At 59.1% G+C, this 57,671-nt stretch carries 45 protein-coding genes (1 of these 45 running past the window's edge); 19 read left to right on the plus strand and 26 right to left on the minus strand.

Annotation, left to right across the window (positions count from 1 at the left end; genetic code table 11):
• Window positions 1–81: 81 nt before the first annotated feature.
• The 3 genes from PMX21_RS04120 to PMX21_RS04130 form a co-directional block, all read right to left on the minus strand.
• The gene (locus PMX21_RS04120; RefSeq protein WP_229055616.1) at window positions 82–276 is read right to left on the minus strand and encodes a hypothetical protein; all 195 of its coding nucleotides are present in this window, start codon (window positions 274–276) and stop codon (window positions 82–84) included.
• A gap of 134 nt (window positions 277–410) precedes the next feature.
• A complete protein-coding gene (gene clpB, locus PMX21_RS04125) occupies window positions 411–3,038 on the minus strand; it encodes an ATP-dependent chaperone ClpB (RefSeq protein WP_271758224.1) in 2,628 nt (875 codons plus the stop codon).
• A gap of 447 nt (window positions 3,039–3,485) precedes the next feature.
• Window positions 3,486–4,157: a hypothetical protein gene (locus PMX21_RS04130; RefSeq protein ID WP_195919410.1), complete on the minus strand. Its 672-nt coding sequence runs from the start codon at window positions 4,155–4,157 to the stop codon at window positions 3,486–3,488.
• A gap of 234 nt (window positions 4,158–4,391) precedes the next feature.
• On the opposite strand from PMX21_RS04130, the gene PMX21_RS04135 reads away from it, so the two are divergent.
• Complete coding sequence (locus PMX21_RS04135; protein ID WP_195232853.1) at window positions 4,392–5,060, plus strand: hypothetical protein; 669 nt, start codon at window positions 4,392–4,394, stop codon at window positions 5,058–5,060.
• 273 nt (window positions 5,061–5,333) lie between these two features.
• Here PMX21_RS04135 and PMX21_RS04140 read toward each other — a convergent pair whose 3' ends face one another.
• The 5 genes from PMX21_RS04140 to dnaK form a co-directional block, all read right to left on the minus strand.
• The gene (locus PMX21_RS04140; protein ID WP_271758227.1) at window positions 5,334–7,634 is read right to left on the minus strand and encodes a hydratase; all 2,301 of its coding nucleotides are present in this window, start codon (window positions 7,632–7,634) and stop codon (window positions 5,334–5,336) included.
• Between the two features lie 387 nt (window positions 7,635–8,021).
• Window positions 8,022–8,438, minus strand: coding sequence for a heat shock protein transcriptional repressor HspR (locus tag PMX21_RS04145; RefSeq protein WP_006235210.1), 417 nt, complete (start codon window positions 8,436–8,438; stop codon window positions 8,022–8,024).
• A 72-nt stretch (window positions 8,439–8,510) separates the two neighbouring features.
• Entirely contained in the window at window positions 8,511–9,476 is a 966-nt protein-coding gene (locus PMX21_RS04150) for a DnaJ C-terminal domain-containing protein (RefSeq protein ID WP_195246724.1), read from the minus strand.
• A gap of 108 nt (window positions 9,477–9,584) precedes the next feature.
• Window positions 9,585–10,427, minus strand: a complete 843-nt coding sequence (locus PMX21_RS04155) for a nucleotide exchange factor GrpE (RefSeq protein WP_117797293.1) — start codon at window positions 10,425–10,427, stop codon at window positions 9,585–9,587.
• Between the two features lie 2 nt (window positions 10,428–10,429).
• A complete protein-coding gene (dnaK, locus tag PMX21_RS04160; RefSeq protein WP_117564548.1) occupies window positions 10,430–12,322 on the minus strand; it encodes a molecular chaperone DnaK in 1,893 nt (630 codons plus the stop codon).
• A gap of 531 nt (window positions 12,323–12,853) precedes the next feature.
• On the opposite strand from dnaK, the gene PMX21_RS04165 reads away from it, so the two are divergent.
• A complete protein-coding gene (locus PMX21_RS04165; RefSeq protein ID WP_158564522.1) occupies window positions 12,854–13,105 on the plus strand; it encodes an indolepyruvate ferredoxin oxidoreductase subunit alpha in 252 nt (83 codons plus the stop codon).
• Between the two features lie 92 nt (window positions 13,106–13,197).
• Here the strand turns inward: PMX21_RS04165 and PMX21_RS04170 are convergent, their stop codons facing one another.
• The 5 genes from PMX21_RS04170 to PMX21_RS04190 form a co-directional block, all read right to left on the minus strand.
• Window positions 13,198–13,743: a transcription repressor NadR gene (locus PMX21_RS04170; RefSeq protein WP_117746521.1), complete on the minus strand. Its 546-nt coding sequence runs from the start codon at window positions 13,741–13,743 to the stop codon at window positions 13,198–13,200.
• Window positions 13,743–14,603 (minus strand): carboxylating nicotinate-nucleotide diphosphorylase, encoded by an 861-nt coding sequence (nadC, locus tag PMX21_RS04175; protein ID WP_271758231.1) that lies wholly within the window; start codon window positions 14,601–14,603, stop codon window positions 13,743–13,745. The genes PMX21_RS04170 and nadC overlap by 1 nt, the downstream gene beginning before the upstream one ends.
• Before the next feature lie 3 nt (window positions 14,604–14,606).
• On the minus strand, window positions 14,607–15,983 hold the full coding sequence (locus PMX21_RS04180) for an L-aspartate oxidase (protein ID WP_271758233.1): 1,377 nt from the start codon (window positions 15,981–15,983) through the stop codon (window positions 14,607–14,609).
• A gap of 56 nt (window positions 15,984–16,039) precedes the next feature.
• Window positions 16,040–17,065, minus strand: coding sequence for a quinolinate synthase NadA (gene nadA, locus PMX21_RS04185; RefSeq protein WP_118328570.1), 1,026 nt, complete (start codon window positions 17,063–17,065; stop codon window positions 16,040–16,042).
• Between the two features lie 484 nt (window positions 17,066–17,549).
• Complete coding sequence (locus PMX21_RS04190; protein WP_271758236.1) at window positions 17,550–24,194, minus strand: MBG domain-containing protein; 6,645 nt, start codon at window positions 24,192–24,194, stop codon at window positions 17,550–17,552.
• A gap of 242 nt (window positions 24,195–24,436) precedes the next feature.
• On the opposite strand from PMX21_RS04190, the gene PMX21_RS04195 reads away from it, so the two are divergent.
• The gene (locus tag PMX21_RS04195) at window positions 24,437–25,159 is read left to right on the plus strand and encodes a LytR/AlgR family response regulator transcription factor (protein ID WP_271758237.1); all 723 of its coding nucleotides are present in this window, start codon (window positions 24,437–24,439) and stop codon (window positions 25,157–25,159) included.
• Entirely contained in the window at window positions 25,159–26,436 is a 1,278-nt protein-coding gene (locus PMX21_RS04200) for a sensor histidine kinase (protein WP_271758239.1), read from the plus strand. The genes PMX21_RS04195 and PMX21_RS04200 overlap by 1 nt, the downstream gene beginning before the upstream one ends.
• Window positions 26,437–26,496: 60 nt before the next feature.
• Here PMX21_RS04200 and PMX21_RS04205 read toward each other — a convergent pair whose 3' ends face one another.
• Entirely contained in the window at window positions 26,497–27,072 is a 576-nt protein-coding gene (locus PMX21_RS04205) for a hypothetical protein (RefSeq protein ID WP_230308394.1), read from the minus strand.
• A 136-nt stretch (window positions 27,073–27,208) separates the two neighbouring features.
• Between PMX21_RS04205 and trxA the strand changes: the two genes are divergently transcribed.
• The gene (gene trxA / locus PMX21_RS04210) at window positions 27,209–27,529 is read left to right on the plus strand and encodes a thioredoxin (RefSeq protein WP_271758242.1); all 321 of its coding nucleotides are present in this window, start codon (window positions 27,209–27,211) and stop codon (window positions 27,527–27,529) included.
• A 177-nt stretch (window positions 27,530–27,706) separates the two neighbouring features.
• Here the strand turns inward: trxA and PMX21_RS04215 are convergent, their stop codons facing one another.
• The 8 genes from PMX21_RS04215 to PMX21_RS04250 are packed head-to-tail and all read right to left on the minus strand — an operon-like array spanning window position 27,707 to window position 36,264.
• Entirely contained in the window at window positions 27,707–28,738 is a 1,032-nt protein-coding gene (locus tag PMX21_RS04215) for a YARHG domain-containing protein (protein WP_271758243.1), read from the minus strand.
• Between the two features lie 23 nt (window positions 28,739–28,761).
• Window positions 28,762–29,568 carry an N-acetylmuramoyl-L-alanine amidase gene (locus tag PMX21_RS04220; protein ID WP_271758245.1) on the minus strand — a complete coding sequence of 269 codons (807 nt, stop codon included), beginning with the start codon at window positions 29,566–29,568 and terminating at the stop codon, window positions 28,762–28,764.
• A gap of 10 nt (window positions 29,569–29,578) precedes the next feature.
• Window positions 29,579–29,842 (minus strand): hypothetical protein, encoded by a 264-nt coding sequence (locus PMX21_RS04225; RefSeq protein ID WP_271758247.1) that lies wholly within the window; start codon window positions 29,840–29,842, stop codon window positions 29,579–29,581.
• 18 nt (window positions 29,843–29,860) lie between these two features.
• Window positions 29,861–30,448, minus strand: a complete 588-nt coding sequence (locus tag PMX21_RS04230) for a hypothetical protein (protein WP_271758249.1) — start codon at window positions 30,446–30,448, stop codon at window positions 29,861–29,863.
• Complete coding sequence (locus PMX21_RS04235) at window positions 30,435–33,140, minus strand: FtsK/SpoIIIE domain-containing protein (RefSeq protein ID WP_271758251.1); 2,706 nt, start codon at window positions 33,138–33,140, stop codon at window positions 30,435–30,437. The genes PMX21_RS04230 and PMX21_RS04235 overlap by 14 nt, the downstream gene beginning before the upstream one ends.
• Window positions 33,140–33,586, minus strand: a complete 447-nt coding sequence (locus PMX21_RS04240; protein WP_271758253.1) for a nucleotide exchange factor GrpE — start codon at window positions 33,584–33,586, stop codon at window positions 33,140–33,142. Before PMX21_RS04240 ends, PMX21_RS04235 begins: the two co-directional genes overlap by 1 nt.
• Window positions 33,586–34,695 carry a J domain-containing protein gene (locus PMX21_RS04245; RefSeq protein WP_271758255.1) on the minus strand — a complete coding sequence of 370 codons (1,110 nt, stop codon included), beginning with the start codon at window positions 34,693–34,695 and terminating at the stop codon, window positions 33,586–33,588. The genes PMX21_RS04240 and PMX21_RS04245 overlap by 1 nt, the downstream gene beginning before the upstream one ends.
• 9 nt (window positions 34,696–34,704) lie before the next feature.
• Window positions 34,705–36,264 (minus strand): Hsp70 family protein, encoded by a 1,560-nt coding sequence (locus tag PMX21_RS04250; protein WP_271758256.1) that lies wholly within the window; start codon window positions 36,262–36,264, stop codon window positions 34,705–34,707.
• Window positions 36,265–36,413: 149 nt separating this feature from the next.
• Here PMX21_RS04250 and PMX21_RS04255 point away from each other — a divergent pair, with 149 nt between their 5' ends.
• The 9 genes from PMX21_RS04255 to PMX21_RS04295 all read left to right on the plus strand — a co-directional run bounded on the left by PMX21_RS04255 (window position 36,414) and on the right by PMX21_RS04295 (window position 44,916).
• The gene (locus PMX21_RS04255) at window positions 36,414–36,755 is read left to right on the plus strand and encodes a helix-turn-helix transcriptional regulator (protein ID WP_195192678.1); all 342 of its coding nucleotides are present in this window, start codon (window positions 36,414–36,416) and stop codon (window positions 36,753–36,755) included.
• Between the two features lie 138 nt (window positions 36,756–36,893).
• Window positions 36,894–38,168: an ATP-binding protein gene (locus tag PMX21_RS04260; RefSeq protein WP_271758258.1), complete on the plus strand. Its 1,275-nt coding sequence runs from the start codon at window positions 36,894–36,896 to the stop codon at window positions 38,166–38,168.
• Between the two features lie 86 nt (window positions 38,169–38,254).
• Complete coding sequence (locus PMX21_RS04265; protein WP_006235225.1) at window positions 38,255–38,503, plus strand: hypothetical protein; 249 nt, start codon at window positions 38,255–38,257, stop codon at window positions 38,501–38,503.
• A 1-nt stretch (window position 38,504) separates the two neighbouring features.
• Window positions 38,505–39,017, plus strand: a complete 513-nt coding sequence (gene nikR, locus PMX21_RS04270) for a nickel-responsive transcriptional regulator NikR (protein ID WP_271758260.1) — start codon at window positions 38,505–38,507, stop codon at window positions 39,015–39,017.
• A gap of 29 nt (window positions 39,018–39,046) precedes the next feature.
• Window positions 39,047–41,518: a carbamoyltransferase HypF gene (hypF, locus tag PMX21_RS04275; RefSeq protein ID WP_271758262.1), complete on the plus strand. Its 2,472-nt coding sequence runs from the start codon at window positions 39,047–39,049 to the stop codon at window positions 41,516–41,518.
• Between the two features lie 133 nt (window positions 41,519–41,651).
• Complete coding sequence (locus PMX21_RS04280; RefSeq protein ID WP_271758264.1) at window positions 41,652–41,912, plus strand: HypC/HybG/HupF family hydrogenase formation chaperone; 261 nt, start codon at window positions 41,652–41,654, stop codon at window positions 41,910–41,912.
• A complete protein-coding gene (gene hypD, locus PMX21_RS04285; protein ID WP_271758266.1) occupies window positions 41,912–43,024 on the plus strand; it encodes a hydrogenase formation protein HypD in 1,113 nt (370 codons plus the stop codon). Before PMX21_RS04280 ends, hypD begins: the two co-directional genes overlap by 1 nt.
• An 84-nt stretch (window positions 43,025–43,108) precedes the next feature.
• Complete coding sequence (gene hypE / locus PMX21_RS04290; protein WP_271758268.1) at window positions 43,109–44,143, plus strand: hydrogenase expression/formation protein HypE; 1,035 nt, start codon at window positions 43,109–43,111, stop codon at window positions 44,141–44,143.
• 104 nt (window positions 44,144–44,247) lie between these two features.
• On the plus strand, window positions 44,248–44,916 hold the full coding sequence (locus tag PMX21_RS04295; protein WP_271758270.1) for an HAD family hydrolase: 669 nt from the start codon (window positions 44,248–44,250) through the stop codon (window positions 44,914–44,916).
• 524 nt (window positions 44,917–45,440) lie between these two features.
• Here the strand turns inward: PMX21_RS04295 and PMX21_RS04300 are convergent.
• Both PMX21_RS04300 and PMX21_RS04305 read right to left on the minus strand, forming a co-directional pair.
• Window positions 45,441–45,998, minus strand: coding sequence for a hypothetical protein (locus tag PMX21_RS04300; RefSeq protein WP_271758272.1), 558 nt, complete (start codon window positions 45,996–45,998; stop codon window positions 45,441–45,443).
• Window positions 45,999–46,234: 236 nt separating this feature from the next.
• The gene (locus tag PMX21_RS04305) at window positions 46,235–46,771 is read right to left on the minus strand and encodes a PTS sugar transporter subunit IIA (RefSeq protein WP_035136613.1); all 537 of its coding nucleotides are present in this window, start codon (window positions 46,769–46,771) and stop codon (window positions 46,235–46,237) included.
• Window positions 46,772–47,347: 576 nt separating this feature from the next.
• Between PMX21_RS04305 and PMX21_RS04310 the strand changes: the two genes are divergently transcribed.
• Entirely contained in the window at window positions 47,348–48,520 is a 1,173-nt protein-coding gene (locus PMX21_RS04310; protein ID WP_271758273.1) for a Fic family protein, read from the plus strand.
• Window positions 48,521–48,873: 353 nt separating this feature from the next.
• Here PMX21_RS04310 and pyrE read toward each other — a convergent pair whose 3' ends face one another.
• Window positions 48,874–49,557 (minus strand): orotate phosphoribosyltransferase, encoded by a 684-nt coding sequence (gene pyrE, locus PMX21_RS04315; protein WP_117848347.1) that lies wholly within the window; start codon window positions 49,555–49,557, stop codon window positions 48,874–48,876.
• A gap of 437 nt (window positions 49,558–49,994) precedes the next feature.
• Here pyrE and mgtA point away from each other — a divergent pair, with 437 nt between their 5' ends.
• Window positions 49,995–52,763, plus strand: coding sequence for a magnesium-translocating P-type ATPase (mgtA, locus tag PMX21_RS04320; RefSeq protein ID WP_271758275.1), 2,769 nt, complete (start codon window positions 49,995–49,997; stop codon window positions 52,761–52,763).
• Window positions 52,764–52,944: 181 nt separating this feature from the next.
• On the opposite strand, the gene PMX21_RS04325 is transcribed toward mgtA, so the two are convergent.
• Window positions 52,945–54,480 (minus strand): helix-turn-helix transcriptional regulator, encoded by a 1,536-nt coding sequence (locus PMX21_RS04325; RefSeq protein ID WP_271758277.1) that lies wholly within the window; start codon window positions 54,478–54,480, stop codon window positions 52,945–52,947.
• 370 nt (window positions 54,481–54,850) lie between these two features.
• Here PMX21_RS04325 and PMX21_RS04330 point away from each other — a divergent pair, with 370 nt between their 5' ends.
• The 3 genes in view from PMX21_RS04330 to PMX21_RS04340 are tightly spaced (at most 48 nt apart) and all read left to right on the plus strand, a layout consistent with a single transcriptional unit that may run on beyond the window.
• Complete coding sequence (locus PMX21_RS04330; protein WP_035136607.1) at window positions 54,851–55,588, plus strand: DUF4428 domain-containing protein; 738 nt, start codon at window positions 54,851–54,853, stop codon at window positions 55,586–55,588.
• A gap of 24 nt (window positions 55,589–55,612) precedes the next feature.
• Window positions 55,613–56,935: a hypothetical protein gene (locus PMX21_RS04335; protein WP_271758280.1), complete on the plus strand. Its 1,323-nt coding sequence runs from the start codon at window positions 55,613–55,615 to the stop codon at window positions 56,933–56,935.
• Window positions 56,936–56,983: 48 nt separating this feature from the next.
• A protein-coding gene (locus PMX21_RS04340) for an SPFH domain-containing protein (RefSeq protein WP_089573532.1) crosses the window boundary here: on the plus strand, window positions 56,984–57,671 show its 5' portion. Its footprint extends 554 nt past the window's final position; 688 of the gene's 1,242 nt are visible here — the first part of the coding sequence; it begins with the start codon at window positions 56,984–56,986; its stop codon lies beyond the right edge, outside the window.

Consider the following 57,671-nt stretch of genomic DNA (forward strand, 5'->3'; position numbering starts at 1 on the left):
AAATAGGGACTGTTTTTGCTGGTCAAACTGCAAAACAGTCCCTATTTCACCGCAACTTATTGGTGGCCTTTTGGGTGGCACTCAGCGCCACGGATCGGCTTCGAACATCGGCTCACGCTCGGGGCGGCGATCGCTGTAGGGATCGTAGCCGTCATCGTCCTCGTTCTCGGCGCGAATGTAGGGATCGCGCGGCTTGGGCGCCGGCTTAGGTGCAGGCTTGGGTGCGGCGGGTGCAGCATCGGTCGCCGACGTGTTCGTCTTGTTCTTGTCTATCATCTGCATATCTCCTTGCCATGCAATCGTGCTCGACATCATCGATTGTCGCACGAAAAAGGGCGGCGGACCCAATTGGATCCGCCGCCCTTGGCGTTTAGAAACGGCTGGCAGATTTTAAGGCATGTCCCAAAAATCTACTCGGCATCGGGGACCTCGTAGGTGGCCGCCGGCGTGTTATCGCACACGACGGTAAAGCCGCCGTCCTTATCGACATCGACCGTCACCTGATCGCCCTCGCGCACCGTGCCGTCGATGATGGCGGCGGCGATGGCGTCCACGACCTCGCGCTGGACCAGACGCTTGAGCGGACGGGCGCCAAAGACCGGGTCCAGGCCGCCCACGGCGAGCATCTGCTTGGCCGCCGGGGTGATGGCAAGCGTCATGCGCTCCTTGGCCAGACGCGCGCGGACGTCGGCAAGCTGGATGTCGACGATCTTCTCGATCTGCGCCATGCCGAGCGGATGGAACACCACGATGTCGTCGATACGGTTGAGGAACTCGGGGCGGAAGGTCTGAGCCATGGCAGCGTCGACCTGATGGCGCATCTCCTCCTCGTCCTTACCGGACAGATCGGCGATGGCTTTGGAGCCCACGTTGGACGTCATGATGATAATCGTGTTCTTGAAGGACACCTGGCGACCCTGGCCATCGGTCAGACGGCCGTCGTCGAGCACCTGCAACAGCACGTTAAAGACATCCGGATGGGCCTTCTCCATCTCGTCGAGCAAGATCACGGAGTAGGGACGACGGCGCACGGCCTCGGTGAGCTGGCCGCCCTCGTCGTAACCCACGTATCCCGGGGGCGCACCGATCAGACGCTGAACGCTGAACTTCTCCATGTACTCGGACATATCGATACGCACGAGCGCGCGCTCGTCGTCGAACAGGCACTCGGCAAGCGCCTTGGCGAGCTCGGTCTTGCCCACGCCAGTGGGGCCCAGGAAGAAGAAGCTGCCGATGGGCTTGTCCGGATCGGAGAGGCCCGCACGGCTGCGACGCACAGCCGCGGCGACGGCGGAGACGGCCTCGTCCTGACCGATGACGCGCTTATGCAGCTCGCCCTCCAGGCCCTTCAACTTGTCGAGCTCGCCCTGCATCATCTTGGAGACGGGCACGCCGGTCCAGGCGCTCACGACCTCGGCGATCTCATCGGAGGTCACCTGTTCGTTGAGGCCCTCGCCGTCCTGCTGCTTTTGTGCCTCGAGCGCGGCCTCGGAATCCTGAATCTGCTGCTGCAGGCCCGGAATCACGGAGAAGCGCAGCTCGGACGCACGGCCCAGGTCGCCGTTGCGCGTCGCGCGCTCCTCTTCGCTCTTGGCCTCGTCGAGCCGGCCCTTGAGCTCCTGCACGTGGTCGATGGCGTTCTTTTGGTTGAGCCAGCCGGCCTTTTGCACGTTGAGCTTTTCCTGGACCTCGGCGATCTCCTGACGTAGGGCCTCCAGACGCTCCTTGGAGGCGTCATCGGTCTCCTTCATGAGTGCCTGCTCCTCGATCTGCAGCTGGGTGAGCTGACGCGTGGTGGCGTCGATCTCGACCGGCATGCTGTCGAGCTCCATGCGCAGGCGGCTTGCGGCCTCATCGACCAGGTCGATGGCCTTGTCGGGCAGGAAACGGTCGGCGATGTAGCGATCGGAGAGGTCGGCAGCCGCCACGAGCGCGCTATCGGTGATGTGTACGCCGTGGAAGATCTCGTACTTCTCCTTGAGGCCACGCAGAATCGAGATGGTGTCCTCGACGGTAGGTTCGCTCACCATAACGGTCTGGAAACGACGCGCGAGCGCCGCGTCCTTCTCGATGTACTTGCGGTATTCGTCGAGCGTAGTCGCGCCGATTGCGTGCAAGTCGCCACGGGCGAGCGCCGGCTTGAGGATGTTGCCGGCGTCCATGGAGCCCTCGGTTGCACCCGCGCCCACGATGGTATGGAGCTCATCGATGAACAGGATGACCTTGCCTTCCGATTTTTGCACTTCCTTGAGCACGGCCTTCAAGCGGTCCTCGAACTCGCCGCGGTACTTGGCGCCGGCGACCAGCGCGCTCATGTCGAGCTCGATGAGGTCGCGATCGCGCAGCGTGCTCGGCACGTCGCCGGCCACGATACGCTGGGCGATGCCCTCGACGATGGCCGTCTTGCCGACGCCCGGCTCGCCAATGAGCACGGGGTTGTTCTTGGTGCGGCGGGACAGGACCTGGATGGTGCGACGGATCTCATCGGTACGGCCGATGACCGGGTCGAGCTTGCCGGCACGGGCCAGATCGCAGATATTGCGGCCGTACTGTTCCAGTGCCTCAAACTGCGTCTTGTCCTCAGCAGACGTCACGCGGTCATCGCCGCGCAGCTCCTCGTAAACCTGCTCGATGCGCTCCTTGGTCACGCCGGCATCGCGCAGCACACGGCCCGCCTCGCCCTTGTCCTCGGCAAGTGCCATCAGCAGATGCTCGGTCACCACAAAGCTGTCGCCCATCTTGGTGGCCTTCTTCTCGGCCTTTTCGATGACACGGACGAGCTCGTTAGACAGACCCATCTGCTGACCCTCGCCCGAAACCTTGGGCGCGTGGTCGATGGCATCCTGTGTGGAGCGTGCGAGCTGAGCCGGGTCGGCACCGATGCGCTCGATGATCACGGAGATATTGCGCTCGCCGGCACCAAGCAGGGCGGACAGCAGGTGAATCGGCTCCACCGCACCGGCCTGCGCGTCGGCAGCCGTGCTCATGGCGGTCTGCAACGCCTCGCGCGACGTCATTGCTAGCTTATCGATTCTCATGGAATCACCTCTCTTGGGGCGGCCGCCCTACGGGGCGGCTTCACGTTGTTCGAGAAGTATTGTTGCCAGCTTCGCTCGATCTTATACACAAATCTAAGTCTCTATATATAAGATTTTCTGAGTGATTAAGAGATAGGGGGCAGGCACGCTCACCCGCTGCGGCCTCGTCCCCTTACTATCTCAATCTGTAACATCTAGCGACTGTTTATGGCTCCAGATGTTACAGATCGAGACGAATTGTTCAGCGGCACCCGTTTGTCTCAATCTGTAACATCTAGTCAGCAAATAGAGCTCTATCTGTTACAAATCGAGACGAACAGAAAACACCCGGATCAAAAATCTAAATCTGTAACACCAGGCCCACTTTTAGCGGCCAAGATGTTACAGATCGAGACAGACCGAAAACCACCACAAAGAGGGCAGGCACCTTTGTGGTGGTCGCGGTCTCTACTCCTTCGCCGAACCCGTACTTCCCGATTCGACGGTCCAGGGCATCTCATCCTCGAACAGCCATGTACGGGCAGACCCACTATCGCGTGCAGTCTGCGGGTCAGGCAAGCAGGTCTGTTTATAGGCATCTTGGATACACTGACCCATAAAATCGTTGAGCTCGGTCTGGTCGCCCTCCATGACATAGGCGACATCGCCGTCCATGATGTAGATGCCCGGACCCTCATTGCCCTCGTAGCCCGGATCGTACGAGACATCACATAACTTTGCGCCGTTTGCAGTGTCCAGCTCGATGGAAGAGTGGCATCCGCCAACCATGTCGTTCGCTTTTGCCCGATAGGACGCATATCCGTACCAACGCTTAAATGTTTTGCCCTTGAGTAGCTCAGACGCCCTATCGATCAGGCTTGTATCCGTGGTATAGCGCATGGCCCCAAGCTGAATACGCGGATAATTGCTAATACCCAGCACAGCCGGCTGCTCATCAAAATCAACGGTAATGGTCTCGGGCTTGTCGTCGCCGGTCAGAAGTTCGACAGATTGAGTCACAGGCTTGACCACCGGCTCCGTCACCGCAGCAGGTAGAAATGCCATACCGACAGCGCCCGCGCCAACCACAGCGATCGCAAACGCCAAGACAATCAATCCAATACGGGCAGAACGGCTCACGGCAAAACACCCCACAATGCAAACCTTCGCCACCTGCACTAATGATACTGCCAGCTAACACTATTACCAAAAGAAGCCGCGTGCTCCTCACCACCACAAGGGGGACAGGCACCTTTGTGGTGGTTTTCGACGCTAACGGTCGACCATCTCGCGCCATGAGATTAAACTTGAATTGTTCTCTGAACATATCCATTTCTGCCTATCGTCAACAGATCTTTGTCTCGAGGAGCGCATATGAAGCCGTCTCATTCCACCGGTCGCAACGTCATCGCCATTCTCGCCATACCCATCGTGATGCTCTTCCTTATCGTCATCACGCCCTTTTCTTTTGGTATCGCCTCGCCCTTCGATCTTTGCGGGATGATCGACGCCGGCTCGCGTGCCACCTCGCTCTCCTTTGTCTGCCGTGGCGTGTTCTACGAATATGCAATTCCCACCGGAAGTTGGCAGTCCAAGTTACCGTTGCTCGGCAAGGTCGACGGATGCTCCCCCTATTTCTGCCTTGAACCTCAGGCGCTAAACTATCTGATCGACGACCAGCCACTCGACTCCATCACCCTCGCCTACGACTACGCACCAAACACCGATGAGCGCCACATGAACCAAGTCCTCGACAAGCTGCTTGGACAGTGCGGGCTCACCGCGGAAGCCGGTCGAACCATCTATAGCAACCGGAAATTAAAGCGAACAGAACTCCGCCGTGTCGGAAAAATCAAAGGGCGAAACGGGGCCGCCTACTGGGATGCCTGGGCAACACGCGACAAGGGCGAATTCGGACACAGCACCTATATGGTCACTGTCTACACCAAAGACGGAATTAAGGACAATGTTGACGATTTCGCGTCATCCAAACTCGGCATCCCCAAAACAACCAAGCCCGCCAGCCCAGATGAAATCCTGTAGAGACGCTCATTAACATACCGCTCAACAATCACAACAACATCGAGCTCGTTCCCCACCACCACAAAGGCGCCTGTTCCCTTTGTGGTGGTTTTCGACAAAAAGAAGCCGCCCCATTAACAGAGGCGGCATCAAGCAAGTCTATTTATTGGCGTCCCTCAAGACCCAACGAGAACGCAGAAATGTAGCCCAGGGCTTACCCTTTCCCGAACGCGACCCTCGCGAAGCGCGTGAGCGGGCGGGAAAGGGTAAGCCCCGGGCGGACAATTAAGTGCGTTACTCGGCAGCGGCCTTGAACTTGTTGTAGTTGATCAGGCAGCCGGCCTTGACGATGGCACGCTCCTCTGCCGTCATATCGGCAATGTAGAGCTCAATCTGCTCAACCGCACCGTCGGCACGCACCACGTAGGCAGCGATATTCTTCAGGTCGCCATCGAGCGCGGCACGGATACCCGGCACAAAGACGTAGTCGCCCACCTCAAAGTTGGGCTCCGCCTCCATCTGGAAGGGCACCATGCCCCAGTTCATCACGTTGGAGCGATAGCGCTTGGTGGCGTACTCGTGGACGATGTTGGCCAGGCCGCCAATCACGCGCTGGCAGCTTGCGGCCTGCTCGCGGGCGGAACCGTCGCCGGGCTTCTTGGCATAGAGCATAGAGCCGTACTCGGTCGCCTTGGCATCGGCCGTGACACCCGCGCCGGTCAGTGCCTCAAACACGCTGGCAAGCTCAGCATCGAGTGCCACCAGGTCGCCCGCGGCTTCACCGGCAACGCGGCGCTTCTCCACCGCATCGACCTCCTTGGAGCGACCCACGTAGGCAGGGTCGCGACGGCTCAGAGTAAACTCGGCCAGACCCAGAGGGTTGGAGCGGAAGGAGCTCGTCTCGCCCGAAGGAATGAGCTCGTCGGTCGTGGTGACCGGGTCCATGATCTTGGAGCACACCTTGAGCAGGATGTCGTCGCCGAGGGGCTCCATCGCGGGCCACGGCTTGATGTTGGGGCCTTCGACCAGCTCGTCGGCAGGCTCCGCCTTGCCAAAGCCCCAGTACACGCGCTTTTTGTACGGCGCGTCGTCAAAGGTGTACTCGCAGGCCTCGTCCCAAGTCTCCTCGGGCAGGTCGGTCGCCGGCGTCAGGACGCCGCCGTTGGCAGCCGTCGCCGCAATGGAGCGGGCGTCCATCAGGGCCACGGCGCTCAGCTGGCCATTACCCGGCTTGGAGCCCTCGCGGTTGGGGAAGTTGCGCGTAGTGTGGCGGATGGACAGGCCGTTGTTGGCAGGCGTGTCGCCGGCGCCAAAGCACGGGCCGCAGAATGCCGTGCGCACGATCGCGCCGGCCTCCATAAGGTCGTAGATGTAGCCGCGGCGTGTAAGCTCGAGCGCCACGGGTTGGCTTGTGGGATAGACCGACAGCGAGAACTCGCCGCAGCCGGTGTTGGCGCCCTTGAGCACGCGGGCAGCCTGGACCACGGAGTCGTAGTTGCCGCCCGAGCAGCCGGCGATAACGCCCTGCTGCACGTGCAGCTTTCCGTCGACGATCTTGTCGAGCAGGCTAAAGTGCGTCTTGCCCTCGCCGATCTTGGCGGCCTCGAGCTCCACCTCATGCAGGATGTCCTCGAGATTCTCGTTGAGTTCGTCGATCTCAAAGCCGTTGGAAGGATGGAACGGCAGCGCGATCATGGGCTTGATGCTCGACAGATCGACCTCGACGCAGCCGTCGTAGTAGGCAACATCGGCGGGCTTGAGTTCGCGGTAGTCGTCGCCGCGGCCGTGCATGGTCAAAAACGCGTGCGCGTCCTCGTCGGTGGCCCAGATGCTCGACAGGCAGGTGGTCTCGGTGGTCATGACGTCGATGCCGTTGCGGTAGTCGGTCGTCATGCTCGCGATGCCGGGGCCAACAAACTCCATGACCTTGTTCTTAACGTAGCCCTTGGCAAAGACGGCTCGGATGATGGCGAGCGCCACATCGTGCGGGCCGACGCCGGGACGCGGGGCGCCCGTGAGGTAGATGGCGACGACGCCGGGATAGGCGACGTCGTAGGTGTCACGCAGCAGCTGCTTTGCCAGCTCGCCGCCGCCCTCGCCCACGGCCATGGTGCCCAGGGCGCCGTAGCGGGTGTGCGAGTCGGAGCCCAAAATCATCTTGCCGCAGCCGGCGAAGTTCTCGCGCATAAAGGAATGGATGACCGCGATATGGGGCGGAACGAAGATGCCGCCGTACTTTTTGGCAGCCGAGAGACCGAAGACGTGGTCGTCCTCGTTGATAGTGCCGCCCACGGCGCACAGCGAGTTGTGGCAGTTGGTGAGCACGTAGGGCAGTGGGAACTGCTCCATGCCCGAGGCGCGCGCCGTCTGGATGATGCCGACAAAGGTGATGTCGTGGCTCGCCATGGCATCGAAACGAATCTTGAGCGCCTCGGGGTCGCCGGACGTGTTGTGTGCCTGAAGGATCGAATACGCGATGGTGCCACGCTTGGCGTCCTCGGGCGTCTGCGTAATACCGCGCTCGGCAGCCTCGGCCGCAGGCACAACCTCGCTGCCGCCGCGCAGGTAGATGCCGTCCTCGTACAGCTTGACCATACTGTCTCCCACTCTGCCCAAAAGATTTGGGCTCATAGCATACATTCGTTCAATATCGTGCCATAGAACGGTTGCAAGTGGGTTACGAATCTGCACGTTCACTTTATCTCGGTAAAGCATGGGACGAGTCCGGTGTGGGCCGGCAGACTTGGCGCAAGGAGTGTCCCAAAGTGCCGGCACAAAAGGAACGTCCCCAAGTGCCAAACTACCCTACTCCGGCAACGCCGATGTTTTGGCGCAGACAGCGAAAGCCCGCCAGAGCGAGCAAGGTGCCTTGAAACAAGGCAGCATTGATCTTTTGATCATGCCGCCGAAGTTGAAAGGCAGATTGCCGCTCTGACGGGCTTGCAGCGTCAACTGGTTACGCGGGTTGGTAAACCCGCGTAACTACAAATCTCCGCCGGCACCCAAAAGCTTGCGCATGACTTGCTCGGGGTTGACCGAGCCGTCGCGCGGGGCCAGGGCGGTGATCTTCTTCTGCATCTTGTACTCATGCAGCTCGTCCTCGAGCTGGCGCACGCGAGCACGGAGCTTTTCGTTCTCGCGCTCACGCTCCTCGGCACGCTCCTTCATATCGAGGATGCGCACCACGCCGGCAAGGTTGATGCCCTCGTCGGTCAGTTGGTTGATGAGTTCCAGACGCTCGATATCGGCACGGGAATACAGGCGCGTGTTACCGCCCGAGCGCTGGGGGTTCACCAGGCCCTTGGACTCGTAGACGCGCAGAGTCTGCGGATGCATGCCGGTCAGCTCGGCCGCCACGCTGATCATGTACAGCGGTTTGTTCCTATTGTCCTCGGCCATGCTACCTGACCCCTTTCCGTCTCGTTATCGTCCATCATAAGCCCGCGGGCGCGGGCGCGCGCCACGACCGCCCTAGAACGTCGCCTTGTAACGGTTGACCTTCTCGCGATAATCGCGCGTGTCGGCCTCGCGCAGCCTGGTCATGGCATCGCGCTCGTCGTCGGACAGGTTCGTGGGGACCTGCACCTTGATCTCGACGAGCAGCGCACCCGTGCGGCCGCGATGCTTAACGTCGGGCGCACCCATCTCCTTAAAGCGGAACTTCTTGCCCGTCTGGGTGCCAGCGGGCACCTTCAGACGAACCGTCGCGCCGCCGGGCGTGGGCACATCCACCGTGCAGCCGAGCGCCGCCTCATAGACCGAGATCGGCACCTCCATGGTCACATCGGCGCCCTTGCGCTTAAACAGCGGGTGCTCCTCCACATGCGTGGTCACGACCAGGTCGCCGCGCTCGCCTCCGGCAACGCCGTACTCGCCGCGACGCTTGTAGCGCAGCTTGCCTCCGTCGACCGCGCCCGCAGGCACCGAGACCGTAATGGTCTGCTGCTCGCCCGTCGAGGGAATGCGGTAGGTAACCTTGTGCGTCACGCCGCGAAACGCGTCCTCGGCCGTCACATCGACGGTCAGCGACAGGTCGCCGCCCTTGCGTGCGCGGTTGCGGCCCGCGCCCGCACCGGCAGCACCCGCGGCACCGGCAAAGCCCGAGCCCCAGTCGCTGCCCCAGGCGCCGTTGCCGCTGAAGATGCTGTCGAAGATGTCGCCCCAGCCGCTCGCGCCCGCGCCGGCACCGTAGCCGCCGCCATACGCGCCGCCCGCGCCCGGCATGCCGCCAAACATGAGCATCTGGTCGTACTCTTTGCGCTTCTTCTCGTCCGAAAGCGTCTCGTAGGCCTCGCTGATCTCCTTAAACTTGGCCTCGTCGCCGCCGGCATCGGGGTGATATTTTTGCGCGAGCTTGCGAAACGCGCTCTTGATCTCTTTGTCGGAGGCGCTCTTGGATACGCCCAGGATGTCATAGAAGGTTTTGCCTGCAGCCATCGTAGCTCCTCTCCTGTTACGTCCGCCGTCCATGCGGGCGGCGGCCCATGCTTTCATATGGCACTAGGTCAGAAAGGGCCCCGGGTGTTGCCCCGGGGCCCTTCTCAATTACTCCTCGGTGCTCTCGGCCGTATCGGCCGTAGCATCCTCGGGCGCCGCTTCGGGCTCCGGTGCGGGGCGCTTCTCGCCACCGTAGGTCACCGTCACCATCGCGGAACGCAGGATGCGATCCGCCATGCGGTAGCCCTTCTGGTACACGTCGTTGACGGTCTCGTCGTACTGCGATGCGTCCTCGACACGCCCCACGGCCTGGTGCTCGAGCGGGTCGAACGCCTCGCCCTTGGGGTCGATGGGCTCAACGCCCTCGTGCGCAAACACATCGAGCAGCTTGGCATGCACCGCGTCAACGCCATCGACGAACTGCTTAAAATCGTCGGAAAGCTCCTGGCTACGGGCATGGTCGATTGCACGCTCGATATCGTCAACCACCGGCAGCAGCGCAGTGACGAGCTTCTCGGTCGCGCGCTCGCGCTCGGCGATGCGCTCGTTGGCGGTGCGGCGACGGAAGTTCTCCCAGTCGGCCTGCAGACGGGCAGTGCGCTCGGTGGCGTCCTTTGCCTTGTCCTCGGCGGCCTTCTGAGCCTCTGCCGCAGCATCGAGCTCATTGCGCACGTCGGCAAGCTCCTTCTGGGCCTGCTCGAACTTGAGCTTAAAGTCGTTGTCGGCGGCTTCCTCACCAGCGCGGATAGCGGCTTCCACCATCTCGTCCTCGGTCATCGTCGCCTCCTTGTTGGAATCCTCTACCTGGTTCTCGGCAGCCTCGGCGGCCTCGGCCTCGTTGGCCTCGGTATCGTCGACGGCCTCTACGGGAATCTTCACGTCCTTCTCCTCAGAGTCAACGGGGGCGGCGCCAGCGGCAGCCGCCTCCGTGCGAGCTTTACGGGCGGACATGATTACTTGTCCTCGTCGTCCACAACCTCGTAGTCGGCGTCGACAACGTCATCGTCGGCAGGCTGGGCACCGGCGGCACCGTCGGTCTGCTGCTGAGCGTCGGCGTAGACAACCTGGGCCAGCTCGTAGGCCACGGACTGCAGGGACTCGCCGGCGGCCTTGATGGCTTCGACGTCAGAGCCCTCGAGCGCCTTCTTGGCGTCGGCGATAGCGGCCTCGGCCTTGGACTTCACGTCGGCGGAAACCTTGTCGCCCAGCTCGTTGAGGGTCTGCTCAGTGGAGTAGCACAGGCTGTCGGTCTGGTTGCGGACCTCGACCTCTTCCTTCTGCTTCTTGTCCTCCTCGGCATGAGCTTCGGCGTCCTTGACCATACGATCGACTTCGTCGTCGGACAGAGCGGTGGAGCCGGAAATGGTGATCTGCTGCTCCTTGCCGGTGCCCTTGTCCTTGGCGGAGACCTTGACGATGCCGTTGGCGTCGATGTCGAAGGTGACCTCGATCTGCGGCACGCCGCGGCGGGCAGCCGGAATGCCGGTCAGCTGGAACTTACCGAGCGACTTGTTGTCGCGGGCAAGCTCGCGCTCGCCCTGGAGCACGTTGATCTCGACGCTGGTCTGGTTGTCGGCAGCGGTGGAGTAGACCTCGGTCTTGGAGGTCGGGATCGTGGTGTTGCGGTCAATCATCTTGGTCATGATGCCGCCCATGGTCTCGACGCCCAGCGACAGCGGGGTAACGTCGAGCAGCAGGATGCCCTCGACGTCACCGGTGAGCACGCCGCCCTGGACGGCAGCGCCGTCGGCAACGACCTCGTCGGGGTTCACGGACATGTTGGGCTGCTTGCCGGTCATGGTCTTGACCAGATCCTGGACAGCGGGCATACGGGTGGAGCCGCCGACGAGGATGACCTCGGTCAGATCGGAGAGCTTGAGCTTGGCGTCGCGCAGGGCGTTGGTGACAGGCTGCTTGCAACGCTCGAGCAGGTCGCGGGTGATCTTCTCGAACTCGGCGCGGGTCAGCGTGTAGTTGAGGTGCAGCGGGCCGGACTGGTTCATGGTAATGAACGGCAGGTTAATGGTGGACTGCTGCGCCGCGGAGAGCTCCTTCTTGGCGTTCTCGGCGGCCTCCTTCAGACGCTGCAGGGCCATGGGGTCCTGACGCAGGTCGACACCGTTCTCCTGCTGGAACTTGTCGGCCATCCAGTCGATGACGCGCTGATCCCAGTCGTCGCCGCCCAGGTGGTTGTCGCCCGAGGTGGACAGAACCTCAAACACGCCGTCGGCGAGGTCGAGGATGGAGACATCGAAGGTGCCGCCGCCCAGGTCGAAGACCAGGATGCGCTGGTCGGTGCCCTGCTTGTCCAGACCATAGGCAAGAGCGGCAGCGGTCGGCTCGTTGACGATACGCTTGACGTTGAGGCCGGCGATCTTACCAGCATCCTTGGTGGCCTGACGCTGGGCGTCGTTGAAGTAGGCCGGGACGGTGATGACGGCGTCGGTGACGGTCTCGCCCAGATACTTCTCGGCGTCGGCCTTCATCTTTGCGAGCGTCATGGCGCTCACCTGCTCGGCGGTGTAATCCTTGCCCTCGATATCGACGACGGCACGGCCACCCTGGCCCTCCTTGACCTCATACGGCACGGTCTTGATCTCGGAGGTGCACTCGGAGTACTTGCGGCCCATGAAACGCTTGATGGAGAACACGGTGTTCTTGGGGTTGGTGACAGCCTGGTTCTTAGCGGCCTTACCCACGACGCGGTCGCCGTCAGCACGGAAGCCCACAACGGACGGGGTGGTGCGGTCGCCCTCGGCGTTCACGATAATGGTCGGAGAACCGCCCTCGAGGACGGCCATAGCGGAGTTAGTAGTACCAAGGTCGATACCAAGAATCTTACTCATTAGAAATTCCCTCTCTCTTTTGCGTTCGCGCCGCCTCGACGGTCTGTCGCGCGGCGCTTCGGCTTGTCTTTCAGGATGTAGTGTATCCCCTTATGGGCCGGAATATACAAAATCTAAGTCAATTCATATAAGATTTCTTATCTCTGAGAGTTTAGGTTCTCAAATGCGCAGGTAGATACACTGTTTGAGTTCTCGGCAGATCTATTGAGATCTATGTAGAGATGGCTGAGGTTTGCGTCCGGGGGTGCCTGGGGGGCCGTCTTGCGGAAAGTTCATCCCGGTTTGAGCGTGGATTCCGGGTCGCAGTTTCCTCTAGCGGGCCCAACCGGAAACTGCGACCCGGTTTTCGGCCAAATAACGGGATGCCCTTTCCGCAGGCGCGCTCAATCGCTCTATATTACAAGTCACCTATAGCTAACATTTGCGCAGCTCAACGGCCTCACCTGCATGTTTTTTAGTAAGCCGTAGCATACTCGGCGAACGGTATGAAGATGCCGGTCAGAGGGTATTGCAAACGGTCGCTCCCGTGGTATGTTTTTGCCCGAATCAAACCGACGCGCATCGCCTGTAGCGTCGGTCAACAGAGAGGAAACTACCATGGCTCATCCCGTAATTGATGCCGACGAGTGCATCGCTTGTGGCGTTTGCGTCGACTCCTGCCCCGCTGGCGTTCTGGAGCTCCAGGACGTCGCTACCGTCGCTGACGAGGATTCCTGCGTCGCCTGTGGCGCTTGCCAGGACGCTTGCCCCGCCGGCGCGATCACCGAGATCGTCGAGGAGTAACAACTCCCCCACTTGCACACTCACAAGTACACCGTGCACAAAAAAGGAGGCCTCCGCATCGCCGCGGAGGCCTCCTTTTGCATTCGTCGTTACTAGGACAGGTCATCTTCGTAGGGCATTAGGTCTGCCAGATAGCCCTTCTCCTTGAGCATGGCCTCGATCTCGTCGAGGGTTTGCTCGTCTTCTGCCGCAATGCGGTGGAAGTGATAGCCGCTGGTTACCGTCAGCAGCGGAAAGCTCTTACCGCTCTCGATATCGTGCAGGTAGCGCTCAACATCGCGACGATTGCGGATGTCCAGGTCGGCCGTGATCTTGCCGTACACGCGGTGATTGACGATCACGTTGAGCACGGCGCCGCCCGCGTCGACGATGCTCGTGAGCTCATCGCCCGCTTGCTCCACGCCGTGGCGAACCTTGACCAGACGCGTGGGCACAGCCGGGCTGCTCGCCGCCTCCTGTAGTACATAGCCGCGATTGGTGGCGACGATATCGTGCCCGTCGGCGCGCAGCAGGGCGATGTCCTGCACCACGACCTGACGGCTCACGCCCACCTCGCGGGCAAGCGCACTGCCCGAGACAGGATCTTTGGCGCTCTCAAGCACGGCCATGATGGCACGGCGACGCTCGCGGGCGTCCATTATTTACCGTCCAGCAGACGCAGGTGCTTGAGCGAGAGGTCGAGAATCGGCGCAGAATGCGTCAGCGCCCCCGAGCTGATAAAGTCAACGCCCAGGTCGGCAAGCGCGCGGATATTGTTGGCGTCCACGTTGCCCGAGCACTCGGTCTTGGCGCGACCGGCGATAAGCTCGATAGCGGCAGCCATGTCGTCGTGGGTCATGTTGTCGAACATGATGATGTCGGCACCGGCCTCAACTGCCTCGCGCACCATATCCAGGTTCTCGCACTCAATCTCGACCGTCGTGGTAAACGACGCATGGGCGCGCGCCATCTCAATCGCGCGTGCCACGCCACCGGCGGCGTCGATGTGGTTGTCCTTGAGCATGACGGCAGTCGACAGGTTATAGCGGTGGTTGCTGCCACCGCCGATCTCGACCGCGGCCTTCTCGAAGACGCGCATGCCCGGCGTGGTCTTGCGCGTGTCGACAAGCACGGTCTTGGTGCCCACGAGCGCAGCCGCCATCCGATGCGTGTAAGTAGCGATACCGCTCATGCGCTGCAGGTAGTTGAGCGCCACGCGCTCGCCCGAAAGCAGCACGCGCGCGTCGCCGCGCACCTGGCCCACGTGATCGCCGGCGTGCACCTCGTCGCCATCCGAGACATCGAACAACACGGAGCTCTGCGGATCCAGCAGCTCAAAGGTGCGGGCGAATACGTCCAGGCCGGCGATAATGCCGTCGGCCTTGGCGATGAGCTCAACGGTAGCGGGGCGCGCCGTGGGGCACACGCTCGCCGTACTCACGTCCTCAAACGTGATGTCCTCGCGCAGAGCCTGCAAAATCAGATCATCGACGACGAGCTTCATGGTAATGGGATTCATGGTCTACTCCTCCACGGCCTGCGTGCCGGCGGCACGGGCCAAATCATCGATTGCCAGGGGGTCGGCGCTCAGGGCGCGGTGACGCCCGTCAAGCGCGGGCTCACCGGCCTGCTCCACGGCCAGCGACTCGCCGGTGCGCATGTACCACGCGGCGCGGCGGCCCCAAACCAGAGACTCGAGCAGGCTGTTAGAAGCCAGGCGGTTCTTGCCGTGCACGCCATTGCAGGCCGTCTCGCCGGCGGCGTAGAGCTCGGGCATCGAGGTGCGGCCGTCCTTGTCGACCCATACGCCGCCCATAAAGTAGTGCTGCGTGGGTGTGACGGGAATGGGCTCGTCCAGGATGTCGCGGCCGTCCTCCAGGCAGCGCGCGCGGATATTGGCAAAGTGCCCGGTCACCACGTCGCGCTCGACGGGGGCAAAGCTCAGCCACTCGTGCTCGGTGCCGTCCTGCTTCATCTGCTCGCGGATGGCGGCGGCGACAACGTCGCGCGGCTGCAGCTCGTCGGTAAAACGCTTGCCGGCGGCATTGAGCAGAATCGCGCCCTCACCGCGGCAGCTCTCGCTGATCAGGAAGGTGCGGCCCGGCTGCGGCGAGAACAGACCCGTGGGGTGAATCTGCACGTAGTCCAGGTGCTCCATCGTGATGCCATGCTCCTGCGCGATGTAGCAGGCATCGCCCGTGAGCTGCGGGTAGTTAGTCGAATGGTCGTACACGCCGCCGATACCGCCCGTAGCCCACAGCGTGTGGCGGGCATGGATCTTAAACGGCTCGCCGGCATGCACGCCCTCGGCGGCGTTTGCCAGCTCGTCGGCGGGACGAACCGAGTTGTCCTCGTCCACGGCGACGGCGACGACGCCGGTGCACACCGTGGCGTCATCGCGCTCGGCGGTCAGGATGTCGGTCATGGCAACGTGTTCGAGAATCTGCACGTTATCCAGCTTGCGGACAGCCTGGAGCAGCTTGGTCGTAATCTCCTTGCCCGTAATATCGGCATGGAAGGCGATGCGCGGGCGGCTGTGCGCGCCCTCGCGGGTAAAGTCGAGGCTGCCGTCGTCCTTGCGCTCAAAGTCCACGCCCATCGCTAGCAGGTCGTTGATGACCGAGCGGCTCGAGCGAATCATGATGTCAACGCTCTCGCGGCGGTTCTCGTAGTGGCCGGCATGCATGGTGTCCTCAAAGAAGGCGTCGTAGTCAGAACCCTCGGGCAGTACACAGATGCCGCCCTGCGCGAGCATCGAATCGCACTCATCGACGGCACCCTTGGAGAGCATGATTACGCGCGTGCTCGTCGGCAGATTGAGAGCCGCATACAGGCCCGCCACGCCGCAACCAGCAATGACGACGTCACACTCCATATCGGGGTATTGTTTGTTTTCCACAGGAATCCTCTCCCTTGTAATGTGGCATAAGGGATGGTCCCTCATGTCACATTGGCTTAGCGCGCCGCGTACTCGAGCATGCGGTCGAGCGTGAGCTTGGCCTGATCGGCGGCCTCGTCCGACACGCCAATCTGCACCTCGCCCTCGCCCGTCTCCAGGCAGTGCACGAGCTTTTCGAGCGTGATGAGATCCATGTTGACGCAGGTGGGCTGCACCGCAGGGAAGTAGAACTTCTTGCCGGTGCCCTGGCAGCGGCGCTCGAGTTCGTAGAGCACGCCGCGGACCGTCACGATGATGAACTCGCTCGCGTCCGACTCCTCGGCATACTTGATGATGCCGGCAGTAGAGCCGATGTAGTCAGCCTCGGCCAGGACGTCGGCCTTGCACTCGGGGTGAGCCAGCACGAGCGCGTCGGGGTGCGCCTCCTGCGCGTCGACGATCTGCTCGACGGTAATGATGTGATGACGCGGGCAGTAGCCGTTGTTGAGGATGACGTGCTTTTGGGGCACCTGCTCGGCCACAAAGCGGCCCAGGTTTTGGTCGGGAATGAACAAGATGTGCTGCTGCGGCAGCTCGGAGACAATCTTGACGGCGTTAGAGCTGGTAACGCACACGTCGCTCCAGCTCTTGATCTCGACCGTGGAGTTGACGTAGCACACCACGGCCAGGTCGTCGCCGTACTCGGCGCGGGCAGCGTCGACCGTCTCGCGCTTGACCATATGAGCCATGGGGCAGTCCGCGCCCGGCTCGGGCAGCAGCACGGTCTTGGTGGGGTTGAGCAGCTTGGCGCTCTCGCCCATAAACTCCACGCCGCACAGAACGATAGTCTGCTGCGGCAGGCTCTTGGCAAGCTTTGCCAGGTAGAAGCTGTCGCCGACGTAATCGGCAACGGCTTGGACCTCGGGCGCCACATAGTAGTGCGCCAAGATCACCGCGTCACGTTGGGTTTTTAGTTGCTGAATGGCCTCGACGAGCTCTGCGGGCACCAATGCCGCGCGCTCCGTTGCCGTCGTTGCCGATGCCAGGCCGGCCGCGATATCGCGCGCAAGCTCCGACGCATCCATGTTCGCGCTCTGTGCCATCAAGGCCCCTCTCTTTTGGCGAATCTTGGGGCTTTAGTATGACACCTAGGTTTACAGCTGACAAGACAGCTGTAAACCTAGGTGTAAAGTTGGAATAAAGATTCAATCTTGGGGCGGGTCCATTTTCGAGCTGGCAAGCTGAGGATAGTCGAAAATGGACCTGCCGCATGATTCGAGCGGCCGTTTTGCCTTGGACCAAGGGGCAGTGGTCAAAAAAGGCCAAATATGAGTACTGTCACCAAATTAGTAGCAGCGATTTTCCAGTCCAGAGCAGCAAAATCGCCTTGTTTGGAGCCCCATCGCGACTCTGAAGGACGAAAATCGATGTACTTTTGGCCGCTGGCACCAATTTTTGAGGCCATTTGGCTGCCACCAAACTGGTAACAGTACTCATATTTGGCCTTTTTTGACCACCGGGTTTCCGGCAGACCCCAAAAGCGGGCCCGAATCGCTCGATCCGGGCCCGCTGGGGACTGGTGCGCGACTACGCGCGGCGCTTCATGGCCCACGCCAGCAGCAGGGCTGCCACACCGGCAGCGAGTACGGCACCGGCCATGGCGTACGCGCTGTCGCCGGACTGAGGCAACGTCTTCTTGCTAGCCTTCTTCTTGGACTTAGACGTCGTAGTCGTGGTCGTAGTAGTCGTGGTAGTCTGGCCAGGAGCGGGCTTGGCTGCCTCGGCAACGGTGAAGGTCGTCTCGGCAGTGCCCGTGGCCGAAACCACGCTCAGCTTGTGCTCGCCCACGCCGAGCGTCTTCAGGAAGCTCGCCTTGAGCGTCACGATCGTAGAGCCCTCGGTGAGCACGTAGTTCTCGGCCGCGACCTCCTTATCGTCAACCAGCACCTTCTGGAAGAACTCGAGCGGCGCGTTCGAACGGAAGCTCAGGTCCTTCGCGGCGTCGACCACCATCGTCTGACCCTTGCCGTCGGTGATCACGGGCTTCAGAATCGCGATCTCCTCGGTCTTGCCCTTCTCGTCGCAGACGGTGCACTCTTGATGCTTCTCGCCCTTGGCCTCAACGGTCGCCGGCTTGTCGACGACCCACTCAAAGGTGTGCCCGGCCTTGTCGATGATGTCGCCGCAGCGGCAGACATGCCAGTGATTCGTGACATCGTGCGCCCAACCCGTGCCGTCGGGCTCGTGCTTGAGCACGCCCTCGACCGTCACGTTCACGTCGTGCTCGACGCCCTTAAGCTCAAAGGTGCCGGTGTCGGAGAGCTCAACGGCCTTACCGTCAACCTTTACGGCGTAGTCCTTGCCCGCAAAGTACGCGCTGTCGATGCTCATGGTGAGCGTTGCGGCGCCGTGCCAGTCGAGCTCGGTTGCCGTCGCGGTGAGCGAGTAGCCCTCCTGGGTGGCCGGCAGTGCCACGACCAACTTGCGACCGGCGGCCACGGTGACCTCGGTGACAGGCGAGGCATCATGGTTGGCCTTGGCCTGGTAGCGCACCTCGTACACGCCGGCGGCGAGATCCTTGAGCTCGGTCACGTCCTTACCCACAGCCTGGTACTCGGCGGCATCCTTGGCGCGCCACTCCATCGTCGCGTCGACGCCCGTGATCTTGCCGTCACGCTTGCCGCTCACGGTCTCGGCCGTAGCCTGAATCACCGGAGCGTCCTGAGCGGCGTTCTTGATGGAGAACCCACGCGTCAGGCCCTCGGTCGGCAGCACATAGTTGCCAGCGGCCTTGCCCGTCAGCGCTGTGAGGGTCGCCTGATACGAATCGCCAGCCTCGACCTGGGAGCCCACGACGGTCGCGCCAAGGTCATCCTTGCCGATGACGTTGCCGAGCGTTGCCTCGGGGCAGTGCTCCTTGCCGTCGTAGACAAACTCGCTGGTACCCCACGTCACGGTAAGCAGGCGCTGGTTGATGGTAAACACGCCATCGACGAACGTGATGTTGTAGTTGGAGTTGGCGCCCTTGGCCTGCGTCAGGTGCAGAGCATAGCCGCCATCACGCACGTTGTCGTTATCTTCGCGCTCGATCTCGAGGCCCTCAAGAGACTCGCTTTCAACAAGCTCGCCGGATGTGATCGCCCACGTAAACACGGGGTCAGCCTCGCCGTAAGTCTTAGAAGCGTCCTGGGCGGTGACCGTAATCGCGCGCGGCTTGACCTCGAGCGCAACCTCGCCCTCGGCGGTCGTACCGTCGATCGTCACCTTATAGGAAACAGTCAGTGTGCCGACGTCCTTGATCTTGGGGGCCTCGGGAGACCAGTTCTTGCCATCGGTGCTGTACTGGGCCGTCGCGCCCTCGGGCAGTCTCGTCGCATCAACCGTGTGATATGCACCGTCGTACTCGCCGGAGTAGCCAACGATGGCGGCAACCGGAATCTCGACTGCAGGCAACGCATGCCCACAGACCGTGCACTGCTGATGCTTGGAGCCAGCCTCGGTTGCCGTGGGCGCCTTGTCGATGACCCACTCAAAGGTGTGCGCACTCTCGTCGATCTTCTCACCGCAGGTGCACTCGTGCCAGTGCGTATTGTCGTCGGAGAGCCACTTATCGTTCACGGCCTCGTGCTTGCGCACGCCCTCGACCGTGACGACGAGGTCGCTCTCGGCGTTCAGAACAGTGAACTCGCCACGCGCGTCGGGCGTCACAACGACATTGTTGACCTTGACGGCGTAAGAGTCGTTGTCAGTAAAGTAGCCGCTCTCGATACTGACAGTGAGGGTGGTTGATCCGTGCCAGTCAAGCTCGTCCGGGTTCGCCGTGATCGTATAGCCGATCTGCTTGGTAGGCAGCGTCACGACAAACTTGCCGCCAGCGTTAACGGTAACCTCGGTGGCGGAGGAGGCATCGTGGTCACTATCGGCGCGGTAGCGCACCTCATACGTGCCGACGGCGCGGTCCGTAATCTCAGTCACGCCATCGGGCACGCCCTGATACTCGCCAGATCCCTTGGCTCGCCACTCCATCTTAGCGTCGACGCCCGTGATCTTACCGTCGGACTTGCCGCTCACAGTCTCGGCCGTGGCCTGGACCTTCGGCGCACCCTGGGGTGCCTTCTTGATGGAGAACTCACACGTCAGGCCTTCGGCGGGAAGCTTGTAGTTACCTGCGTCGTCGCCTGTCAGTTCGGTAATTTTCGCCGTGTAGGTGCCGGCTTTGACCTTGGCGCCTTCGACGTACGCGGAGATATTGTCATCGCCGACGACGTTGTGGAGCTTCGCCTGGGGGCAGTGCTCTTCGCCGTCGTAGGTGAACTCAGTAGTGGTGTCCCACGTTACGGCGAGCTCGCGCTTGCCGATCGTAAAGGTGCCATCCTTGAACGTAATCTTGTAGTTGGGGTTGGCGCCTTCGGACTGCGCTACCGTCACGGCGTAGCCGTCCTTGCGCACGGCCTCGCCGAGCTCGCGAGAGACGGTGATGCCCTGGAGGCTCTCGTCCTTGACAAGCTTGCCCTTGGTGACCTCCCAACCCAGCGCGGGATCAGAATCGCCGTACGTCTTGGAGGCGTCCAAAGCGGAAACCGTGATCGCGAGCGGAGTGACCTCGAGTGTCACCTGGCCCTCAACCGCCGCGCCATCAATCGTGACGCGATAGTCGACCGTCACACTGCCGACATCCTTGATGCTGGGCGCAACGCTCGTCCAGCCGCCGTCAGCAGCCTTGTATTCAACGACGGAACCTTCGGGCAGGGCCGAGGCATCGACAGAGTGGTCCTTGCCGTCATATTTGCCTGAGTAACCCTTAACAGCCAGGGCCGGAATCTCTACCGCGCCCGACTCGTGGCCGCACACGGAGCACTTCCCGTGCTTGGAGCCGGTCTCGGTAACCGTCGGCTGCTTGTCGATTGTCCATTCATACGCATGTTCGGCGTACATCTTAATTGTGATGGTCTCTTTATTGCCGGCAGTGTCCGTAGCCACGATTACATGCTCAGTACCGGCATCGCCTTCAGCGGCCTTAACCGTGTACCTTCCGTCCTTGCCAGCCTTGAGCTCCTTGCCGCTATCGGTAACCGTCACCGTCTCGTCGCGATCATCGAACACGTCAAACGAAACGCTCTCACAGTAGGCCTTATCTACCCACAGGTCATAAATGGTGGGGGCGTAAGTGTCCACGTAGGTATAACGTTCTTCATCCCATTTGCCGCCGCAAACCCTGCAGACCTTTTGACGAACGCCATCGGCCTCGGGCGTGGCGGGCGTAACGATCTCGTATTTCCACCTGCAGGGCTGGCGCTCCTGAGTCTTATTGCAATACTTGCAGACCTTAACGTGGCTACCTTCGCCATTCGGCTTCCAAGCTGCATTGTCGGCAACAGCATGGGGTCCCGGCTCGATCTTGACCTCGGCATCGGCAGACGCATTGTGGTTGCTATCCTCGGCAAAGCGGACGTAATACGTTCCCGATTTCGCAAGACCGGTCAGCTTATCGTCAGACGTTATCTTCTGGTAGTCCTTGCTCAACTCGTGGCGGTATTCCATTTTCTTGGTGACGCCCGAGATGGAACCGTCATTACTTCTGCACGTAGTCCAATTATTGCCCACGAGCCCAGCCGGCGCCTCCTGGTCGGCCTTGGTAATCTTCACGGTCGCCTTACCCGTAACGGTCAGGTAGTCAGATGCCGTCACGCGATAATTGGTCGTGTACTCGGCCGCATTGCGATAGGTCGGCTTATCCGTCGTCCAATCGCCACCGTCTTCGCGGTACTCGATTTTCATATCCGCCGGAACAGGGTCGTTCTTAACGTTGACCGTAATGCCGTGTTTTTCGCCGTCATAGGCACCCTCAAAGCCGGTGACCTCGAGGTCAAAACGCGCAACGTCAACAATCTCCCATTTGAGCGTCAGAACACTTGTGGTGCCGCCATCGGTCGTGAAGTTGCCCTTACCGATGACAATGCACTCGTATTGCCCTGGCTCGGTCTGCTTCAGTCCGGATTCACTTCGAGCGCTGAGCTCGTAATCCTTGCCCTCAACGAGATCGACCCACTCGCCGGCACCGTTCTTGAACTGTGCACTTTCAACGACAGGCTGATGCTCCTTGCCGTCATAGGCATACTTGCCCGCACCCTTACCGCCGTCTTTAAGAATGAACTTGTAGGATTGATTCTTGACCAAGTGACGCTGCGAAATCTCAAAAGACTTCTTGCCCTCGAGCGTCTGGCCAGAGGCAGTCTTAAAGCTCGTAACGACATAGTAGTAGCCGGCGTCCGTCGGGGCGCCCTTGAGCTTGGTGCCGTTTTTATATGCCTCGGCGTCCGCCTGAGACTTGCACTGATACCACGTGAATTCATCGCTGGCCGTTACGCCCATCTGCTCCAGATTCCACGCGCCGTCCTTATTCAAAGCAATCTTGACCGGACAGCCGTCATAGACAAGCTCAGTGCTCTGAGAGCTCGTTGCCTTGGACATGGAGAGCTTGTACGTGGCCGTCAGGTACTTTTTGGGCTTGCCGTCCTCGCCCATACCATATTCACACTCGCCGTTGCGGAACGGGCCCACGCACGATGCACGAACGCCCAAACCGTCAGCTTCGACCTTCCACTTATGCTGATGAATGGTCTCGCGGAAGGTGAGGTCACCGTTAAGGTTCACGACCTCGTACTTGTCGGAGTTGTCGTCGTTCTCGGACGAGCCGTCAGGCACAACGCCTTCGATCTTGTTGGATTCGCAGGTGCCAAGGACACGCGACTTTACGCCATTACTGTCCGCGGTCTCCTCAATCGAGATCCAAACATTGTCTCCATAGCCTCCGCGTACGGAGAAGTCAGACGCGATGTTCAGCGCCGGAACGTTGGCATCGACACTCTTTTTCTTCGGGACATACAGGCTCTTGGCGGTTCCCGTAGCTTTATCAGCTTCAGTGTACTTGTCGCCATAATTAGTATCGCCGGCGTGACTGTTCTTCCAGTAGCTCGCGATTTCCGGCGATCCGTTGAGGGTAAGGGTTCCGGCGGCGTATACCACGCACGTATTGCCGCGTGCACCATAGCGTTCAATCGTGCCACCGTTTATGTTGCAGCGAGCGCTTCGTGCAACATTGAGGGCATCGACTGTCAAGGTGCTGTCGGCCGAGCTCGAGCGCGTGCTGTGGAAGTTGTTCATCTCGCAGCTGTTGAGGTTGACCGTAGCGTTGGTGACACCCATCACGCCGGCGACAGCATAGGTATTAAGGATAGAGGAATTAGCAAAATAACGAGACGCTTCGACCGAGTTGTAACTCCTGTTCGTCTGCCTGACGCCCGCGTTCTCCCCATTGTGACCGCTGAAGCTGCAATTGTTGAACGTCGCCGTCAATTTTGCGACAGCGCTTCCGTCTTTAGGCATCTTGAAACTGCTGTTGCCATCGACGGAAACAGCACCATTGAAGTCTCCAGACGTATCGTAGAACTCGCAGTCGGTAAAAGTCGCCGTGAAGGGGTTGATGTTGCCGCCAGTCGTATTCCGGCCTTCGCGAAAGAAATGTACGGGAACGGCATACTCTTGAGCATTGCCCGCTACCGCACCAGACTTGCCAGCATAGTCCTTAATCATCAGCTTACTGAAATTTGCAGACAGATTGCCCTTGGTGTTGCCAAGCGAAATCGCAGGCACCTTTTGTTCCATACTGCTGCTGTACCAGAGGGTGAGGTCTTGCGAATCATCGCCAATCCCCAGGCTAACCGAGATGTCACCCGAAGCATTTTTGTAGCCACCGTCGTAATATCGGTCGGTCAAAAACCCGCTTACGGACTGACTCCCTCCGCGCTCATCATGAAAGCTAATGATTGGATTATTGACACCGATGAACTCAATATTGCTGCCCTGCTTGATGTTGAACAGCCATCGATTTTGACCTACCGACGAGTTCGTATAGCTGTTCACGTAGACCGTGCCATCGATGTAAATCCTTACAGGATTAATCCGAGTCGCATCCGGGGCGTCGATGGTATAGCCCGAAGTAGGCGTGACCTCACCCTTGGCGGTCTTAAGCACATAGCTACCCGGCTCAGTAATTTGAACGGGCTTGGTGCCGTCCTGCTTAAGCGACAGCACCTCGGCATTCACTCCGTCGGGCATGACCTGCGTCTCGGCACTTGCCACCGCTGGCGTTGCCACGAGCGCGCAGGCCACGGTGGCGATACCCAGTATGCGCGTCAACACAGTGCGCATCCCCATCTTCTTCTCCCTCATCACAGTTCCCCTTACCCCTATGCTTTCGCGATGTTCGTTATCACTTGGCGCCGGCGGTCGGCCTGATTCCCCGTCCGACCGCCGGCATCGATTGACATGTGTATCCATGGAGTATTGTGCGGTCGTCAAAACTGACGCCCTGCCGCTTGGCGCGAGTTGCACGCCTTGGGGCGCAAATGGGACACGCCTCCGCGGGCGGCGCGCACCCAATGTGGCAAAATCGAACTACTAAGGGGGCTCGAATGCTCAAGATTATCGCCTGCGACGACGACGTCGCTTTTCTAGATAGACTGCACCGGATGATCGACCGCTGGTCGACCGAGACGAGCACGGCAGTCGACGTTGCGCTCGTCACGCGCGGCGAGGACCTGCTGGCCCGCCATGCCGCATCGCGTGCCGACATCATTCTGCTCGACATGATCATGCCGCTCGTCAACGGCATGGACACCGCGCGGGAGCTGCGCCAATCTGACACCGCCGTGCGACTGGTGTTCCTCACCTCATCGCCCGAGTTCGCGCTGGAGTCCTATGAGGTCCGTGCCTTCGACTACCTGCTCAAGCCCGTAACGTACGAACGCCTGGCGCAACTGCTCGACGAGCTTTCGAGCATGCGACCCGCCGTGACCGATGAGCTCGTAACCAAAACGTCCTTTGGCTACCACGCCCTGCGCCTGTCTGATATCGAATATGCCGAGGCCCGCAACAAGCACGTGGTATTCCACCTGCGCGACGGGCGCGACATCGAGGCGCTCGAGCCGTTCCGCAACATCGAGGACCAGCTGGCCAAAAACGCAAGCTTCTTTAAATGTCACCGTAGCTACCAGGTCAACCTGCGCAATATCGACCACTTCAACCGCACGGATATCGTCATGCGCTCGGGCGCTTGCATCCCGCTGGCGCGCAGCTGCAAGCAGGGTTTCCAGGATGCTTACTTTGCGGCACGGTTCGAGGGCGGGAGGCGCTAATGCTCCCCACGGCCGAGATGGTACTTTGGGCAATTCACCACGCAACAACCCTGCTTTTTGGCGTTTTTGCCTCGGCGGCGCTCTGCGGTATCGAGATCAACCGGCCTCATGCGCTTGAGCTGGTGATGGTCGGCGCCGTAACCGGATGCGCATTCGGCCTCGCCAATGCCGTCGGCGGCGAGCTTTTCGCCCGTCAGGTATATCCACTCGTCGTGCATCTGCCGCTCGTCATCTATCTGTGCGCGCGTTATCGCCTGAGCCCGCTGCTCGTTATGCTGGGCGTCACCAGTGCTTATCTGAGCTGCCAGTTCAGCAACTGGATGGGCATCGCCGCGCTCGCCGCCACCGACTCGCAAATCGCGTACTACGTGGCACGCATTATCACCACGGCCGTCGTCTTTGCGATCCTGCTGCATTGGGCAAGCGACATCGGTCCGCGCCTGGCGGTCAAAACCCCCACCGAGCTCGAGATTCTGCTCATCCTGCCGCTCGTCTATTACATCTTTGACTACGCCACCAACGTCTATACCACGCTCTTCCACTCGGGCTCCGTGGTGACGGTTGAGTTTTTGGCGTTTGCGCTTTGCGCGTTCTACCTTATGTTTCTTGCTGTGTATCTGCGCGAATACGAGGCGAAGGAAATCGCCGAGCGCGAGCGCTGGATGCTCGCAACCCGCGACAGCGCAGCCATCAAGGAACTCGAAGCTTGGCGCCAATCTGGACGCGAGCTTTCGGTCCTCCGCCATGACATGCGGCACTTCCTGCGCGGCCTTGCGGCTTTGATCGAGGAGGGCCACATCGACGAGGCGCTCGAACACATCGACGAACTCTGTGAGACGAACGACCGCACCGCCGTGCGCCGCTACTGCGCCAACGACACGGTCAATATCGTGCTTTCGTCATTTAGCTCCGATATCAACCGAAACGGCATCACCGCCGATTTGCGCGCCGCCGTACCCGAGAGCGTCCATGTAGCCGACGTCGATCTGTTTAGCGTGCTCTCAAACGCCCTGGACAACGCCATCGTCGCCGCGAGCGCCGCTCCCCAGGGCAAGCGATTTGTCGATCTGGACCTGCGTTGCGAGGACGGGCAACTGCTCCTTTTGGTCTCCAACACGTTTGGGCGCCCGCCGCGCATGGTCGACGGCATGCCCGTAGCCGGGCACACCGGACACGGCTTTGGAACCAAGAGCATTAAGCTTGCCGTCGAGCGCATGGACGGCAACTGCCAGTTTCGCATTCACGGCGACCGATTTGAGCTGCGCGCCGTGATGTAGGGGCGCGACAAGCCGGCGCCGCGCTCGACCCGTCAGGACCGCCTTACCGGCTCCGGTCCACTACAGCGGCGCGGCTGCCGGGGTCAGCTGCTTGATGTATGCCCACATGCGCTGCTTGGCGGCTTTGTCAGTGAGCGCCGCCTCAAAACCGTCGAGCGCGAGCACGCGACGACCCTGCACATGGGCGACCAAGCCGGGCTTGAGCATGGCGGTATCGAAGTCGTCGATTGCCACGAGCATGTCGGCATAGGTCTCGCGCATGGTATCGGCCGCGCGATCGTCCAGCAGCAGAACTGCCTCGGGGTCCAAAGCCTCGAGTGCCTCGCGGAACAGCTCGCACGGCAGGCCCTCGCCTGTCGCAACCGCTCCGTCGCCCGCCCCGGCGACGCTCGCCAGCACGCAAAAATCCTCGGGCGCGTAGCCGATGGCACCGAGCGCCTTGCGCAGCGCGGCACCGTCTGGACCGGCAGCCAGCTCGCCGCCCGCACGTTCGGCATCGTCTAAATCACCTTTTACCAGTACAATCGGCGAGCACGCGTTGCCCGCGATACGCACGCCGCGACCCGCGAGCGATGCGAGCTCCTGCTCGGTCGCCTGGGCGATAGCTTCTTTTTTCTGGCTTTGTGACGTGGGCATGCGCTCTCCAATCGTTTGCGTGCCCACCATTATATAAAAGAGCCGCCCGCGAGTGGTTGCATTGCGGGCCGTTGGGTATAAGCACGGTCGTACTGAGTTTTACGCGGCCGAGCCGCGTCGCACTATGGAGGTCACCATGGCTGACATTAAGCAGATTACCCCCGAGAACTTCGATTCCGTCGTTAACAGCAGCCTTCCCGTGCTGGTTGATTTTTGGGCACCGTGGTGCGGTCCCTGTCGTTCGCTCTCGCCCATCGTTGACGAAGTGGCCGACGAGCTGGCCGGCAAACTTGCCGTCGCCAAATGCAACGTCGACGACAATCAGGACCTGGCCATGAAGTTTGGCGTTATGAGCATCCCCACGCTGGTTGTCTTTAAGAACGGCGAGGAAATCGACCGCTCCGTTGGCGCGCTGCCCAAGGCCAGGCTGCAGGCGCTGCTTGAGAAGCACCTGTAATACGCCGGTCATGTGCTGCCGTCCATGAGCGGTTTTGCGCCGCTCACCGGAGAGCCGGGCGCTGCGCCCGCGACCACGGATAGTATGGTAATCACAAACAGCCCCCAGTGAACGGGTGCGGGTCAGACGGACTCGCACCCGTTTTCTTCATTTGCCTAGTCTTTGCCACAAGTTTTGTTATGGATTTAAAAACTCAGATCCGATAGCACGTTCGTAAGACTGGATCGTTTCGGCATTTGCCCTCTCGATATCATTAAGCGGTGATGTCATCGCATCAAATTCCTCAGGCGAGTATATGCCTTCATACCATTCCTTATTGTTGAAATACTCTTGGATCTTCTCGTCCTTGAACTTGCGACCATGGCGTGCATATATTTCATTTCTTGCCAAGCAAAGCTCCCATGTGCTCATACCCATTTCTTTAATCTCCGCCTCGGTATAGCGCCGTGAGTCGCTTTCAGAAAGTAAGTAACCGTCTACCGTCGAACTCTTCGCATCACAGTAATAGGAAAAGCTATCCATAACCTTATGTGATTGATCATCAATATATGACACGACAACCGTACGGCTATCACCCGAATCGCTACCGAGCGTCGATCGATATGCGAGCTTGCAAACTCCGTCCGAACCAACTACAACACTCCGGGGGTTAGTCGAAGCCTGCTCACCGTTCGTACCCGCTTCTTTCAGGGACCAATTCTCCGGCTTCGACAACGCCTCTGTCGAAGAGCCGGTCACCTTGACATTCACCACCATCTCTGGAAACCCGGCGGAGTTATTTGATACCACTATTAATTCAGTTGCGCGCTCGTCGTCGGCCTCGTCCTTTTCATCTGAGTTTTCCGACTCAAACTCATCGGCGTCCGATTTATACATCGTATGCTGATAGGTTTGAGTGAATTCTGGTGATGAGTGCCCGCCCCCGAATCGATTCCAAACATAAAAGCCGCCAACAATGATGGCGGCCACCAGGCCAATTATCACGATTTTATTTGAATCGAATCCGCCAGTTAACCCAATTGCTCTTTTACCTAGTTCGTTGCCAGAATCCTCCGCCGCTGCCCTCCCCTTCGCATTATCCTTGACATCGAATGGCATCCGCTCATTCTCTGTGGTCGACCGGCCCACGTCAGAAGATACTTTCGCAGCACAAAAGGGGCAGTAAACCGTCCCCTCTTCTATCTCTGCGTTACATTTGGGACACTTCACTGTCTCCCCTTTCAATCCGTCTTTTAGCCATCAACATGACGTCGATATTCTTGATAGTTCGACAGATATGATGAGAATTCCGCCGATGTATCCGAATTTCCCGTCCGCCACGCCTTGTGGTCGATAATCTGGCTCTTGAACCTGTAGTACTCATCGATATACGCAATTAGACCGTCGACAGCGATAAGCTGCTCTTCGGGGTAATCGCCCGATCCCCCAACATGGACCATCTCAATCCCAACGGAATAAGAGTTCATGCCGTAATCGGGGTAACTTCCCCCTATCGGTAACGTTCCGACCTTGTCATCTCTCGAATCATCGATTGTTCCATACTGCTCGTTCTTCCCAGCATCGCCAAAACCGGCATGGTGCGCGATTTGATCGAGAGGCACACATTGAACGATCGACCCATCTTTTCCAACAACAAAATGAGCCGCTACCTTATTGCCGTTGGACTCCCACCAATCGATGACACTTTCAGGGGAAGAATCGCCCTCCGTATCGTGCAAAACGATGTACTTCTGAAACTCAGGACCCTTAGGCCCATGCGCCAAGTCGGCGTAGTACCGTTCTTGAATGCTTGGCTGAAATTCCGAACCCCCATCGATGGACGAAGAGCGAGATTCGTCTTGCTCTACAACCCCTGAAACCGTGTCAGCAACTCTCGCATTGCAGATATCAAGCACATCTCCAACACTATCTGCACAAGCCGCCAGCACGCAATTGCTTCCGCTGGATTTCACGACCTTTCTCACGCCAATACGACCGACCAGAACAATTCCCAAGCCGAACAAGAAAACGGCAAGCGCGGAGACGAGCCCCCGCGCCACCCATAAACGCCTAGAGCGAGCTTGCATACGTGCTGACTACATCGCATGCCGTACTGATAAGGCCACCCGCCTCGAGCAGCTTTGCCGCTGCCGCTCCAAGCTGCCCAACCGCCTCATTTTGAGCGGTCGAATTTGTTCCTTCCATTGCCGCGTTAAGCATGTCATGCAGTGAATCGAGATCGTCCGCCACCGTGACGCACACACCTCGCTGCGTCTCCATCTTCGACACCAACGCGTTCAGCTCTGCAACGAGCTGGCCGATGTTCTGACTCATTTCTGTTCCTTTCCGTTGTCACAACAACCCAAATAGCACATTCGCAATAAGCGAAATTACCCCAATACAGCACGCGCATAGAACCGCCGCCTGAGAAAGGCAGCCGCCTTTCGACTCCTCGGCTTTAACGGGAAGAGGATCCGACATCGCCTTCTCTTCTTCCACCAGAAGACGCTTCCGGTCAAGAGCCGCCCGTCGAGCATCCAGTGCATTTGAAGATCGCTGACTCAACTCGTTCACAGACGTATCTTTTTCAATCATCTCGATATAGCAATCGATTTTCTTGATAAGCCCTGATAACGAAGAGGCAAGCTCGGCAGCGTCTTCATTCGACGCAATCGGTCTTACCATGTTCGGAAGCGCAGCGCCGACGTCCTTCGCGTGACTCCCCGCAAGTCGTTTAGACAATTGCGAAAAAGCTTCCTGTGCTTGATGCGCCAGGCAATCTATCTCCGCTTTCTTCTTGCCCGCCATGCTCCTCGCAGAGGTCGACTCCCGATCACAACGATCGCACTCCTGCTTAACAAGCTGGGCGGTCGACGCCTCCGATTTCAGAAATCGTTCTGCTTCGGACAGATACCTTTCGTACAAATCATCCCTGCCCATCGTCGCCCCTCCTCCATAATCGCGTTGCGACAAAGGGCATGAGCTTCATTGAGGGACGTCCCGAAGAAGCCTCCTTGTAAAGGACCCGGTTCTCTTGCCCGTTCCACTGGCACAGCGGGCCATCCAACTGCTTCGCTGCGACATTCGAGCCAAACAGACACGCCACGCCGTCAAAAGACGACAGTCCCGATGAACCCAACTGCGCTGAAAGCGCTACGGGGTTTTGCCAATGGCAGACAAAGTGGATTCCGTGCATAGGAGCCTCACGGAATACCTTTTGAATCTTCTGCTGAGCACCAAAGTCGAAAGATCCTAGTGAGTCCGCATTCGGCACCAACACAAACCGCTCCCGCCCACATTCTTCCCCGACATCATTTCTCTGAAGACAATTGGTAATCCATGCAGCCGCTTCGTCCGAAGGCACGACCTCCGGAGAAACCCCCGCACGAGCGCATATCTCCAGAGTCGAATTAGAAACATGGCGCGCGCCATCCTCCACTACAGTAAACTCAGCGCCTCGCTCATAGCGTGCAAGCGATAAAACAAGCGTTTCCATAACGCACGCCGCAAGATCGACAGAATTCGGAAGATCACCGAGCCCTGGCAGCGTTCCCCTGCCCACAAGAGCGATATTGCTTCCCGCAGCTCTTTCAAACGGGAAATATATCGGTGCCAACCCAGCAGAAACACCCCGGCCAAGCAAGGCGCTCGGCACGTTACCTGAATCTATGTCGTTCTGCTCAAGGAGGACCTCAGTCAACTCCGGCAGAGTGCTTCCGTCGAAAACCACCGGTTCATCAAGGTGCTCTTTTGGCATTGCATAGAACTTGTTCCTGAGACTGTCCAACGTGGCATCCTCAGCAAACGGCGTAAGCACCGTCACATTTGCGCTCGGATTTCCGTAATCTTCGTTCAGAATCGCCTGTCCCCTGAACCTTAGACTAGCAGCTGCCTCGTTAAAGGGTCCGAAAGTCGCCCGCGACTCCGCCGGCGAGTTTTTCAGTCCGATACGGATAGGAAACTGTGCGAAGAACTTGCCCTGGGAAATGGCAAGATTGGTTATCCCGCCGATACTTTGTGACGCCAATATCACGTGAATACCGTATGCACGATAGAGGCGAACGATGCGTTCCAAAAGTTCACAGGCTTCCTTGCCTCTCGCGCCTTCTAGAAATAGCTGGAACTCATCAATGACCACAACGATACGCGGCATCTTATTCCCGCTATTGCGCCGATACTTGAGCAGATTATCTCCGTAAGGCTTGATCGCAGCGGCCCTCCGTTTGGCCTCGGCGGCTATGGAATTCAGCACATCCATGGCAAAGTCTTCATCGGCCTCAAGCCCAAATGCCTTTACCTGCGGTAGATACTCGGGGGAATCCGGCGTGGGAGCCATGGGAAACAGGGTAACGCCCTCTTTGAAATCAAACAGATAGAGTTCCAACTCGTCGGGAGAATACCTGGCACACAAACCGTAGATGATATCTTTCAACAGATTCGATTTACCCTGTCCGACCGCGCCGGTTATCAGTGCATTATGTCTTTGAGTCTCATTCGAGCCAATCGTGACATCAACCGTCTGGGTTCCACGCAGACCCAGCGAGAACGTGACTCCATCCTCGCTCGTCTCCATCCAATACTCCGCGGGAAGCACCGACTCGATCTTTACTTCGGGCAACCGCAGCTCTGCCGCTGATCGGGCCATCCGCTCCGCGGCTTGCGCCGATTCAATCGTGTCAAGCTCGTAGAGCTCAACATCGTAGCCATCGTGACCCAGCCATCGGGCATGACTGCCCGAGAATAGTTCGAGACGCTCCGAAACAGGATAGGAACGTTTCTTCTCGCAATACCATTTGGGCAAGTCGTCCATCTTAGGTTGTATCATTAGGAAAGAAGCGCCTGCCTTTGGGGCCGCCTTCATCAGCGAGCAGATACGGTCGTATTGCTCGGCAGCCATTCCCATCGGCATATCGTGGATCACAACGAGCTGGTACTTCTCGACCGGCATTCCGACCCGTTGGTGATATACCGCCAGGCTCTCATCGTCTGACAGTAACTCGTTGTTGATTTGCGTCACACGGTCGGTCAGCTCGTTAAGTAAGGCGTCGAGTTCGCCTCTCGAATGCAAATACCTGACCGCTGTCTCGCCTTGCCCGTTCCGGCCAATCGTCGAAAAAGGAGCCTCGATGTTTTTGAGTGCCGGGTCAAAACTAATGATTTCAACTTGCGACGCTGAAGTCGATAAAAGCGTCTTGGCCTCTACCTCGCGTACTACCCCGTCTGAAATGCAGCCCTCGCCTGAAACCGACATCACGATATTGCCATGACCAAGCAACGGAACGATAAAGGGCACCGTAAACAAATCGTCGCGTTTTGAAGTTTTCGACATCGATCCAATCTGGATATACTCGGCGGCATTGAGGGCCGAGCCTTCCTCGATCGCCAGCAACTCGTCAACGGTATCCTGCACTCGCTTTTTCAAAAGGGCGTTGCGGCGCTTCTCCCGGATGCTGAGTTTATTGAGCGCTCGTGTTTTTGCCTCCTGTCTCTCCTTCAGCGTCATCTGCAGCCACGTATCAACGGAGGCAGATTGGGATTCACAAGCTCCCAGCAGATGAGCCTGGCATTCCTTGACCTCGCTGAGCGCTTGCCTCATTTCGGCATAGGTCTCTTCCAGCGACATATTGGCCATCAGTCCTCTTCGTGCCGAAAGACAACCACTCGCGCTGGACGGAGAAGTCTTCCACCAATCCTGTAACCGTCTCGCTCTACGCGAGCCACCTTTCCATCTTTGAAGGCGTCGTCTGTCTTAATCAATCCAACGATTTCATGCTCATGTAGGTTAACTGTCTCGTCGCACAGAACAGACTCAAGCCCGTAATGGCTACAAACCTCGATAATCTCATCCGCAATCGAAGACCTCAAGTCCTCTGACAGCGGCTCATTCTTAACTCTATCAACAGCAAGCAGCAGCTCACTGAATAATCCTGCATAAGCTTCGCCAGTGGCCAGGTCTTTGATTTTTCTTGAATCTGATTTGAGAGAAGCGAGAGACGCTCTGAGCCGTTCTGCACAGTCAATAATTGCTTGGCGATCCATCTCCAAGCTGTCGAGTGCTTGGTCCCAGCGCACGTCCATTATTGGAGCCCCGTCCTCTTTGCAAGCTCTCCTAATTTGCGGGCATTGATCATCCATCCGGTCGGTACAACAAAGAAGAATGCATACAGGAGCAGCCCAAAGAACAGAACGAGCGTCAAGAGAGCGCCACTTGACCCGCTTATCATAAATAAGAAGGTCAAGCCGCAGAGAATCCAAAACCATCGGGCCGGTGCAATGTAGTGCCTTTTACGCGCCCAGTCGATAAGGCCCTCCATTTTCTCAATCCATTCCTCATCAGCCTTGTCGATATTTCCCAACGCGCGCATTTCACTAACGACAAGTTCAGCATGCTGGATTTGTTTCATATTGGTGAAATAGCCAGCATTATCCTTTGAGCTCATTTTGTTCTCGACATCCGTCTCTAGACACCGGCATAACGAGCTTAGGACGGGTCCATAATCCGGATGTGCCTCATGAAGATTGCGCGCCATAGTGAGGGCCTGGTCAAATTTCCCCTGAAGATAACGCGCATCAACCAAGCGCGCCATAATCGTATAGTCGCTCTTATCAATCTGCTGGGCCTTCAGAAACTCAGCCTCGGCGTCTGCGTATTTATCAATCATTATGTACGAGTCGCCCAACAGCCTATGAGCGGTCGCCTGATTCGAGCCAAGCTTCAGCAACTCAGATGCAGCAAAAATGGATTCGTCATACTTGTCCATCGAATATGCTGCCAGAGCCCACACAAGCCATGCTTCCGCATCGGTTGAGCAATTCCTTGTTGCCTCCCTAGCGGCAAAACAAGCGTTGGCACTCTGACCGTTTTTGAAATAATCTTTCGCTTCTGATGTCCAGTCTTTCTCGGCGGTTGCAGCACGGGCGTCTTTTTCCAGGTCCCTCTTGCTGTCACTCTTCCCGCTATCATATGTGGCATCGTATTCCAAGCGTTTTGAACTGTTGTGAAACAACGAATCTGCTTCATTTAAGAGCTGCATCATCCTTTCGGCGTTTGCTCTTTGCATAGCATCCGGAGATCCTTCGAGGCGCCTGAAGCGCTTTCGTGTTTTCTTAATCGCCTCTTCAATCTCCTCAATCGGCGCATTCTTTTCCAGTTCGAGAATTTCATAGTAGTCAACAAATTCTTCCATCAGTGTCCCCTATCCAATTTCGATGTTCTTCATCTTGTTAACGGCGGCATCAAGTTGCCGCTCGTCCATATTCGCCACACGGTCGATTTCGAACTCGCCATACAGCTGGCCGCTCTCCCCGTCATATAGACGGATATGCACCGTCTGTTCTTTGTCGTATTCGTAAACCACGCGGACGGGAGATCCCTTGGGCAACCCGGGCGGAAGCGGTATTTCCTTTGAACCGATAATGACCACAAAGTTCAAGTCTGGGTCATCGCCTTGTGTCACCTGAACATCGACGTACGACTGGTTCTCGCTCACCGTTGCTGCGTCCTGTGAATAACTCCCCGGCACGGGTGAATTCCTCGGAATCACGACATTGTTGTAGTCTTTGCCGTCTTTCCCGAGCATCACAACCCCCAAAGGTTGCGAGGTAACATCGGCAATGACTACGCTCGGAGCCGTAAAGAGGGGCATATCCGGCAAACTATTTTCCGCCGATCCTGCCACGTCAATGCTCGATTCCATTTCTATTGCGGCCTGAACGGCAGCCCCCATGGCGACAGCCTCATCGGGATTTACCCCAAGCTCGGGTTTCATCCCCGAAATATCTTCGATTAACTTGTGTACCATTGGCATACGCGTTGAGCCACCAACGAGGACCACATGATCGATCTGGCCCCATGAATAACCGGTGTCCTCGAGCACGTCCTCGACCAGCTCCTGCGTTCGATTCAGGAGTGACCTACTCGCCCGCTCGAAATCTTCGCGAGAAATAGCCACACGATAAGGCTTTCCGTCTTTCGAAATGTGAAGGTTGGCTTTTGCCACGTTCGAAAGAGTGCGCTTAACCATTTCGCATTTCTCTCGAAGCTCGGCACTTATCAGATAATCCTCGAGAACATTACCAGCGCCCTGTTTCGAGAGCTCTTCTGCCACAAACGACATTAGAGCGTTATCGAAATCGAATCCGCCCAAGTTCCTATCGTCATCGGTTCCGATAACCGTAAAGCAACCGTCCTCTATCTTAAGAAGCGTCACGTCGAACGTTCCGCCGCCCAGATCATAGACAAGCGTGACGCCGTTCTTCTCGGTATCGAGACCAAAAGAAAGGGCTGCGGCCGTCGGTTCATTCAACACGCGAAGCACTTTGGTGCCCGCAATTACACCTGCCTGCTTTGTCGCAGTTCTTCTTGCATCATCAAAATATGCGGGAACCGTAATCACGGCTCCGCATACTTCTTCTCCAAGTGCCTGCTCGGCATCTTGCAATAATTTTTTGACAATAAGGGAGGAAACCTCTTCTGCAGAGTAGGAAACGCCCGAGTCGGAGTCGAATCTCCAATCCGGATTTCCCATCTGCCGTTTAACGAACTGGACAACATTATCGGGATCACTTGCCGCCGAATGCTTGGCCATCGTTCCAACAAGCGGCTCGTCTTTTCCGTCAAATGATTGGAATAAAACAACCGAAGGTGTAGTCGGTTCTCCGTCCGCATTCTTCAGTATTTCGGGAAGTCCATCGTCTCCCAACACAGCGACGGCCGAATAGGTCGTCCCAAGATCGATTCCAACAACTCTCCCCATAGCCACCATTCCTCGATGTCTATTTCTATTGGTTTTGAGTTTATTCATATTAGACTTTATGTCAATTATTGCACCTAAGAACAATTCAGTTAGACATTTGACCGGCGTTGAAATGCAAAGTTGCTCTTGATTATTCAGACGGGAGCGACATGGATGAGACTAGTAGACATACCGCACTCGCCAGAATCCGCAAAAAGTCAGGGCTTACTCAGCTTCAAATTGCGGACAGTCTTGGCGTTAGCAAGGCGACATATAGTGCATGGGAAACAGGTCGAGCAAAACTAGGAGAAGACCGCATTGTTGCATTGTGCGATCTCTTTGGATGCACGCCCAACGATATCCTTGGCTATACCAAAGATCCAGACGGAAGCCCTGCGTTTTTTACCGCTCAGGAAGACGAATATCTATCGCTCTTCAAAGCCCTGCCGCCAAACATCAAGGCCGACATTCTTGACATCATGCGTTATACGACAAAGGCCTGGAGACTCTAGGGCTTCTCTTTTGGCATCATGAATGTTAACTAGATATAATGTCCGACTTGCACAATCTAAATCGTCCAACTTGCACAATCTAAATCGTCCAACTTGCACAAATCAACGGTATAATACCCTGCTAGCAAGGAGGGTGACATGAGTTCGATTGAACACGGTTATTTACCACGAGTCGCGGACAAAGTGCTCGCCAGAAAACTAAAATCTTCTGGGGCTGTCCAAATCAAAGGGCCAAAATGGTGCGGCAAGACCGCAACGGCTGAACAGGCAGCCGCAAGCAGCATCTACATGCAAGACCCCGATAACGGTCCGAGCTACATCCAGCTTGCCGATTCGAAGCCCTCTCTCCTGCTCAAAGGAGATGAGCCACGCCTCATCGATGAATGGCAAATGGCCCCACAGCTTTGGGACGCCGTAAGGTTCGCGATCGACCGCGGCAAAGGACGAGGCAGGTTTATCCTCACCGGCTCCGCAACGCCTCGGGCAAGCGAAATGCCGGCACACTCAGGAGTCGGCCGCATAGCACGTATAAACATGCGCCCGATGTCCCTTTTTGAATCACGCGAGTCAACAGGATCAGTTTCGCTGGCAAGCCTGTTTGATGGAAACACCGATGTTGCCGATATAGTCGACTTCGATATCGAACGTATCGTCTACTCACTTTGCCGAGGAGGTTGGCCAGAAGCGGTTACCGAGCCAAACCATGGGATTGCGCTATCCATGGCCCCTGATTACATCTCGGAACTGCTTGATTCCGATATCGACGAGATTGATGGACTGCGGAGAAATAAGACTTGGATGGCCCAGATTATTCGAAGCTACGCTCGCAATATCTCGACAGAGGCATCGCTCGCCACAATCGCTGCTGACATGCAAGGAGAACCTCCCTCAAGAAATACCGTTTCTGAATATGTCGACGCCTTGACCCGCTCCTGCGTTTTCGAAGATCTCGAGGCATGGGCCCCGCGGCTCCGCTCAAAAACCGCCGTACGGACGAGTCCGACGCGCCATTTCTGCGATCCATCGCTTGCGGTCGCAGCCCTGGGGGCAACGCCTCAAAAGCTCCTGGAGGATTTTGAAACATTTGGGCTTCTGTTTGAATCGATGTGCATCCGTGACCTGCGCACCTATATGGATTTGCTTGGCGGCAAGGTTTACCACTATCGGGACAAGACCGACCTTGAAGCCGATGCCGTACTCGTGCTAGATGACGGCAGGTACGCTCTGGTTGAGGTCAAGCTTGGCTCAAAGCCTATAGACACCGCTGCCGCCAATCTCAAGAAACTCGCATCTAAAATCGATGCGACCCACCAAGGCGAAGCGTCCTTCTTGCTCGTTCTCACTGGAACCGCAACTGCCTACCGACGGGAAGACGGTGTCGTAGTCGCGCCGCTTGCTTCACTGGCACCGTAGGACAACTGGCATACAGCGGCGGGCGCGGGAGCCCTCCGTAGTAGAATCTGAACCACTGAATAGACCCGTACAAAAGGAGATTTCCCATGCATGACGTCGGAATGAACATGAGCCAGCTTGCCATGAGCGTCAAGCAGGTCGACGACACGATCGAGCTCGCCCACGAGTGGAGCCATCAGCTGCTGCATGCAACCGAGAACTTTGATATGGAGCGCATTGGTGCCAAGCTCGAGGCCGCCATGGCGGCGCTCCACGAGGCGCACGACGCACTCGAGGGCTACGAGGAGGCCATCGAGGCCGACCACAACTCCGTTGGCTCCGTAAAGCTGGTGTAGCGTGACCGAGCACGAGCACACCTGCGATCACGGGCACGAGCATTCGCACGGGCCGACCGGCGACGCGGGCTGCCGCTGCAGCGGCTCCGCCTCCGAGCTAGTCCGTTTTTCGGTCACCGCGCCCGACGACCTGCTGCGCCGCTTTGACGAGCAGATCGCGCGCCGCGGTGACGTTGCCAACCGTTCCGAGGCCGTGCGCGACCTGATTCGCGCCTCGATTGCCAAGGAGCAGATGCGAACGCCCGACGAGCAGGTCATCGGATCGCTCACCATGATTTACGACCATCACACCGGCGACCTGACGCGACGCCTGGACGAGGTGCAGCACGACTACACCGACGAGATCGTATCGACTATGCACGTGCACCTGGACCACCACAACTGCTTGGAGATTCTGGCGCTTAAGGGTCGCGGCGAGCGTGTCTACGAGCTGGCTGACCGTCTGCTGGGCCTGCGCGGCGTTAAACACGGCGAGCTCACCTGCGCCGCCACCGAGCAGAGCTTGGAGCTGTAACAGCACACATTTCAACGAAGGAGGGTCGCATGCGACATGCGCATATCCATGTAACGGGCATTGTGCAGGGTGTCGGCATGCGACCGTTTGTGTATCGCGAGGCCATGGCGCATGGCATTTGCGGCTGGGTGCTCAACGCGGGCGATGGCGTGCATATCGAGGCGCACGCTCTAAGCGAGTCGCTCGGCGAATTTGTCGCCGCGCTTTCCGAGCATGCACCTGCGGCGTCTCGCGTGGAGCATGTCGAGGTTGTGGACCTGGCACCCGGCGACTGGGACGCCGCTAACGAGCAGGGCTTTCGCATTGTGGCGTCGCAGGATCAAACCGCCCACACGACGCTCATCTCACCCGACATCGCCACGTGCGACGACTGCCTGCGCGAGCTGTTCGACCCCGCCGACCGACGCTTTCACTATCCCTTTATCAACTGCACCAATTGCGGACCGCGCTTTACCATCATCCGCTCGCTGCCCTATGACCGAGCGGCCACCTCGATGGATCGCTTTCCCATGTGCCCCACCTGCGCCGCAGAGTATGCCGACCCGCTCGATCGGCGGTTTCACGCGCAACCCGACGCCTGCTTTGAATGCGGGCCGCACATTACGTGGCGCGAGGCGGATCGCGACGTTGTACCAGCGGGTGTCGACGCAACACCAGCCGTCGGCTCCGCGCGCGAGGCCAGCGATGCCATCATCGAACGCTGTGTCGAGCTGCTGGCAGGCGGCGGGATCGTCGCCATCAAGGGTCTGGGAGGATTCCATCTGGCCTGCGATGCCGCCAACGAACAGGCGGTGTGCGAGTTGCGCCGTCGCAAGCGTCGCAGCAACAAGCCGCTTGCCGTTATGGTGCGCAGCCTTGCCGACGCCGAGCGCCTGTGTCACATTGATGGCGTTGAGCGCGACCTGCTGGCCGGCAGTGTTCGTCCCATTGTGCTGTTGCGTCGCCGCGCAGCCGGCAGCGACACCCACGGCTCCCCCAACGCCCTCGAACTCGCGCCATCCGTCGCGCACGACTTGCCCGAGCTCGGCGTCATGCTCCCCTACACCCCACTTCAACATTTGCTGCTCGCCGCGGCTGCAGCGCACGGTATGCACGCAATCGTCATGACCAGCGGAAACCTGAGCGAAGAGCCCATCGAGACCGACGACGACCTTGCCTGGGAACACCTCGTTGCCGCCGGCATCGCCGACGCGTTGCTCGGTAACGACCGCGCGATTCTGTCGCGCTACGACGACTCTGTGGTACGCGTGGTCGACGGCGCCGTTATGCCCGTTCGCCGCGCTCGCGGATATGCACCCCAGCCGCTGCCGTTGTCGGCGCTCGACGGCGCTCCGTCCTGCGTGCTCGCCTGCGGGCCACAACAAAAGGCCACGATTGCGCTCACGCGTGAAGGGACGAACGGCGAGGCAACCTGTTTTGTGTCGCAGCATATCGGCGATGTTGAAAACGGCGGGACCTTCGATGCCTGGAACGCCGCGCGCACGCGCTTGGAAGATCTCTTTGACTTGGCGCCCGCCGCCTTGGCCTGCGATCTACACCCCAGCTATCTATCGAGCCAGTGGGCGCGCGAGCAGGCGCGAAAATGCAATCTGCCGCTCATCGAGGTGCAGCACCATCATGCGCATGTCGCGAGCGTAATGGCCGAGGCTATCGCCGCGGGCCAGCTTACAACCGACGCGCGCGTCCTTGGCATCGCCTTTGACGGCACCGGCGCCGGCACCGATGGGACCATTTGGGGCGGCGAGTTTCTTGTTGCCAGCCTTGGCGGCTTTGAGCGCGCCGCGCATTTGCGCACCTGGGCGCTCCCCGGCGGGGCGGCCTCCGTGCGCGACGCCCGCCGCAACGCCTTTGCCCTGCTGAGCCAGCTCGGCCTGCTCGAACACCAGGGGGCCGAGCGACTCTTGGGCGGCCTAGACGAGCAAACACGTAGCGTGACGGCAACAATGATCGAACGTAGCATCAACAGCCCGCGCACCAGCAGTATGGGTCGCTTGTTTGATGCCGCAGCAGCGATTTTGGGCATTTGCGGCCAAGCGACCTACGAGGGTGAACCCGCCATCGAGCTTGAGGCCGCCGCCTGGCACGCGCTCGGCAGCGAAAGTACCTGTCCCACCGGCAATATGGCCAGCTTTTCCGTAACCGAATCATCCCGTCCGGACGACTGCCATGTTCTGAACTCCAGACCGCTTATTAAGGCGCTTTTGGAGGGAACCAGGGCCGGCGTGCCCGCCGGCAGGCTCGCGCTCGACTTCCACGTCACCACCGCACACGCGTCGGCCCGCATCGCAAGCGAGATCTGCGCCCGTGAAGGCCTCGACACCGTCGCGCTCTCGGGCGGTGTGTTCATGAACCGACTTTTGCTCCAGCTCCTCACCCGCGAGCTTAAAAGCATGGGTCTTACCGTCTTGGTTCCCCACTCCGTGCCCGTCAACGACGGCTGCATCGCCTACGGTCAGGCGGCAATCGCGCGCGCCCACCTCGCGCAGATCGCATCGCAGTAGCCCGATTTCGCTCGTCGCCGCACCAACTGTCTCACGGGCGTAACGCGTTTGCCCGCGAACCCCGCGAGCGCTACCATCAAGCAATGGATTATCAAGCGCCTATCCAGCGCAAAGCGTATAAAAGGGGAACAATATGTGCCTTGCCGTTCCCGGCAAAGTAGTCAAACGCGACGACGACCTCAAGGCCACCGTCGACATGATGGGCATCGAGCGTCCGGTGTCGCTACGACTCGTGCCGACGGCACAAGTAGGCGACTATATTCTGGTGCACGCTGGATTTGGCATCCAGATCGTCGACGAGCAGGAGGCGCAGGAGACGCTCGACCTGGTCAACACCATGACCGAACTGGTCGAAGAAGACCAACTGGCCAGCAACCCGGCCGAGGCATACTAGTGGCGGCCGGACAGCCGGCTCGCTCCGGTATCGACTTTTCGGCATTTCGCGATTCCAAACTGGCCCGCGAGCTCATCGAACGCATCCGTGAACTCGTCGGCGACCGCACCATCAACCTTATGGAAGTCTGCGGCACGCACACCGTGAGCATCGGTCGCTATGGCTTTCGCTCCATTATGCCGGCGGGACTCAAGCTGCTGAGCGGCCCGGGTTGCCCCGTCTGCGTTACCGCCAACCGCGATATCGACCATGCAATCGCGCTCGCCAACATAGACGGCGCCATCATCACCACCTTTGGCGACATGATGCGCGTGCCTGGATCGTCCACCTCGCTCGCCGCGCAAAAGGCGGCAGGGCGCGACATCCGCATTGTCTACTCACCACTCGACGCACTCGACATCGCTGAGCAAAACCCCGACCGCCCGGTCATCTTTATGGGTGTGGGCTTTGAGACCACCACTCCCACCATCGCCGCCGCCATTTTGGAGGCAGACGCACGCGGGCTGCAGAACTTCTCGGTCTACTGCGCCCACAAGACCACGCCGCCGGCGCTGCGCGCAATCGCCAACGACCCCGAGACCACCATCGACGGCTTTATCCTGCCGGGCCACGTCGCCACTATCACGGGCTTAGCCCCTTTTGGCTTTTTGGTCGATGAGTTTAGGACCCCGGGCGTGGTTACGGGATTTGAGCCGGTCGACATTCTGCAGGGCATTTGCATGCTGGTCCAGATGGTTGTCGAGGATCGGCCCGCAATTGACAACGCCTACCGCCGCGGCGTCAATATGGACGGCAACCCCGTGGCGCGCCAGCTGGTCGAGCAGGTATTTGAGCCGTGCGATACCACATGGCGCGGGCTGGGGCCGATTGCCAACTCGGGCCTTTCCATCCGCCCCGAGTTCTCTCGCTTTGACGCCGGCTCCCGCTATGACGTGCCCATTGAACCGACAGTCGAGCCGCGCGGATGCCGCTGCGGTGACGTGTTGCGCGGAGCCATTACGCCGGGCAACTGCCCTCTGTTCGGCCACGCTTGTACACCCGAGCATCCCGTCGGCCCCTGCATGGTGAGCTCCGAGGGCAGCTGTGCAGCATATTTCCGTTACCGAGGCTAATAGGTTCCGCCGCTCTAACGAACGGCGGACCGGTCGACGCTGCGCCTCACCCATATAATTCCACCCATGATTGGAGTTTTCGATATGTCCCATAGCGTTACCGATAGCACCGTCCTGCTGGGCCACGGCTCCGGCGGCCAGATGATGAAACGCATCATCGACGAGGTCTTTTTGGATGCCTTTGGGTCGCCCGAGCTGCTCGAGGGCAACGATGCCGGCGTCGCCGCACTGCCCGCGAGTGGGCGCATCGCCATGTCGACCGACAGCTTTGTGGTGACGCCGCAGTTCTTCCCCGGTGGCAACATCGGCCGCCTAGCCGTGTGCGGAACCGTCAACGATGTCGCGACCTCGGGTGCCAATGTACGCTACCTGTCGTGCGGCTTTATCCTCGAAGAGGGCTATCCCATGGACAAGCTGCGTCAGATTGTGCAGACCATGGCCGAGACGGCGCGCGAGGCGGGCGTGGCGATCATCACCGGCGACACCAAGGTGGTCGAGCGCGGCGGGGCCGACGGCGTCTACATCAATACCGCCGGCGTGGGCGAGGTGCCCGCGGGCGTGACGCTCAGCGGAGCAAACTGCCAGGCCGGCGATGTCATCCTGGTCTCGGGCACGCTGGGTGACCACGGCATCGCCATCATGAGCCAGCGCGAGGGCTTGGCGTTTTCGAGCAACATCGAGAGCGACGCCGCGCCGCTCAACCACCTGATAGCCGACGTTCTGGCCGCAGCCCCCGACACGCGCTGTTTCCGCGACCCCACGCGCGGCGGCCTTGCATCCACACTCAATGAGTTTGCGCAGGCCAGCTGCGTTGCGATGGAGATCGACGAGGACGCCGTGCCCGTGCGCCCCGATGTGCAGGCCGCCTGTGAGATGCTCGGCTACGACGTGTTGCAGGTTGCCAACGAGGGCAAGATGGTCGCCGTGGTGCCGGCCGAGCAGGCCAATGCGGCTCTAGCCGCCATGCGTGCCGCCCGCTACGGAGAGAACGCCACGATTATCGGCCGCGTGTTGCCGCTTAGATCAGACGCTCGACCCGCCGTGCGCGTACGCACCGGCTGGGGCTCGACCCGTATCCTCGACATGCTCGTGGGCGAGCAGCTGCCGAGGATTTGCTAACGACAAAGGCTCAGGGCTATTAAAGATATTCAGATTCCAAACATGCCCGGCACGCATGCCCAGTATTATGAGGTGCGTTTTGGAACCCAATGACGGGAGCTTTCATGGCAGCAGCTTTTTCCCATGTGATTTTTGATCTGGACGGCACCATCCTCAACACGCTCGAGGACCTGGCGACCGCCGGCAACCATACCTGCGAGACGCACGGCTGGCCTACGTTTGCCGTCGACGAGTACCGCTACAAGGTGGGAAACGGCATGCTCAAGCTGGTTGAGCGCTTTATGCCCGCCGAGTATGCGGGCGACGGCCGCATGTTTGAGCAGACGCTTGCCGAGTTTAGGGCTTACTACGGCGAGCACAAGGAGGACCACACCGCCCCCTATGCCGGCACGATCGAGATGCTCGACCGCTTGCGCGCCGCGGGTGTGCAACTTGCCGTGCTCACTAACAAGGACCACGTCTCGGCGGCTCCGCTTATCGAGAAGTATTTTGGTTCCGAGCGCTTTGCGCTGGTGCAGGGCCGCGTCGATGCGTTTCCGCCCAAGCCCGAAGCACCCGTCACGCTGCATGTGATGGAAGAGCTAGGCGCCGACCCGGCGACCACGCTCTACGTAGGCGATTCCAATGTCGATATCCTGACCGGCCACAACGCCGGCCTTAAGAGTGCGGGCGTCAGCTGGGGTTTCCGCGGCCGCGCAGAGCTGGAAGCCACCGGCGCCGACTACGTGGTGGACACCCAGGCAGAGCTCGCAGCGCTGATCCTGGGCGAGTAACGAGCGACACTGCTTAACGCAGCTGCGACAATTCTTCCGCGCGGAAAGCGCATCCCGTTTTGAAGCTCCGGAATGGGATGCGCTTTCCGTTTGAGGCGCATCAGGGAAACCGCATCCCACTTCAGAGCAATATTCCGGGTCGCAGTTTCCGCAACCCACCCCATCCGGAAAATGCGACCCACTATTCGGCCAAAAACCGGGTCGCGGTTTCCCAAGCACTCGGTGCAACGCTGGCACAAGGAGTGTCCCCAACTGCCGGCAGAAAAGGAACGTCCCCAGCTGCCGCCTTCCCAATGACTACTTCAGCGATGGCAACGTCGCAGGTAAAAGTGCCACTTTAAGCCAACCAAGGGAACGACGTTGTTTTGGCAACGACAGCGAAAGCCCGCCAGAGCGAGCAAGGTGCCTTGAAACAAGGCGGCATTGACCTTTTGGTCATGCCGCCGAAGTTGAAAGGCAGATTGCCGCTCTGGCGGGCTTGCAGCGTCGAGCAGTTGCGGCGTTTGGTAAAACGCCGCAACGAACTAGCTCAACATTGCATCCATCATCTCGGAGTTGACGGAGTCGTCGGCAGACCACTCGCCGTCGTCGTTGCAGGTGTACTTGAAGATAACCGTGGTCTTCCTGGGCTCGGCGGCCTTGGTCACATCGACCATAACCTGACCGGCCATCTTGTACAGCTCGTCATCGGAAGGAACCGTGTCAAGCGCGGCGACCTTCTCCTGATACTGGGTGGAGAAGTCCTCGACGATCTTGTTCATAGACTTGCAGGTGATAGAGACCTCGGCGGTCGCGACACCCTTGTCCTCGTCGACCGTCACGTCGCCGATCTTGTAGTCAAAGCCCTCGAGATAGGTCTTGGCATACTCCTTGGGATCGATACCCAGCTGCTCGAACTCGTCGCCCGAAGCTTCCTCCAGACCAGAAAGGAAGTCGTCGCCACCGTTCTTGACCTCGTCAAACTGCGTCGTAAGATCCTCGGTGATGAGCTCCTCAACCGAAGGACCTCCACAGCCGGAAAGCACGACCACGCATGCAACCAAGACGGCCATGAGGGGCGCAAGCAGCAGCTTCTTTTTCATGTTGTTCCTCCCAATGAGCGGCACCGCGCTTCCCGGACGCGGCACACGTTGTAATAAGTAAACCCATACTATCCACTTATGAACACCCTCGGCAACGCGAAGGCGCGGTCGGTTCGTTTTAGCGTCCGAACGGTTTGCAAGCCCGCCCAACGCGCAATAAAACGCTTCCCCACGGTGCAATAAAAAAGGTGGCCGGAAAACCCGACCACCCTTGCACATCCTTTGAACGCCGCAGTTTACTTGCGAACGACCTTAACGATGGCGTCACCGGCGGCGACGGCGGACTCTGCCTCAACGGTGAGCTCGACGTCGGCAAACTCGGCGGTGTTGGACACGGCCACCACGACGCAGTCCTTGTAACCGGCAGCGGCGATCTTGGCGCGGTCGATCTTGAGTATGGGCTGGCCGGCCTTCACAACGTCGTCGGCCTTGACGAAGCCCTCGAAGCCATCGCCGTTCATGTTGACGGTATCGACGCCAACGTGCACCAGAACCTCGATGCCGCTATCGGACTGCAGACCCACGGCGTGACCCATGGTGACGGTCACCTTACCGTCGCAGGGAGCGTAGACCAGATCGTCCTCGGGCCACACGGCACAGCCCTTGCCCAGAACCTCGCCACCAAAGACGGGATCGGGCACGTCGGCCATCTTGATGACCTTGCCCTTGACGGGCGAGCACAGCACGTCGGCGCCAGCAGAAGCAGAGATAGAGGCCGGAGCAGCGGCAGCCGCGGGCTCAGCCTTCTTCTTGAACATATCAAACAGACCCATACGTTTTCTCCTCTTGATTAAGCGCAACGTTGTGCGCATGCCTACGGTAATTATAGTGCCAAATGGTTCAAATGCTAAGGTGGGGACTCGAATCGCGAGCCCTTCCCGGTAGCGCTCGTGGAATGGAGCATCTCCTTTGCATCGCTGGTCGATAAGCCGAGTATCGCCCGCGCACGGGACGGGCAGAAGCGGGCGCACCAAACCCGACACTTCTTTTCGCTCTCGAGTCCTGTCGCCGCCTTGTCCCTAACACTTCCTGACACCGACCGAAGCGTGCCAAAATAAACCTGTCCTTTTTGGTAGGTTTGGCGAGTGTGGATTTTTGGACGCTTAACTAGCGAACGTGGATAATCTCCCACTTTGAGGCCGTCACCGAGCCAAAAACGGGAGATTATCCACGTTCATTTTGGATGACCCCCTTGTACCAAGCCGAGCTCCATGGTCAAGTAATAACGACTTCTCATCATTAGATTGTTTACATCAATTCTAATAACTATTTAATCCTTAAACTCGTTATTAGAATTGATATGATTAGCCTAATAACGAGTTTCCGGCACTAAAGATATGGAGGGCACGATGCAAATCGAGGAGAACGGCCAGGGAACGCTCCGCAATAATCTATCGGGGAAATTGGCTTACTATTCGTTTTTTCCAACGCCCTTGCAATCATTGAGGCAGCTAAACCTCACCGAGGAAACCTATCGCACGCTTTCCGCATGCTCACGAAAGCTTGGAGAGCTTGAAGGCATGCTCTACTTTGTTCCCAACGCCGACATGTATCTGACAATGTACGTGCGCAAAGAAGCACTCCTTTCTTCGCAAATTGAGGGAACCCAGTGCACGTTTGACGACCTACTTAGTCCATCGCAAACACAACTCCATCATAAAGATGTCGCAGACGTCGTGAATTACGTCCGTGCTGTCGACCGCGGCGTAGAACTGCTCAAAAAGATGCCCTTGTGCACGAGACTTCTTAGGCAAGTTCATGCGGTCCTGCTGGACGGAGTGCGCGGAACGGAGAAGAATCCAGGCGAGCTGCGCTCCTCACAAAACTGGATTGGCCCCTCAGGCTGCACCATTGCAACCGCATCGTTTATCCCTCCAAACATTGAAGATTTGAGCAACACGCTCCAGGACCTCGAACGCTTTATCAATGAGCCTCAAGTCGAAATGGATCCGATTGTGCGGGCGGCGCTCGTCCATTACCAATTTGAAACTGCCCATCCATTCCTAGACGGAAACGGTCGCCTGGGCAGGCTTCTCATTACACTTATGCTCATCAATGATGGCGTTCTTCATTCTTGCTTGTTCTATCCATCGTTCCAGTTCAAGAAAAATCGAAGCGAGTACTACCGGCAACTCACATCCGTAAGGGAGAGAGGCACTTACGAGGAATGGATAGAGTTTTTCTGCAACAGTCTTCTCGAGAGTGCGAAGGACTCGGTAGGGTCTTTAAAAAACCTTGTTGACCTCCATAACCGTTCCACAGCAACCATTACCGAAAATCTCGGAAGGACTGCTGCAAACGGGCAAAGGCTGTTGGGCATTCTTGAAGAGCACCCCATCGTCGACACCGCATTCATCGCTGCCCAACTCGATATCGGCAGGAGTACCGCGAGCTCGCTCGTCAAATCATTTGAAGAATTGGGTATCCTCCGTCCTCTCGACGAGTCAAGACAGAGATACCGGCAGTACGGGTATGAAGAGTATCTTTCGATTCTCAGGGAAGACGCCGAGCCGATTAGATAGGCATCGCAGCCCAGGCAAATTAAAGCGAGCGCGGATAATCTCCCACTTTGAGCCCGCACACAGGCAAAAACTGGGAGATTATCCACGTTCATTCCTGGCTAGTCATTTAAGAACGTCCCCAATGACTACTCCGGCATCGCCGATGTTTCGGCAACGACAGCGAACGGGCCGCATTCGGAGCAAGACGACGCCGCAGGTAGAGAACGGACAGCGAGCGGGTCGCATTTGAGACAAGGTGACGTGAAACGAAAGGGCGCTGACCTTCTGGTCGCGCCCTTGAAGTTGAACGTCAGATTGTCCAAATGCGGCCCGCGCAGCGTCGGCCGGTTACGGCGTTTGGTAAAACGCCGCAACTACTCCCGGGCTCCGTACTGCTCGTAGTAGGCGTCGATGGCGGTCTTGAGCTCGTCATCGATGACGACCTTGCCGTCGATCTCGTGGTTGTAGAGGGTCTCGACGACCTCGGCCATGGAAACGATGCTCGCGACGGGGAAACCGTACTTTGCCTCGATCTCCTTCTGAGCGGTGGTCACACCGCCCTTGCCGACCTCCATGCGGTTGAGGGACACGATCAGGCCCTTGATCTCGACATCGGCAGCAGCCTTGACCTTAGGATAGGTCTCGTCGATGGACTTGCCGCTGGTGGTAACGTCCTCGACCATGACCACACGGTCGCCGTCCTTGGGCTCATAACCCAGCAGGTTGCCCTTATCGGCACCGTGGTCCTTGGCCTCCTTACGGTCGCAGCAGTACTTAACCTCCTTGCCGTACAGCTCGTGGTAGGCAATGGCGGTCACGACAGCCAGCGGAATACCCTTGTAGGCCGGCCCAAACAGGACGTCAAAGTCGTCGCCAAAGTTATCGTGGATGGCCTGGGCGTAATACTCGCCCAGCTTCTTGAGCTGATAGCCCGTCACATAAGCGCCGGCGTTCATAAAGAACGGGGACTGGCGGCCGCTCTTGAGCGTAAAGCTGCCGAACTTAAGAACGTCGGACTCGACCATGAACTTGATGAACTCTTGCTTGTAAGCCTCCATGCGGGCTCCTCTCGTAATTGCGTACGTGCTCTTCAGTTTAGCGCAGGCGAGGCGTCGATGTGGGCGTGCTTTGGAGCCACGGCATTCTGTAAAGGCTTTGTCAGGGGGAATGGTTTTCCGAACAATGGGGTTGACATGGCAAACCCCCTCATCAAGAATACGGGCGGATTAAAAAGGGGTACGAGATACCCAAAGCGCGCTGCGCTCAGCCTTTAGGAGGTGTGCCATGGAAGGCAGTCCTAGTCGAAAAACCCGCATGTCGCCCTCGGCACGCCGCGAGGACTCCGCACACGCATAAACGCCACCGGCAGATCGCCAAAACCACCACAAAGGCGCGCTGCACCCTTTGTGGGCTCAAGAGCTTGACGTGAGCGGCATCTAGGTTTTTTGAAGCAAATACGACACGTACGCTAACTCCCCTCAACAAGGAGGACCCTATGCTGATGCTCAAAACCGTCACGGTACTCGAAGCCATCTCCAAGCGCCGCCGCACGGCGCGCCCTGCCGCTCATACCGGCCTGTCCAAGAACACCATATTCGCCGCCACCCATAGTGCCGAGGACGCCCTCGTACTGCTTGACGCCACGGCAAACGGCCTCACCGTCGAGCAGGCAACTGAGCGCCTGAACGCCGTCGGCCCCAACACCATCGAGGCAACGACCAAAACGCTCGCCCGCCGCATCGCCGACGCGTTCATCGATCCCTTCGCCGGCATCCTCGCCGCGCTCGCACTGGTCTCGCTCTACATCGACGTGCTCGCCGCACCCGAGCCGCAGCGCGACCCCTCCACGGTCATCGTCATCGGCATCATGCTGCTGGTATCGGGCGGCATGAAGTTTATCCAGGAAGCCCGCAGCGGCAATGCGGCCGAGGCCCTCAAGGACCTGGTCTCCAACACTTGCACCGCCCTGCGCGACGGCGAGCGCATCGAGATCCCCTTCGACGAGCTCGTCCCCGGCGATGTAATCCGTCTCTCTGCCGGCGATATGGTGCCGGCAGATGCCCGCATCATCACCGCGCGCGACCTGTTTGTGATCGAGTCCGCACTCACCGGCGAGAGCGAGGCCGTCGAGAAGACCACCGCCGTCACCGTCGTCGAGGGCGCCGACGGCTCCGCACTGCCACTCTCTGCCTGCAAGAACATCGTCTTTACCGGCACCTCCGTGCAAAACGGCGCCGCCATGGCGCTTGTCGTTGCCACCGGCTCGGACACCTACCTGGGCGGCATCGCCAAGATGCTCAACGGGCGCGGCGAAAAGAGCGCGTTTGACCGCGGCGTCTCGAGCGTCTCCATGTTGCTCGTACGCCTCATGCTCGTTATGGCGCCGGCCGTCTTTGCCATCAACGCCGCCACCAAGGGCAACGTCATCGACGCGCTGCTGTTCGCCACGAGCGTGGCCGTGGGCATCACGCCGCAAATGCTTCCCGTCATCGTTACCACGAGCCTATCGCAGGGCGCCAAGGACCTCGCCCGTCGCCAGGTTATCGTCAAGGAGCTGCCGGCGATTCAAAACCTCGGCGCGATGGACGTCCTGTGCTGCGACAAGACCGGCACCCTCACCGAAGACCGCATCGTGCTCGAGCGCTACCTCAACACCGATGGCAACGAGGACGCACGCGTGCTGCGCCATGCATTTTTGAATAGCTTCTTCCAAACCGGCCTCAAAAACCTTATCGACCTGGCTGTAATCGACCGTGCCGATGTGACGCCCTCGACCGTCGTGCCCGATTCTATACTGGGCCAGAGTCTGCGCGACCGCTATACCAAGGTCGACGAGGTTCCCTTCGATTTCTCGCGCCGTCGCCTGAGCGTAGTTGTCGCCGACGCCCAAGGCAAAACCCAGATGGTTACCAAGGGCGCTGCCGAGGAAATGCTCGAGATCTGCTCCTTTGTCGAGATCGATGGCATCGCTCAGCCGCTCACCGACGAGAAGCTCGCCCAGATTCGCAAGCAGATCGCCGGACTTAACGCCGAGGGCCTACGCGTAATTGCCGTGGCGCAGAAGACCAATCCGCGCTGCGTGGGCGAGTTTGGCATCGCCGACGAGTGCGACATGGTGCTGATGGGCTTTTTGGCCTTCCTCGATCCGCCCAAAGCAAGTGCCGCGAGCGCCGTCGCCACCCTCGAGGCCAAGGGCGTGGCGGTCAAGGTCCTAACCGGCGACAACGACCGCGTCGCCGCCACCGTCTGCGAGCAGATCGGTATCGATGCGAGCAACGTCTTGCTCGGCTCCGAGATCGATGCGCTCGATGACGCCGAACTTGCCGAGCGCGCCGAGAAAACCCACCTCTTCGCCAAGCTCTCGCCGCTGCAGAAGGCGCACCTGGTACGTGTCATGCGCGAGATGCTCGGCCACACCGTGGGCTTTATGGGCGACGGTATCAACGACGCCGCCGCCATGCGTGCGAGCGATTGCGGCATCTCGGTCGATTCGGCCGTCGATATTGCCAAGGAATCCGCCGATATCATCTTGCTTCAGAAGGACCTGGGCGTGCTCGAGCGCGGCATCATCGAAGGCCGCCGCACTTACGGCAACCTGCTTAAGTACCTCAAGACCACGGTGAGCTCCAACTTTGGCAACGTGCTGTCCGTGACCGTCGCGAGCCTGTTCTTGCCGTTTTTGCCCATGAGCGCCCTGCAGCTGGTGCTGCTGTCGCTGGTCTACGAGATCGTATGCATCGCGCTGCCGTGGGACACCGTCGATGACGCCTGGACTGCCCGTCCGCGCGCCTGGGACGCCGCATCCATCAAGGGCTTTATGCTCGAGCTGGGCCCCGTGAGCTCGCTGTTTGACATCGTGACCTTCGCCGCGCTCTTCTTTGTGGTGTGCCCCGCCGCCGTGGGCGCAAGCTGGTCCGAGCTCGCCGGGACGGGCAACGTCGCGGGCATGGCGACCTTTGCCGCGCTCTTCCGGAGTGGCTGGTTTGTCGAGTCCATGTGGTCACAAACACTGGTGGTCCACATGCTGCGCTCCCCGCATCTGCCGAGCCCGCGCGACCACGCCGCGCCCGCACTGTGCGCTCTCACCGTGCTGGGCCTGGCGCTTGTCACCTGGCTGCCGGCAAGCCCCATCGCCGATGCGCTCGGCCTCATGCCGCTGCCCACGAGCTTTTTTGGGCTGCTCATTGGCATCGTTACCGCCTATATCGCGCTCACCCAGCTGGCAAAGCGCCGCTACATTGCCCGCCACGGCGAGCTGCTGTAGCAAGTAGACGGAAAACACCCTGCCAGCTGCCGTTGCCACTACCACAGCTGCCAACGCCGCTGCCGTTGCCTCTGCCGCCGCCGCAGCCTATCCCCTCAGCAGTTGCGGTGAAATAGTTCCTGTTTAAAGTCCAACGGCTTTGATTTAGGGACTATTCCACCGCAACTTATTGGGGGATTAGCTAGTCTTGAGGCGTCCAGGACCAGAAGAAGTTGATAAGGGCCACACGCGAGGCGGTACCGGTCTTTTTGTTGATCGAGGAAATGTGACGATAGAGCGTGGAGCGCGAAAGGAAAAGCGTTGTGGCGATGTCCTGAACGCTCTGGTCCGAAACGACCAAGACCTCAAGAATATCGTGCTCGCGCTCTGTAAGCCCAAAGGTGGCGACGAAGGCATCGAGGCGTTCATCGGACGTGAGCTCCGCTGCCTCCACGGGCTCGGGGTCGGAGCATGTGGGCGCAAGATCCCCACCAAGATCATCGGTGGCAGGCGCCAGCTCGTCCCGTATCACGGCGTCATCGGCTCGTTGCCCCAACTGTCCCAGCAGCGTAATCGCAATGCCCACAAACATCACGAGCGCCGCACCGATCGCAGCCAGCACGTTTTGACTCGAGATGATCGCCACCGCCGGCGCCGTCACGAGCATCGAGCACACGTTGTTGACGACGCGACCCATGCACGGCCAAAAATATGACCAGCGCGCATAGAGCGAGACGGCGGCATATTTTGTGGTAAAGAACACCACGAAAAAGCCCGAGCCCAGATAAAAGATGATCGTGGCAGCAAGCTCGTTGCCGCCATTGCCATCGACGATGAGCACAAAGAACGAAAGCGTGGACAGTATGGCGGCACACGTCATGCCGATATTCATATACGAGCGGCCGTGCAGGTCAAATAGTGCGCCAGCGACCAACGAGCTCACGACAAGCAGCAGGCGCGGCCAATCGCCCAAATCGACGGCTCCGACAGCAAGCAGGGTCGTGAAGCCCGCGTTGAGAGCGGCGAATACGCTGGAAAGATACGCCGTCGCCACGGTCAGGCGAACTACGGCGCGACGGAATGCCGCCTTTGCCTCGGGATCGTCATGCCACTTGGCGCCATATTCCAGAGCATCTACCGAAAGCCCGGCAGCACTGGGTTCAAAGTTGGGATCGGACTCGTCGCGCAGCTTGGCGCGTCGGGCACCGTGGAGCAACGCCACCTGCGCGATCGCACAGACGACCAGAACAGCCTGCTGAGGAATGCCGACAGGCATCACCATGTGGTTGAGAACCTGCACCAGAACGCCCATGGCGTAAGAAAGTGCGGCGGCGCGCGCCAAGCAGGGCGTTCGCGCAAAGCGCCTCGCAAAATTTGCATGAGCAGTCGATCCGCAGTAGCCCAGCGCGCAGCACGCCACCAAACCGCCGGCAATTACCACCTCAACCTGAACCGCCATAATCAACAGCAGCAATGCCACCACCAGCAAAACGCCCGTAACGTCACTCGTTGCGTCGATAACATGGGGACGGCGATAGTACAGAATGGGACGCACAAAAAAGCCAATCACGCTCGCGCCGATGACAAGGCTCTCATAAATAACGACCTCGTTCGGAGACACGAACTCGGCCATGCGCACATCAAAAAGATACTCGCACGCCAAAAACGTGAAGAAGAACAGCGCCAGGCATATAATCTCCCGAATGCCCCGACGCAAATATGCGGTTGTGTCTCCCATGCCCCTCATGGTTAACCCCCAGCCACTCAATTGTCTGGAAATCTATTTTAATAAAGAACCAGTCTCAATATCGAAGCCAGGCTCGAAATGTTGCCAATTCGACCCCAGCCGTCCACATCACGCCGCGATTTTGAGCCGCATGGACCAGAAGGGACGCGCGCGATCTCTAGCTCGGCCAGGAGTGTCCCCAACTACCACTCATTTAAGTACGTCCCCAATGAGTGGCCGAAGAGTGTCCCCGGCGTCCAATCAAAAAATGGGCCATGTGTCCCAGTTGTGGAGACTCCTTGAGCCGTCTGGGTATCGCGAAGGATCGCGCACTCCCCCATCATCAAAAGTGACACACGCTACCAGTTGATGGGAGGCAGCCATGGGCTTCTTTGACAAGATGTTCGAGAAGAAAGAGTGCGCGATTTGCGGTACCGAGCTGGGACTTCTAGGTAAGACAAAAATCAATGAAGGCTACCTGTGCAAAGAGTGCGCCGGCAAGCTCTCCCCCTACTTTCACGGCTATCGCTCCAGCACCGCGGACGATATCCGTGAGCAACTCGCCTACCGCGAGGCCAACGCCGAGCGCCTGTCTTCGTTCAACCCCACGCGCACGCTTTCTGCCGGGCGCACCAATATTATGCTCGATGAGGACGCGGGCCTGCTGATCATCACTTCGCAGAGCCGCTGGCGCGACGCTAATCCCGACATCATCGAGTTCTCGCAGGTACTCGGCTGCGATATGGATATCGACGAGCATCGCACCGAGATCTATCGCGAGACCAAGGACGGCGAGCGCGAGAGCTACAACCCGCCGCGCTACGACCTGGATTACGACTTTAATCTGACCATCCACGTCAACACGCCGTACTTCACCGAGATCAACCTGCGCGTGAACGACTCCACCATCGATCAGCGCGGCTCCATCGAATACCGCGAGGCCAAGCGCCAGGCAACCGAGGTCCGCGACGCGCTGGTGCAGCTGCGCCAGGAGACGCGCGACAGCGTCGTGGCCGCCAAGGCCCCCAAGACCGCGGTGACCTGCCCCTTCTGCGGAGCCACCACCATTCCCGATGCCAGTGGGCGCTGCGAATACTGCGGCGGCGCCATCGGCGCATAGCCTCCGGCAGCGAAAGGACCGATCATGGCCTTCGAGAGCGTTAACTATCAGTGCCCTGCCTGCGGTGGCCCCTTGCATTTTGCCAGCGCCGAGCAAAAGCTCGTCTGCGACTACTGTGACTCGCGCTTTGAAGTCGAAGAAGTCGAGGCCCTCTATCGCGAGCGCCAGGACAAGGCAGATGCCAAAGCCGATGCCGCAGCCGCGGCCCCCAAGCCTGCTGTCGACGACGCGGTGCAGGAACTCGCCCAAAACGCCGGCTACATCTGCTCATCGTGCGGCGCCGAGCTCGTGTCCGACGGCACCGTCGCCGTCACCACCTGCCCGTACTGCGGCAACTCCGCCGTGGCGCCCGGCCAGCTCTCGGGCGACTTCTCGCCCGACCTGGTGATTCCGTTTAAGCTCGGGCGCGATGACGTCACGGCCGCACTCAAGGAACACTACAAGGGCAAGATCTTGCTGCCCAAGAGCTTTGTCACCGGCAACCACATCGACGAGGCCCAAGGTGTCTACGTGCCGTTTTGGCTCTACGGCGCCCGCGTTGACGGCGAAGTGCACTTTGACGCGACCAACGAGACCGTGACCGAGGAATCCGACCGCACCGTCACGACCACCGACCACTACGATGCCTATCGCAAGGGCAACATCTCGTTTAAGCGCGTGCCCGTCGACGGATCATCCAAGATGCCCGACGGCCACATGGACGCCATCGAGCCGTTTGACTACGACGCGCTGCGTCCGTTCTCGGTCGCCTATATGCCCGGCTACATCGCCAACCGTTACGACGAGGACTGCGAGACCTGCAAGGCGCGCGCCGAGCGCCGTATGGAAGAAAGCACGATCTCGGCCCTGCGCGAGACCGTCGTCGACGAATACGACGATGCCACGGTCGAAAGCAAGCAGCTCGACTACACCTGGGAAGACAGCGACTACGCCCTGTTCCCCGTCTGGATGCTCTCCACCTCGTGGAACGGCAAGAGCTACCTGTTTGCCATGAACGGCCAGACCGGCCGCTTGGTCGGCGAGCTCCCCTGCTCCAAGCCCAAGCTCGCCATCGCCTCGGTGCTGTTCTTCGTGATCGGATTTATCCTCTCCCAGATTCTCTTTATGGGGGAATACGCCTTCGATCCGGATTACCTCACCTTTGATATCGAGGGCATCCTCATCAACGTCATCGCGCCGCTGATCATCGTGATTATCGGAGACGTGCTACTGGTAGGCCAGCTCAAGACGGCCAACGAAGCAACCCATGCCGATGAGTATTGTGGCGAGCTCGACTTGACCGAGAAGCACGACACCTTCAGCCACACCGAGACCACCGTTGTCATGAAAGACGACAAGGACGACTAAGCAATCCAACCAATACCACCCGGCCTTTGACGAGAAAGGAAGATCACCATGGGACTCTTGAAAGCTGGATTGGGAGCTGCCGGCGGCGTCATGGCCGACCAGTGGAAGGAATTTATCTACTGCGAATCGATGCCTGCTGACGTCTTGGCCTGCAAGGGCAGCAAACGTACCGGTGGCCGCAGTTCCAACACGCGCGGCGAGGACAACGTCATCTCCAACGGCTCGGTCATCGCCGTCAACGACGGACAAGGCATGCTCGTGGTGCAAAACGGCAAGATCATCGAAGTCGCGCTGGAGCCCGGTGAGTTCGTCTTCGATACCGGCAGCGAGCCGAGCGTCTTTAGCGGCAACCTGGGCGATTCCATCAAGGAGACCTTCGCCAATATCGGCAGCCGCTTTACCTTTGGCGGCGACGCGGGCAAGGACCAGCGCGTCTACTTCATCAACACCAAGGAGATCATCGGCAACAAGTACGGCACCGCCTCGCCCGTGCCCTTCCGCGTGGTCGATAACAACATTGGCCTGGACGTCGACATCTCCGTGCGCTGCAACGGTGAGTATTCGTACCGCATCACCAACCCGCTGCTGTTCTACACCAACGTATGCGGCAACGTGACCGATAGCTACACGCGCGACAAGATCGACAGCCAGCTTAAGTCCGAGCTGCTCACCGCCCTGCAGCCCGCCTTTGCCAAGATCTCGGAGATGGGCATCCGCTACAGCGCCATCCCCGGCC

It is taken from the genome of Collinsella aerofaciens, assembly GCF_028209885.1.
GTDB classification, from domain to species: Bacteria; Actinomycetota; Coriobacteriia; order Coriobacteriales; family Coriobacteriaceae; genus Collinsella; species Collinsella aerofaciens_BA.

What these genes read in the sequence shown, in the direction of transcription:
- PMX21_RS04120 (WP_229055616.1), bottom strand. Translation starts at nt 276, where the DNA reads ATGATAGACAAGAACAAGACGAACACGTCGGCGACCGATGCTGCACCC.
- clpB (WP_271758224.1), bottom strand. Translation starts at nt 3,038, where the DNA reads ATGAGAATCGATAAGCTAGCAATGACGTCGCGCGAGGCGTTGCAGACC.
- PMX21_RS04135 (WP_195232853.1), top strand. Translation starts at nt 4,392, where the DNA reads ATGAAGCCGTCTCATTCCACCGGTCGCAACGTCATCGCCATTCTCGCC.
- PMX21_RS04140 (WP_271758227.1), bottom strand. Translation starts at nt 7,634, where the DNA reads ATGGTCAAGCTGTACGAGGACGGCATCTACCTGCGCGGCGGCAGCGAG.
- PMX21_RS04145 (WP_006235210.1), bottom strand. Translation starts at nt 8,438, where the DNA reads ATGGCCGAGGACAATAGGAACAAACCGCTGTACATGATCAGCGTGGCG.
- PMX21_RS04150 (WP_195246724.1), bottom strand. Translation starts at nt 9,476, where the DNA reads ATGGCTGCAGGCAAAACCTTCTATGACATCCTGGGCGTATCCAAGAGC.
- PMX21_RS04155 (WP_117797293.1), bottom strand. Translation starts at nt 10,427, where the DNA reads ATGTCCGCCCGTAAAGCTCGCACGGAGGCGGCTGCCGCTGGCGCCGCC.
- dnaK (WP_117564548.1), bottom strand. Translation starts at nt 12,322, where the DNA reads ATGAGTAAGATTCTTGGTATCGACCTTGGTACTACTAACTCCGCTATG.
- PMX21_RS04165 (WP_158564522.1), top strand. Translation starts at nt 12,854, where the DNA reads ATGTTTTTGCCCGAATCAAACCGACGCGCATCGCCTGTAGCGTCGGTC.
- PMX21_RS04170 (WP_117746521.1), bottom strand. Translation starts at nt 13,743, where the DNA reads ATGGACGCCCGCGAGCGTCGCCGTGCCATCATGGCCGTGCTTGAGAGC.
- nadC (WP_271758231.1), bottom strand. Translation starts at nt 14,603, where the DNA reads ATGAATCCCATTACCATGAAGCTCGTCGTCGATGATCTGATTTTGCAG.
- nadA (WP_118328570.1), bottom strand. Translation starts at nt 17,065, where the DNA reads ATGGCACAGAGCGCGAACATGGATGCGTCGGAGCTTGCGCGCGATATC.
- PMX21_RS04190 (WP_271758236.1), bottom strand. Translation starts at nt 24,194, where the DNA reads ATGAGGGAGAAGAAGATGGGGATGCGCACTGTGTTGACGCGCATACTG.
- PMX21_RS04195 (WP_271758237.1), top strand. Translation starts at nt 24,437, where the DNA reads ATGCTCAAGATTATCGCCTGCGACGACGACGTCGCTTTTCTAGATAGA.
- PMX21_RS04200 (WP_271758239.1), top strand. Translation starts at nt 25,159, where the DNA reads ATGCTCCCCACGGCCGAGATGGTACTTTGGGCAATTCACCACGCAACA.
- PMX21_RS04205 (WP_230308394.1), bottom strand. Translation starts at nt 27,072, where the DNA reads ATGCCCACGTCACAAAGCCAGAAAAAAGAAGCTATCGCCCAGGCGACC.
- trxA (WP_271758242.1), top strand. Translation starts at nt 27,209, where the DNA reads ATGGCTGACATTAAGCAGATTACCCCCGAGAACTTCGATTCCGTCGTT.
- PMX21_RS04225 (WP_271758247.1), bottom strand. Translation starts at nt 29,842, where the DNA reads ATGAGTCAGAACATCGGCCAGCTCGTTGCAGAGCTGAACGCGTTGGTG.
- PMX21_RS04230 (WP_271758249.1), bottom strand. Translation starts at nt 30,448, where the DNA reads ATGGGCAGGGATGATTTGTACGAAAGGTATCTGTCCGAAGCAGAACGA.
- PMX21_RS04235 (WP_271758251.1), bottom strand. Translation starts at nt 33,140, where the DNA reads ATGGCCAATATGTCGCTGGAAGAGACCTATGCCGAAATGAGGCAAGCG.
- PMX21_RS04240 (WP_271758253.1), bottom strand. Translation starts at nt 33,586, where the DNA reads ATGGACGTGCGCTGGGACCAAGCACTCGACAGCTTGGAGATGGATCGC.
- PMX21_RS04245 (WP_271758255.1), bottom strand. Translation starts at nt 34,695, where the DNA reads ATGGAAGAATTTGTTGACTACTATGAAATTCTCGAACTGGAAAAGAAT.
- PMX21_RS04250 (WP_271758256.1), bottom strand. Translation starts at nt 36,264, where the DNA reads ATGGGGAGAGTTGTTGGAATCGATCTTGGGACGACCTATTCGGCCGTC.
- PMX21_RS04255 (WP_195192678.1), top strand. Translation starts at nt 36,414, where the DNA reads ATGGATGAGACTAGTAGACATACCGCACTCGCCAGAATCCGCAAAAAG.
- PMX21_RS04260 (WP_271758258.1), top strand. Translation starts at nt 36,894, where the DNA reads ATGAGTTCGATTGAACACGGTTATTTACCACGAGTCGCGGACAAAGTG.
- PMX21_RS04265 (WP_006235225.1), top strand. Translation starts at nt 38,255, where the DNA reads ATGCATGACGTCGGAATGAACATGAGCCAGCTTGCCATGAGCGTCAAG.
- hypF (WP_271758262.1), top strand. Translation starts at nt 39,047, where the DNA reads ATGCGACATGCGCATATCCATGTAACGGGCATTGTGCAGGGTGTCGGC.
- PMX21_RS04280 (WP_271758264.1), top strand. Translation starts at nt 41,652, where the DNA reads ATGTGCCTTGCCGTTCCCGGCAAAGTAGTCAAACGCGACGACGACCTC.
- hypE (WP_271758268.1), top strand. Translation starts at nt 43,109, where the DNA reads ATGTCCCATAGCGTTACCGATAGCACCGTCCTGCTGGGCCACGGCTCC.
- PMX21_RS04295 (WP_271758270.1), top strand. Translation starts at nt 44,248, where the DNA reads ATGGCAGCAGCTTTTTCCCATGTGATTTTTGATCTGGACGGCACCATC.
- PMX21_RS04300 (WP_271758272.1), bottom strand. Translation starts at nt 45,998, where the DNA reads ATGAAAAAGAAGCTGCTGCTTGCGCCCCTCATGGCCGTCTTGGTTGCA.
- PMX21_RS04305 (WP_035136613.1), bottom strand. Translation starts at nt 46,771, where the DNA reads ATGGGTCTGTTTGATATGTTCAAGAAGAAGGCTGAGCCCGCGGCTGCC.
- PMX21_RS04310 (WP_271758273.1), top strand. Translation starts at nt 47,348, where the DNA reads ATGCAAATCGAGGAGAACGGCCAGGGAACGCTCCGCAATAATCTATCG.
- pyrE (WP_117848347.1), bottom strand. Translation starts at nt 49,557, where the DNA reads ATGGAGGCTTACAAGCAAGAGTTCATCAAGTTCATGGTCGAGTCCGAC.
- mgtA (WP_271758275.1), top strand. Translation starts at nt 49,995, where the DNA reads ATGCTGATGCTCAAAACCGTCACGGTACTCGAAGCCATCTCCAAGCGC.
- PMX21_RS04325 (WP_271758277.1), bottom strand. Translation starts at nt 54,480, where the DNA reads ATGGGAGACACAACCGCATATTTGCGTCGGGGCATTCGGGAGATTATA.
- PMX21_RS04330 (WP_035136607.1), top strand. Translation starts at nt 54,851, where the DNA reads ATGGGCTTCTTTGACAAGATGTTCGAGAAGAAAGAGTGCGCGATTTGC.
- PMX21_RS04335 (WP_271758280.1), top strand. Translation starts at nt 55,613, where the DNA reads ATGGCCTTCGAGAGCGTTAACTATCAGTGCCCTGCCTGCGGTGGCCCC.